General features: G+C 71.5%; 50 protein-coding genes and 4 tRNA genes (1 of these 54 only partly in view). 32 read left to right on the plus strand and 22 right to left on the minus strand.

Annotated elements, in window-relative coordinates:
- The 3 genes from FJ658_RS12180 to FJ658_RS12190 form a co-directional block, all read right to left on the minus strand.
- Nucleotides 1-336: biotin/lipoyl-containing protein (locus tag FJ658_RS12180; protein WP_305004298.1), on the minus strand; the 336-nt coding region annotated here is incomplete at its 3' end.
- Between the two features lie 60 nt (nt 337-396).
- Nucleotides 397-1770: a dihydrolipoyl dehydrogenase gene (gene lpdA / locus FJ658_RS12185; protein ID WP_141145642.1), complete on the minus strand. Its 1374-nt coding sequence runs from the start codon at nt 1768-1770 to the stop codon at nt 397-399.
- 147 nt (nt 1771-1917) lie between these two features.
- Nucleotides 1918-3390, minus strand: coding sequence for a leucyl aminopeptidase (locus FJ658_RS12190; RefSeq protein ID WP_141145643.1), 1473 nt, complete (start codon nt 3388-3390; stop codon nt 1918-1920).
- Between the two features lie 114 nt (nt 3391-3504).
- Between FJ658_RS12190 and FJ658_RS12195 the strand changes: the two genes are divergently transcribed.
- The 5 genes from FJ658_RS12195 to FJ658_RS12215 all read left to right on the plus strand — a co-directional run bounded on the left by FJ658_RS12195 (nt 3505) and on the right by FJ658_RS12215 (nt 9497).
- Complete coding sequence (locus tag FJ658_RS12195; RefSeq protein ID WP_141145644.1) at nt 3505-4416, plus strand: proteasome assembly chaperone family protein; 912 nt, start codon at nt 3505-3507, stop codon at nt 4414-4416.
- 79 nt (nt 4417-4495) lie between these two features.
- The gene (locus FJ658_RS12200; RefSeq protein ID WP_141145645.1) at nt 4496-5812 is read left to right on the plus strand and encodes a nitrate/nitrite transporter; all 1317 of its coding nucleotides are present in this window, start codon (nt 4496-4498) and stop codon (nt 5810-5812) included.
- A 171-nt stretch (nt 5813-5983) separates the two neighbouring features.
- Entirely contained in the window at nt 5984-7345 is a 1362-nt protein-coding gene (locus tag FJ658_RS12205) for an RNA polymerase sigma factor (protein WP_370454795.1), read from the plus strand.
- A gap of 2 nt (nt 7346-7347) precedes the next feature.
- A complete protein-coding gene (locus tag FJ658_RS12210) occupies nt 7348-8718 on the plus strand; it encodes a Mur ligase family protein (RefSeq protein WP_141145647.1) in 1371 nt (456 codons plus the stop codon).
- Nucleotides 8715-9497 carry a type 1 glutamine amidotransferase gene (locus FJ658_RS12215; RefSeq protein ID WP_141145648.1) on the plus strand — a complete coding sequence of 261 codons (783 nt, stop codon included), beginning with the start codon at nt 8715-8717 and terminating at the stop codon, nt 9495-9497. The genes FJ658_RS12210 and FJ658_RS12215 overlap by 4 nt, the downstream gene beginning before the upstream one ends.
- A gap of 9 nt (nt 9498-9506) precedes the next feature.
- On the opposite strand, the gene FJ658_RS12220 is transcribed toward FJ658_RS12215, so the two are convergent.
- The gene (locus FJ658_RS12220) at nt 9507-10508 is read right to left on the minus strand and encodes a sugar-transfer associated ATP-grasp domain-containing protein (protein WP_141145649.1); all 1002 of its coding nucleotides are present in this window, start codon (nt 10506-10508) and stop codon (nt 9507-9509) included.
- Nucleotides 10509-10622: 114 nt separating this feature from the next.
- Nucleotides 10623-10832: a hypothetical protein gene (locus tag FJ658_RS12225; protein ID WP_141145650.1), complete on the minus strand. Its 210-nt coding sequence runs from the start codon at nt 10830-10832 to the stop codon at nt 10623-10625.
- A 269-nt stretch (nt 10833-11101) separates the two neighbouring features.
- On the opposite strand from FJ658_RS12225, the gene FJ658_RS12230 reads away from it, so the two are divergent.
- Both FJ658_RS12230 and FJ658_RS12235 read left to right on the plus strand, forming a co-directional pair.
- Nucleotides 11102-13177, plus strand: coding sequence for a type IIA DNA topoisomerase subunit B (locus tag FJ658_RS12230; protein WP_141145651.1), 2076 nt, complete (start codon nt 11102-11104; stop codon nt 13175-13177).
- 88 nt (nt 13178-13265) lie between these two features.
- Nucleotides 13266-14810 (plus strand): carboxylesterase/lipase family protein, encoded by a 1545-nt coding sequence (locus FJ658_RS12235; RefSeq protein ID WP_141145652.1) that lies wholly within the window; start codon nt 13266-13268, stop codon nt 14808-14810.
- Between the two features lie 87 nt (nt 14811-14897).
- On the opposite strand, the gene FJ658_RS12240 is transcribed toward FJ658_RS12235, so the two are convergent.
- Entirely contained in the window at nt 14898-17369 is a 2472-nt protein-coding gene (locus FJ658_RS12240; RefSeq protein ID WP_141145653.1) for a DNA topoisomerase (ATP-hydrolyzing) subunit A, read from the minus strand.
- 12 nt (nt 17370-17381) lie between these two features.
- Here FJ658_RS12240 and FJ658_RS12245 point away from each other — a divergent pair, with 12 nt between their 5' ends.
- Complete coding sequence (locus FJ658_RS12245) at nt 17382-18500, plus strand: alkaline phosphatase family protein (protein WP_141145654.1); 1119 nt, start codon at nt 17382-17384, stop codon at nt 18498-18500.
- A 42-nt stretch (nt 18501-18542) separates the two neighbouring features.
- On the opposite strand, the gene sepH is transcribed toward FJ658_RS12245, so the two are convergent.
- Nucleotides 18543-19631 (minus strand): septation protein SepH, encoded by a 1089-nt coding sequence (gene sepH / locus FJ658_RS12250; protein ID WP_141145655.1) that lies wholly within the window; start codon nt 19629-19631, stop codon nt 18543-18545.
- A 197-nt stretch (nt 19632-19828) separates the two neighbouring features.
- Between sepH and FJ658_RS12255 the strand changes: the two genes are divergently transcribed.
- The gene (locus FJ658_RS12255) at nt 19829-20122 is read left to right on the plus strand and encodes a DUF4193 domain-containing protein (protein ID WP_141145881.1); all 294 of its coding nucleotides are present in this window, start codon (nt 19829-19831) and stop codon (nt 20120-20122) included.
- Between the two features lie 100 nt (nt 20123-20222).
- On the opposite strand, the gene FJ658_RS12260 is transcribed toward FJ658_RS12255, so the two are convergent.
- Entirely contained in the window at nt 20223-20681 is a 459-nt protein-coding gene (locus FJ658_RS12260) for a DUF3093 domain-containing protein (protein WP_141145656.1), read from the minus strand.
- Between the two features lie 100 nt (nt 20682-20781).
- Here FJ658_RS12260 and dut point away from each other — a divergent pair, with 100 nt between their 5' ends.
- The 6 genes from dut (at nt 20782) to FJ658_RS12290 (ending at nt 29562) form a co-directional block, all read left to right on the plus strand.
- Nucleotides 20782-21297: a dUTP diphosphatase gene (gene dut, locus FJ658_RS12265; RefSeq protein WP_181408441.1), complete on the plus strand. Its 516-nt coding sequence runs from the start codon at nt 20782-20784 to the stop codon at nt 21295-21297.
- On the plus strand, nt 21294-22010 hold the full coding sequence (locus tag FJ658_RS12270) for a DUF3710 domain-containing protein (RefSeq protein WP_141145658.1): 717 nt from the start codon (nt 21294-21296) through the stop codon (nt 22008-22010). Before dut ends, FJ658_RS12270 begins: the two co-directional genes overlap by 4 nt.
- Nucleotides 22007-22798, plus strand: coding sequence for a DUF3159 domain-containing protein (locus tag FJ658_RS12275; RefSeq protein WP_141145659.1), 792 nt, complete (start codon nt 22007-22009; stop codon nt 22796-22798). The genes FJ658_RS12270 and FJ658_RS12275 overlap by 4 nt, the downstream gene beginning before the upstream one ends.
- Nucleotides 22799-22931: 133 nt before the next feature.
- Nucleotides 22932-25790, plus strand: coding sequence for an aconitate hydratase (locus tag FJ658_RS12280; RefSeq protein WP_141145660.1), 2859 nt, complete (start codon nt 22932-22934; stop codon nt 25788-25790).
- Nucleotides 25791-25923: 133 nt separating this feature from the next.
- Nucleotides 25924-27867, plus strand: a complete 1944-nt coding sequence (gene dxs / locus FJ658_RS12285; RefSeq protein ID WP_141145661.1) for a 1-deoxy-D-xylulose-5-phosphate synthase — start codon at nt 25924-25926, stop codon at nt 27865-27867.
- A 189-nt stretch (nt 27868-28056) separates the two neighbouring features.
- Nucleotides 28057-29562, plus strand: coding sequence for a DHA2 family efflux MFS transporter permease subunit (locus FJ658_RS12290; RefSeq protein WP_141145662.1), 1506 nt, complete (start codon nt 28057-28059; stop codon nt 29560-29562).
- A gap of 78 nt (nt 29563-29640) precedes the next feature.
- Here FJ658_RS12290 and FJ658_RS12295 read toward each other — a convergent pair whose 3' ends face one another.
- From FJ658_RS12295 to FJ658_RS12310, 4 genes are all read right to left on the minus strand, one after another.
- Nucleotides 29641-31803 (minus strand): 3-hydroxyacyl-CoA dehydrogenase NAD-binding domain-containing protein, encoded by a 2163-nt coding sequence (locus FJ658_RS12295; protein ID WP_370454796.1) that lies wholly within the window; start codon nt 31801-31803, stop codon nt 29641-29643.
- Entirely contained in the window at nt 31800-32999 is a 1200-nt protein-coding gene (locus tag FJ658_RS12300) for a thiolase family protein (RefSeq protein ID WP_141145663.1), read from the minus strand. The genes FJ658_RS12295 and FJ658_RS12300 overlap by 4 nt, the downstream gene beginning before the upstream one ends.
- 78 nt (nt 33000-33077) lie before the next feature.
- Nucleotides 33078-34313: an HRDC domain-containing protein gene (locus FJ658_RS12305; protein ID WP_141145664.1), complete on the minus strand. Its 1236-nt coding sequence runs from the start codon at nt 34311-34313 to the stop codon at nt 33078-33080.
- On the minus strand, nt 34306-34902 hold the full coding sequence (locus FJ658_RS12310; RefSeq protein ID WP_141145665.1) for a DUF3000 domain-containing protein: 597 nt from the start codon (nt 34900-34902) through the stop codon (nt 34306-34308). The genes FJ658_RS12305 and FJ658_RS12310 overlap by 8 nt, the downstream gene beginning before the upstream one ends.
- A 70-nt stretch (nt 34903-34972) precedes the next feature.
- Between FJ658_RS12310 and FJ658_RS12315 the strand changes: the two genes are divergently transcribed.
- A complete protein-coding gene (locus FJ658_RS12315; protein WP_141145666.1) occupies nt 34973-36178 on the plus strand; it encodes an alpha/beta hydrolase in 1206 nt (401 codons plus the stop codon).
- Here FJ658_RS12315 and FJ658_RS12320 read toward each other — a convergent pair.
- From FJ658_RS12320 to FJ658_RS12330, 3 genes are read right to left on the minus strand one after another with little or no spacing between them, the layout of a single operon-like run.
- Complete coding sequence (locus FJ658_RS12320) at nt 36162-36923, minus strand: dihydrofolate reductase family protein (RefSeq protein ID WP_141145667.1); 762 nt, start codon at nt 36921-36923, stop codon at nt 36162-36164. The two genes, FJ658_RS12315 and FJ658_RS12320, sit on opposite strands and share 17 nt — an antisense overlap.
- Nucleotides 36920-37369, minus strand: a complete 450-nt coding sequence (locus FJ658_RS12325) for a SufE family protein (protein ID WP_141145668.1) — start codon at nt 37367-37369, stop codon at nt 36920-36922. Before FJ658_RS12325 ends, FJ658_RS12320 begins: the two co-directional genes overlap by 4 nt.
- Nucleotides 37370-37381: 12 nt before the next feature.
- Nucleotides 37382-38287, minus strand: coding sequence for a sulfurtransferase (locus FJ658_RS12330; protein WP_141145669.1), 906 nt, complete (start codon nt 38285-38287; stop codon nt 37382-37384).
- Between the two features lie 192 nt (nt 38288-38479).
- Here FJ658_RS12330 and zapE point away from each other — a divergent pair, with 192 nt between their 5' ends.
- Complete coding sequence (zapE, locus tag FJ658_RS12335; RefSeq protein WP_141145883.1) at nt 38480-39451, plus strand: cell division protein ZapE; 972 nt, start codon at nt 38480-38482, stop codon at nt 39449-39451.
- Here zapE and FJ658_RS12340 read toward each other — a convergent pair.
- Nucleotides 39448-40377, minus strand: coding sequence for a M56 family metallopeptidase (locus tag FJ658_RS12340; RefSeq protein ID WP_141145670.1), 930 nt, complete (start codon nt 40375-40377; stop codon nt 39448-39450). The two genes, zapE and FJ658_RS12340, sit on opposite strands and share 4 nt — an antisense overlap.
- An 8-nt stretch (nt 40378-40385) precedes the next feature.
- Entirely contained in the window at nt 40386-40760 is a 375-nt protein-coding gene (locus FJ658_RS12345; protein WP_141145671.1) for a BlaI/MecI/CopY family transcriptional regulator, read from the minus strand.
- Nucleotides 40761-40973: 213 nt separating this feature from the next.
- Between FJ658_RS12345 and FJ658_RS12350 the strand changes: the two genes are divergently transcribed.
- From FJ658_RS12350 to FJ658_RS12370, 5 genes are all read left to right on the plus strand, one after another.
- A complete protein-coding gene (locus tag FJ658_RS12350; protein ID WP_141145672.1) occupies nt 40974-42593 on the plus strand; it encodes a cytochrome ubiquinol oxidase subunit I in 1620 nt (539 codons plus the stop codon).
- A 13-nt stretch (nt 42594-42606) separates the two neighbouring features.
- The gene (cydB, locus tag FJ658_RS12355; protein ID WP_141145673.1) at nt 42607-43635 is read left to right on the plus strand and encodes a cytochrome d ubiquinol oxidase subunit II; all 1029 of its coding nucleotides are present in this window, start codon (nt 42607-42609) and stop codon (nt 43633-43635) included.
- 64 nt (nt 43636-43699) lie between these two features.
- Entirely contained in the window at nt 43700-47224 is a 3525-nt protein-coding gene (cydC, locus tag FJ658_RS12360; protein WP_141145674.1) for a thiol reductant ABC exporter subunit CydC, read from the plus strand.
- A gap of 324 nt (nt 47225-47548) precedes the next feature.
- Nucleotides 47549-48817: an ammonium transporter gene (locus FJ658_RS12365; protein WP_141145675.1), complete on the plus strand. Its 1269-nt coding sequence runs from the start codon at nt 47549-47551 to the stop codon at nt 48815-48817.
- A gap of 198 nt (nt 48818-49015) precedes the next feature.
- Nucleotides 49016-50029, plus strand: a complete 1014-nt coding sequence (locus FJ658_RS12370; protein ID WP_141145676.1) for a hypothetical protein — start codon at nt 49016-49018, stop codon at nt 50027-50029.
- 86 nt (nt 50030-50115) lie between these two features.
- Here the strand turns inward: FJ658_RS12370 and FJ658_RS12375 are convergent.
- Nucleotides 50116-50188: transfer RNA gene (locus tag FJ658_RS12375), tRNA-Val, on the minus strand.
- Between the two features lie 153 nt (nt 50189-50341).
- Between FJ658_RS12375 and FJ658_RS12380 the strand changes: the two genes are divergently transcribed.
- From FJ658_RS12380 to dhaM, 6 genes are all read left to right on the plus strand, one after another.
- Nucleotides 50342-50414, plus strand: a tRNA-Gly gene (locus FJ658_RS12380).
- Between the two features lie 32 nt (nt 50415-50446).
- Nucleotides 50447-50517: transfer RNA gene (locus tag FJ658_RS12385), tRNA-Cys, on the plus strand.
- A 27-nt stretch (nt 50518-50544) separates the two neighbouring features.
- Nucleotides 50545-50616 (plus strand) — tRNA-Val (locus FJ658_RS12390).
- A 149-nt stretch (nt 50617-50765) separates the two neighbouring features.
- A complete protein-coding gene (locus FJ658_RS12395; RefSeq protein ID WP_219995770.1) occupies nt 50766-51434 on the plus strand; it encodes a VOC family protein in 669 nt (222 codons plus the stop codon).
- A 152-nt stretch (nt 51435-51586) separates the two neighbouring features.
- A complete protein-coding gene (gene dhaL, locus FJ658_RS12400; RefSeq protein ID WP_141145678.1) occupies nt 51587-52237 on the plus strand; it encodes a dihydroxyacetone kinase subunit DhaL in 651 nt (216 codons plus the stop codon).
- The gene (gene dhaM / locus FJ658_RS12405; protein WP_141145679.1) at nt 52234-52968 is read left to right on the plus strand and encodes a dihydroxyacetone kinase phosphoryl donor subunit DhaM; all 735 of its coding nucleotides are present in this window, start codon (nt 52234-52236) and stop codon (nt 52966-52968) included. The genes dhaL and dhaM overlap by 4 nt, the downstream gene beginning before the upstream one ends.
- Nucleotides 52969-53063: 95 nt before the next feature.
- Here dhaM and FJ658_RS12410 read toward each other — a convergent pair whose 3' ends face one another.
- From FJ658_RS12410 to FJ658_RS12425, 4 genes are all read right to left on the minus strand, one after another.
- A complete protein-coding gene (locus FJ658_RS12410) occupies nt 53064-53498 on the minus strand; it encodes an iron chaperone (RefSeq protein WP_141145680.1) in 435 nt (144 codons plus the stop codon).
- A gap of 73 nt (nt 53499-53571) precedes the next feature.
- Nucleotides 53572-53889, minus strand: coding sequence for a hypothetical protein (locus FJ658_RS12415; protein ID WP_141145681.1), 318 nt, complete (start codon nt 53887-53889; stop codon nt 53572-53574).
- Between the two features lie 53 nt (nt 53890-53942).
- On the minus strand, nt 53943-54746 hold the full coding sequence (locus FJ658_RS12420; RefSeq protein WP_141145682.1) for an MBL fold metallo-hydrolase: 804 nt from the start codon (nt 54744-54746) through the stop codon (nt 53943-53945).
- Nucleotides 54747-54848: 102 nt separating this feature from the next.
- On the minus strand, nt 54849-55052 hold the full coding sequence (locus FJ658_RS12425) for a hypothetical protein (RefSeq protein WP_141145683.1): 204 nt from the start codon (nt 55050-55052) through the stop codon (nt 54849-54851).
- Between the two features lie 50 nt (nt 55053-55102).
- Here FJ658_RS12425 and FJ658_RS12430 point away from each other — a divergent pair, with 50 nt between their 5' ends.
- The 4 genes from FJ658_RS12430 to FJ658_RS12445 all read left to right on the plus strand — a co-directional run.
- Complete coding sequence (locus FJ658_RS12430; protein WP_141145684.1) at nt 55103-55945, plus strand: hypothetical protein; 843 nt, start codon at nt 55103-55105, stop codon at nt 55943-55945.
- A 173-nt stretch (nt 55946-56118) separates the two neighbouring features.
- Nucleotides 56119-56634 (plus strand): hypothetical protein, encoded by a 516-nt coding sequence (locus tag FJ658_RS12435; protein ID WP_255447706.1) that lies wholly within the window; start codon nt 56119-56121, stop codon nt 56632-56634.
- Nucleotides 56635-56858: 224 nt separating this feature from the next.
- Nucleotides 56859-57038, plus strand: coding sequence for a hypothetical protein (locus FJ658_RS12440; protein ID WP_141145686.1), 180 nt, complete (start codon nt 56859-56861; stop codon nt 57036-57038).
- Between the two features lie 395 nt (nt 57039-57433).
- Nucleotides 57434-57671, plus strand: partial view of an RHS repeat-associated core domain-containing protein gene (locus tag FJ658_RS12445; RefSeq protein ID WP_181408443.1) — the 5' portion only. 2861 nt of this gene lie beyond the right edge of the window; 238 of the gene's 3099 nt are visible here — the first part of the coding sequence; it begins with the start codon at nt 57434-57436; the stop codon falls past the right edge of the window.

A 57671-nucleotide genomic window follows, 5' to 3' on the forward strand; every position in this document is an offset into this window, starting at 1 on the left:
GGCCGGCTGCTCGGCCGGGGCCTCCGCGGCGGGCGCGGGCTGCTCAGCGGGCGCTTCGGCAACGGGCTCCGCGGCCGGAGCCGCGTCGCCGCCACCCGAGCCGTCGCCGATCCGCACCAGCGCGGTGCCGACCTCGACGGTCTCGTCCTCGGCGACGAGGATCTCCTCGATCACGCCGGCGACGGGCGAGGGGATCTCGGTGTCGACCTTGTCGGTCGAGACCTCGAGCAGGGGCTCGTCGACCTCGACGCGGTCACCCACCTGCTTCAGCCACCGGGTCACCGTCCCCTCGGTGACGCTCTCGCCGAGTGCCGGCAGGCTGACGGATTCGCTCATCGGTTGATGCTCCTTAGTGAACGTTCGAGTTCAAGTTTATGTCGGGGTTCCGGCGCCGGGTCACATCGCGTGCAGCGGCTTGCCGGCGATCGCCAGGAACGCCTCGCCGAGCGCCTCGTTCTGCGTCGGGTGCGCGTGGATGAAGGGGGCGACGTCCTCGGGGTACGCCTCCCAGTTCACGGCCAGCTGGGCCTCGCCGATCAGCTCGCCGACGCGGGCGCCGATCATGTGCACGCCGACGACGGGGCCGTCCTTGACGCGCACGACCTTGATCGAGCCGGAGGTCTCGAGGATGTGGCTCTTGCCGTTGCCGGCGAGGTTGTAGTCGTAGCTCTGCACGGCCTCCTCGCCGTACTTCTCGACGGCCTTGGCGGTGCTCAGGCCGATCGAGGCGACCTCGGGGTCGGAGTAGGTGACCTTCGGGATGTCGCTGTCGGAGACGACGATCGGGTTGAGGCCCGCGATCTCCTCGGCCACGAAGATGCCCTGCTGGAAGCCGCGGTGGGCGAGCTGCAGGCCGGGGACGATGTCGCCGACGGCGTAGACGCCGGGGATGTTGGTGCGCAGGCGCTCGTCCGTGAGCACGAAGCCGCGGTCCATGGTGATCCCGACCTCCTCGAAGCCGTTGCCGGCGGTCGCGGGGCCGCGGCCCACGGCGACCAGCAGCAGCTCGGCCTCGACGGTCGTGCCGTCCTCGAGCGTCACGACGACGCCGTTCTCGTGCTGGGTCACGCTCTGGAAGCGGGTGCCGAGCTTGAAGTCGATGCCGCGCTTGCGGAACGCGCGCTCGAACTGCTTGCTGACGCTCTCGTCCTCGTTGGGCACGAGGTGGGGGAGCGCCTCGATGATCGTGACGTCGGCGCCCCAGCTCTTCCAGACGCTCGAGAACTCGACGCCGATGACGCCGCCGCCGAGCACGGCGACCTTCTGCGGCACGAAGTCGAGCTGCAGCGCCTGCTCGGAGGTGATCACGCGGCCGCCGATCTCGAGGCCGGGGAGGCTGCGCGAGTAGGAGCCGGTGGCGAGGATGACGTTCTTGCCGACGATGGTGTCGTCGCCCACCTGCACGGTGGTCGGCGAGGTCAGGTGACCGTGACCCTCGATGGTCGTGATCTTGCGCGCCTTGAGCAGGCCCTGCAGGCCCTTCCACTTCGAGGCGATGATGCCCTCGCGGTACTCCTTGACCGCGGAGATGTCGATGCCCTGGAACTCGGCCTTCACGCCGAACTTCGCCGACTCGCGGGCGTTGTCGGCGATCTCGGCGCTGTGCAGCAGCGCCTTGGTCGGGATGCAGCCGACGTGCAGGCACGTGCCGCCGACCTTGCCCTTCTCGATGAGGGCCACGGACTGGCCCAGCTCGGAAGCGCGCAGAGCCGCGGCGTATCCACCGCTTCCGGCTCCCAGCACGACAAGGTCGAAGTTCTGCTCGGACACTCAGTGTCTCCCTCGTGCGTCGATGTCGGTCGCGCCGATGGGGGTGGTCTCGATGCGCGACCTGCGTCTGCAGGGACTTCCCTGCCGATGCTCAACCCTAGTATGACGAAGCCGAGCGGATGCGGCGCGCGGCCGGGCGCGCCCGCCTCAGCCGGCGAAGCCCTCGGCGAGGCGCACGAGCGTGCGCACGGCGATGCCGGTCGACCCCTTGGTGGTCCAGCCGAAGCCGCGGCCGGTGTGGTTCGCGGCGCCCGCGATGTCGATGTGCGCCCACGGGATCGTGCCCGCGTCGTCGCCCTCCCGGCGACCGATGAAGGTGCGCAGGAAGACCCCGGCGAGCAGCATCCCGCCGGCGGTGTTGCCGGGCCGGGCGTTGGCGATGTCGGCGACGTCGGTCTCGAGCGCGGCCCGCAGCTCGCCCGGCAGCGGCATGCGCCAGAAGGTCTCGCCCGAGGCGGCGCCGGCGGCGAGCACCTGCTCGCCGATCTCGGCGTCGCCCATGACGGGCACGATCCGCTCGCCCATGGCGACCTTCGCGGCACCCGTGAGCGTGGCGATGTCGACGATCGCGTCGGGCTGCTCCTCGCTCGCGGCGACCAGGCCGTCGGCGAGCACGAGGCGCCCCTCGGCATCGGTGTTCAGCACCTCGACGGTCTTGCCGCCGCGGATCGTGAGCACGTCGTTGGGGCGGATGGCGGTGCCCGACGGCAGGTTCTCGGCCAGGCACAGGCGCGTGGTGATGCGCACGAGGAGCCCGAGGCGCGCGGCGGCGATCGTCGCGGCCAGCACCGAGGCAGCCCCCGTCATGTCGTACTTCATGCCGACCATCGAGCCGGCGGGCTTGAGCGAGAGGCCGCCCGAGTCGAACGTGATGCCCTTGCCGACGAGGGCGAGATGGCGGCTTGCGCCCTCGGGGGCGTAGCGCAGCACGACGAGGCGCGGCCCGCGGCTCGAGCCCTGGCCGACGCCGAGGATGCCGCCGTAGCCGCCGTCGGCGAGCGCGGCCTCGTCGAGCACCTCGATCTCGATCGGCAGTCCGGCGACGAGCTCGCGGGCGCGGTCGGCGAAGCTCTCGGGATAGAGGGCGTTCGGCGGCGTCGTGACCAGGTCGCGCACCGTGTGCACGGCCTCGGCCAGGGCGGCCGCGCGCTCGACGGCGTCGTCGGACGCGGCACCGTGCACCGTGATCTGCTGCACGGCGGGACGCGTCGGCGAGGTCTTCTGCGCCGCGAAGACGTAGGCGCCCGTGGCGGCGCCCTCGAGGATCGCCGCGGTCGCCTCGGCCGAGTCGGCGGGCAGCGCGATCGCGATGCTCTCGACGCCGGCCAGTTGACGCGCGGCGGCTCCGGCGGCGTAGCGCAGCGCATCCACGTCATCGCTCGATCCGAGACCGACGAGCGCGAGGCTCGCCGAGAAACCGGTGGGGGCCGGGATGCGCGTCAGCTCGTCCTGGCCGCCGCCCACGCCGATCGCCTCGAGCTCGGCGGTGCCCAGCTCCGTGCCCTCGGGCCACCCGACCGCCACCGGTCCGTCGGCGCCGGCTCGGACGCCGACGACCACCACCTCCGCGGAGCTGTCGACGACGGAATCGGTGCTGACGGACAGGCGGGGGAGGGTCATGCGGCCAGCCTAGCCAGCGCGCGGTGACGCTCTCCGCGTCGTGTTCGCTGTCGGCGTTCGGCCGACGTCGGCGCCGCCCGGCGTCGCCCGGATGCCCGCCCGTAGACTCGGAGGATGCTCGATCCGCGCGACCTCTACGACGTCCGACTCGCCGACGCCGACGTGCCGCGCGGGCTCCCGCTGATCGCCGCGCTGACCGGTTTCGCCGACTCCGGCGGCGCCGTGAGCCAGCTCACCTCCTACTTCCGCGACACGCTCGAGTCGACCGAGGCGGTGGTGTTCGAGAACGACATCCTGCTCGACTACCGCGCCCGTCGACCGGTCGCGCTGTTCGACCAGGACCACATCTCCGAGATCACGCCGGCGACGCTGACGCTGTCGCTCGTCGAGGACGAGCTCGGTCAGCCCTTCCTGCTGCTGAGCGGCTACGAGCCCGACTTCCGATGGGAGTCGTTCATCGCGGCGATCGCGCAGCTCATCGAGCGCTACGGCGTCGCGAGCGCGACCTGGGTGCACGCCATCCCGATGCCCGTGCCGCACACCCGCCCGCTCGGCGTCACCGTGAGCGGCAACCGCGCCGATCTCATCGAGTCGATGTCGGTCTGGCGCCCGCGCACCCAGGTGCCGTCGAACGTGCTGCACGTGCTCGAGCACCACCTGCAGAGCACCGATCTGCCGACGGCGGGCTTCGTGCTGCTGGTGCCGCACTACCTCGCCGACACGGAGTACCCGGCGGCGGCGATCGCGGGCCTGGAGAGCATCAGCGCCGCGACCGGACTCATCTTCCCGACCGACCGCCTGCGCGAGGAGAACCGCGACTTCCTGACCAAGGTCGAGGAGCAGGTCGGCGGCAACGATGAGCTGCAGCAGCTGGTCGCGACGCTCGAGACGCGCCACGACAGCTACATGGAGGACAACCCGCTGCCGTCGCCGCTCGTCGCGGAGGACGGCACGGTGCCGAGCGCCGACTCGATCGCCGCGGAGCTCGAGCGCTTCCTCGCCTCCCGTCGGCCCGACGAGGACTGACAGCCGCCCCGGTCGGCGGGCCGCCTCGCCGCCCGGCCGACGCGCGGATCGGCGTCGCCGGCACCGCTAGCGTCCTGGTGTGAACTCGCTGCGCTCCTGGATCGTGCTCGGGGGAGCGGTTCTCGCCTACCTCGTGTCGGTCACGCAGCGCACCTCCTTCGGCGTCGCGGGCGTGCCGGCGACCGAGCGCTTCGACGTCTCCGCCTCGGCGATCTCGACGGTCGCCGTCGTGCAGGTGGTCGTCTACGCCGCCATGCAGGTGCCGGTCGGCGTGCTCGTCGACCGCATCGGCTCGAAGTCGCTGCTGCTGCTCGGTGCGGCCCTGATGGCCGGCGGAACCCTGCTGCTCGCCTTCTCGACCTCGCTTGGCGCGGCCCTGGTGGCCCGGATGCTGGTGGGCGCCGGCGATGCGGTCACCTTCGTGTCGGTCATCCGGCTCCTCCCGTTCTGGTTCCAGGGCCGGATCGTCTCCCAGCTCTCGCAGTGGATCGGCACGGTCGGCCAGCTCGGTCAGATCCTGTCTGCGCTGCCGTTCGCGCTGCTCCTGCGCGAGGCGGGCTGGACCCCGGCGTTCTCGGTGCTCGCGGGGGTCTCGGTCGCCGCCGGTCTCGTCGTGCTGGTGACGGTGCGCCGCGGCGAGCCGCAGCCGCTGACCGGCCCGATGCCGACGGGTGGGATGGGCGCGCGCCTGCTCGCCTCGCTGCGCCGGCCCGGCACGCAGCTCGGCTTCTGGGTGCACCTCATCGGCGGCACGCCGACGAACGTCATCGCGATCCTCTGGGGCTATCCGATGCTGACCGCCGGTCTCGGCTACGGACCCGGTCCGGCGGCGGCGATCATGTCCCTGCTCGCCGTGGGCGCGCTGATCTGGGGCCCGCTGTTCGGCTTCCTGATCGCGCGCTTCCCGCTGCGGCGCAGCTCGCTCATCCTCGTCGTCGTGACCGGGATCGCGGTCGCGTGGGCCGTGCTGCTGCTCTGGCCCGGCACGCCGCCCCTGCCGGTGGTCGTGCTCTTCTTCCTCGCCGTCTCGGCCGGCGGCCCCGGATCGCTCATCGGCTTCGACGTCGCCCGCAGCTTCAACCCGAGTCACGCCTTCGGCTCGGCCTCGGGCATCGTCAACGTCGGCGGCTTCACGGGCGGCTTCGTCAGCATGCTGCTGGTCGGCGTCACCCTCGACTCGCTGCATGGCGCGGGTGTCACCGCGTCGCTCTACGACTTCGACGGCTTCCGCATCGCGCTGATCGTGCCCGGTGCGATCGTCGCGCTCGGCATCGTCGGGCTGGTGGTCGCTCGCCGGCGCACGCGGGCCCGGATGTACGCGGAATCGGGAATAGAGGTGGCCCCGCTGTGGGTTGCACTGTTCCGACGCTGGCGCGCCGGTCGCACCTCCGGATAGCCGGTTCCAGCACGACGAGCGAGAGAAGTTCGCCGCGGCGTCACGCACGGGCTGACACCTGTGCGATAATCGGTAGCTACAGACCCTGTCGAACCCATCATGCGGCGCTTTCGCGCCGCGGGGCTTGACAAGGGTCTTAGTACTGCCCAGAAAGCCCGGGAAGGGGAGCGCATGGCCACCCGAAGCAAGGCAGCCACCACCGAGAGCAGCACCCAGGAGTCCGTCGAGACGGAGGCCGTCGTCACGTCGGCGGCTGCCGCGGCGAGCACCACCACGGCGGCGCCCAAGAAGACCACGACCGCGAAAAAGGCTGCCGCCACGGCGAAGCCCGCGGCCAAGAAGGCCGCGTCGAAGCCGGCCGCGAAGCGCGGCAGCAAGGCCGCCGACGAGGACGCCGACGACCAGGACGAGAACGAGCCCGGCGACGACGTCGACGAGAGCGCCGACGGCGCCGAGTCGAGCGACTCGGACGACTCCGACGACAGCGACAGCGACGGCGACGAGAAGGGCGACTCCAAGTCGACCTCGATCGACGAGCCGCTGCCGACCGGCGCGCTGCGTCTGTCGATGTCGGACGACGAGGACGAGGTGCCGATCTACTCGGCCGCCATCACCGGCGCCACGGCCGACCCGGTCAAGGACTACCTCAAGCAGATCGGAAAGGTCGCGCTGCTCAACGCGGCCGAAGAGGTCGAGCTGGCGATGCGCATCGAGGCGGGCCTGTTCGCCGAAGAGAAGCTGTCGCACATGGCGCCGGCCGACCACCGCACCCAGCTGGGCCGCGAGCTGACCTGGGTCGCCCGCGACGGCCAGCGCGCGAAGAGCCACCTGCTCGGCGCCAACCTGCGTCTGGTCGTCTCGCTCGCGAAGCGCTACACGGGCCGCGGCATGCAGTTCCTGGACCTGATCCAGGAGGGCAACCTCGGTCTCATCCGCGCGGTCGAGAAGTTCGACTACACCAAGGGCTTCAAGTTCTCGACCTACGCCACCTGGTGGATCCGTCAGGCGATCACCCGCGCCATGGCCGACCAGGCCCGCACCATCCGCATCCCGGTGCACATGGTCGAGGTCATCAACAAGCTGGCCCGCGTGCAGCGCCAGATGCTGCAGGACCTGGGCCGCGAGCCCACGCCCGAGGAGCTGAGCCGCGAGCTCGACATGACCCCCGAGAAGGTCATCGAGGTGCAGAAGTACGGCCGCGAGCCGATCTCGCTGCACACCCCGCTCGGCGAAGACGGCGACAGCGAGTTCGGCGACCTCATCGAGGACACCGAGGCGGTCGTGCCGGCCGACGCGGTGGGCTTCACGATGCTGCAGAAGCAGCTCGAGTCGCTTCTCGACTCGCTCAGCGAGCGCGAGGCGGGCGTGATCCGCATGCGCTTCGGCCTGGGTGACGGGATGCCGAAGACACTCGACCAGATCGGCGACACCTTCGGCGTGACGCGTGAGCGCATCCGTCAGATCGAGTCGAAGACGATGGCCAAGCTGCGCCACCCCTCGCGGTCGCAGTCGCTGCGCGACTACCTGGAGTAGGAGTGGGTCTGCTCGACGTCGTCGCGATCGCCGCCGGGCGCATCACGCGACGCGCCGTGCTGACGCTGCGTCCCGGGGGAGCCACGGCGATCCCGGGCCGCGTCGTCGAGCGCCTCTCGCCGGGCCTGCTGGGCCGCATCCTGTCGCAGCCGCGCCTCGTCGTGGTGAGCGGATCGAGCGGCAAGGGCACCACGACGAAGATGCTCGTCGCGATCCTCGAGGCGCACGGCCTCGACCTGTTCACGAACAAGTACGCGGGCAACATCACCCGCGGCATGCTCTCGGAGCTGCTGCGCGTCGTCGACTGGCGCGGACGCTTCCCGCACGAGTGGGCCGTGATGGAGATGGACGAGGGCTACTCGGCGCTGACGACCGAGAAGGCCCGCGCCGAGGTCACCGTGCTGATCAACGTGATGGTCGACCAGGTGCACCGCTGGGGTCAGCCCGAGCGGGTCGCCGCCTACCTCGAGCGCACCGCGCGTCAGACCACGGGCACGCTCGTGGTGAACCGCGAGGACCCGCAGCTGCGCCGCGTCGTGTCCCGGCTCCCGGAGCGCGGCGCGCAGCTGCGCACCTTCGGTGTGTCCGCCGAGGTGCAGTCGTCGCTGCGCCACGGCCTCGGCTCGGCTCCCGACTTCGCCGAGGGCGAGGCGCGGATGCCCGATCCCGTCGCCGAGTCGGTGGTCGTGGGCTACGGCGGCAGCACCGCCACCGTCGAGCTCAGCTCCGCCGACGGCGCCGGCCCCGCGACCCTCGTGGACGTCGAGCTGCCGAGCCGCGGCATCCACCTCGCCGTCGACTCCGCCGCCGCGCTCGAGGGTGCGCGCGCGATCCTCGGCGATCGCTTCGACCCGCAGGTCGCGGCGGCCGCTCTCGCCGATGCTCCTGTGGTCTTCGGCCGCGGAGAGCGAGCGCGCGTGCGCGGCGAGGTCGCCGAGTTCGTGCTCGCCAAGAGCCCGACCGCCTCGCAGGTGAACGTGGATGCGCTCGAGCCGGGCACCGCGCAGATCGCGGTCGTCATGGGCAAGGACATCCCCGACCCGTCGCTGCTCTGGCTCATCGACTGGACGCCGGTCGGCCGTGCCGCGATCGTCGGCGGGATGCAGGCCTGGGATGCCGCGCTGCGTCTCGGCTACGACGAGGTCGAGATCGACGCGATCGAGGAAGACGTCGAGATCGCGACCGACCGCTTCTTCGCCCTGCCCGCGCCCGCTGCGGGGGGCGGCGTCAAGACCGTGCTCTACTCCGCGGAGGGGATGCGCCGCATGCGCCGCCACCTGGGCCTGTTCGACGCCGACACCGAGACGATCCGCACCGACGCGCCGGCATCGGGTTCGAGCGTCGCCACGACCGAGGACGGAGACGACGCATGAGCGCGACGACCGTGCGGCTCGTGCACGTCTATCCCGAGCACTTCGACATCAACGGCGACAGCGGCAACGCCCTGACGGTGCGCAAGCGCCTCGAGTGGGCCGGCTTCGACGTCGAGCTCATCGAGCCGACGCCGGCCGGCGGCTGGCCGAGCGAGACCCCCGACCTCGTGCTGGTCGGCGGCGGGACGCTCGCCGCGCAGCGCGCCGCGCTCGCGCCCCTGCGCGCCGAGGCCGCCCGCCTGGGCGATTGGATCGCCGCCGGCGTGCCGCTGCTCGCGGTCGCGGGCGGACTCCAGCTGGCGATGAGCCGCATCCGCTTCCCGGGCGACGGCGAGGCCGAGCAGGATGGGATCGGGCTGTTCGCGGGCCTCAGCGAGCCGAGCGCGGAGCACCGCACCGGACCGCTCGTGCTCGACTCGGCCGCGCACGGCCGTCTCTTCGGCTACCTGAACCTCGCCCAGACCGCCGTGCTCGACGCCGGGCAGCAGCCCTTCGCGCGCGTGCTGCACGGCGAGGCGAACGGGGCAGCCACGACGGCCGAGGACGCGGCGGCGGCCTTCGACGGCGCCGTGAACGGCACGGCGATCGGCAGCCACAGCCACGGCCCGCTGCTGCCGCGCAATCCCGGCCTCGCCGACCACCTGATCACGACGGCCCTCGCTCGCCGTGGCATCGAGGGCTACGCACTCGGCGAGAAGCACCTCCGGGTCGACGACTACGCGCGCCGCGCCCGCGAGGCGATCACCGCGCGGCTCAAGCTGGCCGACGCGACCGCCTGAGCCTCCGGCTCAGAAGTGCATGACCTCGCGATAGCGGGGGAGCAGGCCGGTGCGCACGCCCGACAGCGACGGCTTCAGCTGGTAGACGCCCGAGTTCGGGTTGCCCTCGATCAGCATCGGGCGATCCGGGCCGATCGCGACATCCCAGCCGATGTAGGGCATCTCGGGCACCTGCCCGGCCACCTCGTCGAGCAGCGCGAGCGTCTCGGCGTAGAGCGGCACCTGGAAGCCGACGATCGACGTGCCGCTGCGCGGGTGCACGGCGAAGGTGCCGCCGGCGGCGTCGAAGGCCGGATGCTCGGCCACGCCCTGCTCGTTCAGCATCGTGTACATGCCGCCGCCCGAGAAGTTGTCGACGTCGCCGCCGTTGCCCATCTTGAGCACGGCGGCGAGCACCGTCACCTTCCCCTTCTCGGCGAAGGTGATCATGCGCAGCGAGTTGACGCTGGTCGGCTCGAGCGACGCCATGTCGGGGTGCTGGGTGATGAACTCCTCCAGCAGGAACTGACGGCCGGCCAGCAGCGTCTCGCGGAACGCCGCCCAGTCGGAGATCTCGTCGGCCCGGTGCGACTTGATGCCGAGACCCGAGAGGCTGTCGGGCACCTTCGCCATGATGCGGCCGTGCTTCGCGCCGAAGGCCTGCAGCTGCTCGGGCGTCGACTCGCGCACGTCGAGCCAGTCGCGCCCGATGTGCGGCGCGAAGGCGGCGTTGAACTCGACCTTGTCGCGGAAGGTGTGGCGGAACTCCTTCGCGTTGTAGCGCTCGACCAGGTGGTTCGACTTCGGATGCGTCATGTAGGTGCGGCGCTCGGCGCCGGTCAGCAGGTGGAAGTCCCAGTCCGCGTAGTCCTGGAACGCGGTCTCGTAGCGCACCGAGCACCAGAGCATGTCGATGAGGATGCCGAGGCGCGATCGCCCGCTGCCGGCGGCGATGCGGCCGGCGAAGCCGAGCAGGTTCGCGGGGCTGAGTCGACGGGCGCGGTTCAGGAGGTAGCGGAGGCGCAGGAGCACCCGCCGAGCCTATCGGCGCGCATCCACCGAGCCCGTCGCGCCGCGGTACGACGAAGGCGCACCCCGTCGAACGGGATGCGCCTTCGCACGATGCGGCTCAGCCGCGAGGTCTGGTCAGCGGGTCTCCTGCAGACGCGCGCTCTCGTCGTGCCACTCGATGGCCTGGCCGGCGAGCTTCGCCTTGAACTTCGCACCGTGGTGAGCGCAGAAGAGCAGCTCACCCGAGGCGAGGGTCACGCGGATGTAGGCCTGGGCGCCGCACGAGTCGCAGCGGTCGAGGGCGGTGAGAGTGGCGTCGATGGCGCTGTCGGTCAGCTGCGTCATGGGGTGCTCCTTCTCGCTCGGGTCGGTGACCTGGTGGTGCGATGGGTCTATTCGACCACAGGAGTGCTTCGGAACACCGGCGATCCGGGTTCGTTTCGCTCAGGGCGGAGGAAGCGGAGGCAACGCGGGCGCGCATCCGCCTCGGCGCCCGTGCGCCTTCCGCGCGGTGTCCGCCGCCGCGCCTATCCTGGTCTGCGGTTCGCGGCGCATCGTCGTTCCCGAGGTCCCTCGGGCCGGATGCCTCCCCACCCGCGACAGGAAGGATCCGCGTGGCCGACGACTACTCCGCCCGTCATCTCTCGGTTCTCGAGGGGCTCGAGGCGGTGCGCAAGCGCCCCGGCATGTACATCGGCTCGACCGACTCGCGCGGTCTCATGCACTGCCTCTGGGAGATCATCGACAACTCGGTCGACGAGGCGCTCGCGGGTCACGGCAGCGAGATCGACGTGCTGCTGCACGCCGATTCGAGCGTCGAGGTGCGTGACCGCGCCCGCGGCATCCCGGTCGACGTCGAGCCGAAGACGGGGCTGACCGGCGTCGAGGTCGTCTTCACCAAGCTGCACGCCGGAGGCAAGTTCGGCGGCGGCTCCTACGGTGCCTCGGGCGGCCTGCACGGCGTTGGCGCCTCGGTCGTGAACGCGCTCTCGGAGCGCCTCGACGTCGAGGTCGACCGCGGCGGCAAGACCTACGCCATGTCGTTCCGGCACGGCGAGCCGGGCACTTTCGCCGACCAGGGCGAGAAGACCCCGGATGCGCCGTTCACCCCGTTCGTCTCGGGCAGCGAGCTGCGCGTCATCGGCAAGGTCGCCAAGGGCGTCACGGGAACGCGCATCCGGTACTGGGCCGACCGGCAGATCTTCGGCCGCGACGCCGAGTTCCAGCTGCTCGACCTGATCGGCCGCGCGCGGCAGACGGCGTTCCTGGTGCCCGGCCTCGGCATCCAGCTGAGCGACGAGCGCGGTCAGGAGACGGTGCGCGAGCGCTTCCACTTCGAGGGCGGCATCACCGAGTTCGTCGAGTTCCTGGCCCCGGATGCGGCGGTCACCGACGTCTGGCGCATCACCGGAACCGGCGCCTACACCGAGACGGTCCCCGTGCTGCAGGCGAACGGCCACATGGAGCCGACCGAGCTGCAGCGCGAGTGCGAGGTCGAGATCGCCCTGCGCTGGGGCACCGGCTACGAGACGGTGTTCCGCAGCTTCGTCAACATCATCGCGACGCCCAAGGGCGGCTCGCATCAGACCGGCTTCGAGCAAGGGCTCATGAAGTTCTTCCGCGCCGAGACGGAGAAGAACGCCCGCAAGCTCAAGATGGGCTCCGACAAGCTGGAGAAGGACGACATCCTGGCCGGACTGAGCGCCGTGCTGACGGTGCGCCTGCCCGAGCCGCAGTTCGAGGGCCAGACCAAGGAGGTACTCGGCACCCCGGCCGTGCGCGCGATCGTCGCGAACGTCGTGAACAAGGCCCTCGCCGAGCGCTTCGCCTCGACCAAGCGCGACGACAAGACGCAGTCGGCGCAGGTGCTCGAGAAGATCGTCGCCGAGATGAAGAGCCGCATCGCGGCCCGCGCGCACAAGGAGACCCAGCGCCGCAAGAACGCGCTGGAGTCGTCGACGCTGCCGGCGAAGCTCGTCGACTGCCGCTCGAACGACGTCGCCGAGAGCGAGCTGTTCATCGTCGAGGGCGACTCCGCGCTCGGCACGGCGAAGCTCGGGCGCGACAGCGAGTTCCAGGCGCTGCTGCCGATCCGCGGCAAGATCCTGAACACCCAGAAGGCCTCGGTCAGCGACATGCTCTCGAACCTCGAGTGCGCGTCGATCATCCAGGTCGTCGGCGCGGGGTCGGGCCGCAGTTTCGAGCTCGAGCAGGCGCGCTACGGCAAGGTCATCATCATGGCCGATGCCGACGTCGACGGCGCGCACATCCGCACGCTGCTGCTGACGCTGTTCTTCCGGTACATGCGGCCGATGATCGAAGACGGGCGCGTGTTCGCCGCGGTGCCGCCGCTGCACCGCGTGGTCGCGATCAACAACGGCTCGAAGCCGAACGACGTGATCTACACCTACTCCGAGGCGGAGCTGCACTCGGTGCTCGCGGCGCTGAAGAAGTCGGGCCGCCGCTACCAGGAGCCGATCCAGCGCTACAAGGGCCTGGGCGAGATGGATGCGGACCAGCTGGCCGAGACCACGATGAGCCGCTCGCACCGCACCCTGCGCCGCGTGCGGGTGACCGACGCCGAGTCGGCGGCGAACGTCTTCGAGCTGCTGATGGGCAACGACGTCGCCCCGCGCAAGGACTTCATCATCGCCGGGCAGGGCCTCAACCGGGCCCGCATCGACGCCTGATCGCGGCACGCGCGTGAGTCGGCTCGACGGGGCGGCGGCACGGTCGGCGTCCAGCCGGCGTCGACACGACGGGCCTAGCATCCCGAGCATGAGTCGACTCGAGGGCAGCCTGACGGTCACGACGACCGCCGGGGTCGTCGAGGGCGTCGTGCGGCGCGGTCTGCGCATGTGGCGCGGCATCCCCTATGCCGCCGCCCCGGTCGGGTCTCGCCGCCTGCGCGCTCCGCAGCCGCCGGCGCCGTGGACGGGAGTGCGGCCCGCGGTCGACTTCGGCCCGATCGCGCCGCAGGATCCGCACGGCCCGTCGGCGCTTCCGGCGATGCCGATCGGGCACGACGAGGACTGCCTCACGCTCAACGTGATGGCGCCGCGGCCGACGACCGGCAAGCTGCGCCCGGTCATGGTGTTCGTGCACGGCGGCGCCTTCGCGGTGGGCTCGTCGCGCGAGATGCCCGAGCAGGGCGAGGGGCTCGTGCACGACGGAGGGGTCGTCTTCGTCAACCTCAACTACCGACTCGCGGGCCTCGGCTGGCTCGATCTCAGCCGCTACGGCACGGCCGAGCGCCCGATCGACTCGAACCTGGGACTCCGGGATGTCGTCGCCGCGCTGGAGTGGATCCGCGACAACATCGCGGCGTTCGGCGGCGATCCCGACAACGTGACCCTGTTCGGCGAGTCGGCCGGGGCGGGCGTCGTCACGACGCTCATGACGGCGCCCGCCGCGCGCGGGCTGTTCGCCAAGGCGATCGCCGAGAGCTCGCCGGTCGAGGCGGTCTACTCGCGCGAGCTGCAGGCCGAGTGGGCCGCTGACTTCGTGCGCATCCTGCGCGAGGTGATCGAGGAGCGGCATCCGGGCGTCACCGAGGGACGCTCCGAGGTCGAGGTGCTCGACCACGCCGCGACCGCCGCCTGGATCACGGCCTCGCACCGCTTCGCCGCGGGGGCGATCGACCGCACGCCGGGCACGGTCGCGTGGTCGGCCGTGCTCGACGGCGAGTTCCTGCCCGAGCGGCCGACCGCCGCCTTCCTGGCCGGTCGCTCGATGCCGATCCCGCTCATCATCGGCACGAACGATCGCGAGGGCTCGCTGTTCCGGGGGCGGCTCGACATCCTGGCGACGACGCCCGAGCGCATCCGCGCGATCCTCTCGGGCACCGAGGCCTCCGCGGCCGAGGAGCTCACCGGCACGTACCCGGGCCTGCCGCGGCAGCGCGACGCCATGGACCTCGCCGGCGACCACGCCTTCTGGTTCCCCTCGATCGTCGCCGCCTCGGGGCACTCGCGCGTGGCGCCGACCTACATGTACCGCTTCGACCTCGCGCCCCGGCTCGCCCGACTGCTGGGATTGGACGCGACCCACGGCATCGAGCTGTTCGCCGTGTTCGACAAGGCGTCAAGCGTCTTCGGCCGGTTCATGGGCGCGCTGGGCGGCACCCGCGACTTCGAGCGCGCCGGGCGCCGCGTGCGCACGAACTGGCTGCACTTCGCCTATTCGGGCGAGGTGGATGCGGGCTGGCCGCGCTATGACGAGGACGACCGCTTCACGCTGATCATCGACGTCGACGATCGGATCGAGTCCGACCCGCGCGGCGACCGGCGCCGGGCGTGGATGCGGTTCGTGCCGCACGTCTGACGGCACGTCCGAACCGGGCACCCCGCCGCCGAGCCGTCGTGCCGCCGCGGGCCGGCGGCGGGGTCCGCGACCGCGGCGCTGACCGACCTACAGCCCGCGCCCGACCGACCCGATCACGGCATCCAGCGGCGTGCCCGAGGCGTCGCGTCGCGCGCCGGCCTCCGGCAGGGCGCGCTGAGCGCCGTCGGCGCCCACGGCCAGAGCCGGAGCCGGCCCCGCCCAGGCGAGCGCGAGGCCGCTCTCGCCCTTGAGGAAGGTGTGCGCGCGCACGCCGCCGGTCGCGCGGCCCTTGCCCGGGAACTCCGAGAACGCCGACACCTTGGCACGGCCGGGGTCGGTGCCGAGCAGGGTCTCGCTGGCCGCGGACACGGTCACCACGACCGCCGACTCGGGGTCGACCACGCCGAAGAAGATCACGGCGGCGCCCGACGACAGCTTGATGCCCGCCATGCCGCCGGCGGCCGCGCCCTGCGGTCGCACGCTCGCGGCGCCGAAGTGCAGCAGCTGCGCATCCGAGGTCGCGAACACGAGCTCGCGGTCGTCGCCCGCGGGCGCGGCGCCCACGACCGTGTCGGAGCCCTTGAGCGCGACGACCTCGAACTCGGGTCGGTTCGGCCAGGCGTTCGGGATCACGCGCTTCACGACGCCGTCGCGGGTGCCGAGCGCGAGCGGGGTCTCGTCGTCGAGACGCACGATCGCGAGCACCTGCTCCTTCTTGTCGGCGAGGCCGAGGTAGTCGCGCACCTTCGCGCCGGCGGCGAGCTGCACCGAGTTCGGCGGCACGGCCGGCAGGTCGATCGGGGTGAAGCGCACCAGGCGCCCCGTCGACGTGATCGCGCCGAGCTCGCCGCGCGTCGTCGTGCGCACGGTCGACAGGATCGCGTCGTGCCGACTGCGGCGGGCCGGGGGCGTGATCTCGTCGACGCCGTCGGGCAGGTCGATGCGCACCGCGCGGCCCGTCGTCGACAGCGCCACCACGCAGGGCGTGTCGGCGATCTCGAGGCTCGCGGCGGCGGCCGCCTTGCGGGCCCCGGACGTCGCGACCGAGGGGCGCGCATTGGTCAGCAGGGTGCGCCGGGGTGTGCCGAATCGCTCGGCGACCTCGTCGAGCTCCTGCCCGACGAGCGCGCGCAGCTTCACCGGGCTGGCCAGCAGCTCCTCGAGGTCGGCGATCTCGGCCCGCAGCTGATCGCGCTCCTTCTCGAGCTCGATGCGACTGAACTTCGTCAGGCGGCGCAGCTGCAGCTCGAGGATGTAGTCGGCCTGCAGCTGGCTGAGGTCGAACACATCCATCAGGCGGCTGCGCGCCTGCGCCGTGTCGTCGGAGGAGCGGATGACCTGGATGACCTCGTCGATGTCGAGGATCGCGATCAGCAGACCGTCGACGAGGTGCAGGCGCTCCTGCTTGCGCGCGAGGCGGTAGCGGCAGCGTCGGGTGACGACCTCGATGCGGTGGTCGAGGTAGACGCGCAGCAGCTCGCGCAGGCCGAGCGTCTGCGGGGCGCCGCCGACGAGCGCGACATTGTTGATCGAGAAGCCGTCTTCGAGCGGGGTGAGGCGATAGAGCTGCTCGAGCACCGCATCCGGGCTGAAGCCGGTCTTGATGCCGATCACGAGCCGCAGTCCGTGCTTGCGGTCGGTCAGGTCGGTGACGTCGGCGATGCCGTTGATCTTCTTGGCGCCGACGCCGTCCTTGATCTTCTCGATCACGCGCTCGGGGCCGACGAGGTAGGGCAGCTCGGTCACGACCAGGCCGGTGCGGCGCGGCCCGAGCTGCTCGATGCTGACCTTGGCGCGCGTCTTGAAGCTGCCGCGGCCGGTCGCGTAGGCGTCGCGGATGCCGTCGAGGCCGACGATCGTGCCGCCGGTCGGCAGGTCGGGGCCGGGCACGTAGGCCATGAGGTCGTCGAGCGTCGCCTCGGGGTTGTCGAGCAGATGGCGCGCCGCCGCGACGACCTCGATGAGGTTGTGCGGCGCCATGTTCGTCGCCATGCCGACCGCGATGCCGCTCGTGCCGTTGACCAGCAGGTTCGGGTACGCCGCCGGAAGCACCTCGGGCTGCTCGAGCTGGTTGTCGTAGTTCGGCACGAAGTTCACGACGTCCTCGTCGAGACCGTCGATCATCGCCATCGCGGCGGCCTGCAGGCGCGCCTCGGTGTAGCGCGACGCAGCGGGTCCGTCGTCGAGCGAGCCGAAGTTGCCGTGGCCGTCGACGAGGGGCACCCGCATCGCGAAGTCCTGCGAGAGCCGCACGAGCGCGTCGTAGATCGCGGAGTCGCCGTGCGGGTGCAGACGCCCCATGACGTCGCCGACGACACGGGCGCTCTTGACGTGGCCGCGCTCGGGGCGCAGGCCCATCTCGCCCATCTGGAACAGGATGCGGCGCTGCACGGGCTTGAGCCCGTCGCGCGCGTCGGGCAGGGCCCGCGAGTAGATGACGGAGTAGGCGTATTCGAGGAACGAGCCCTGCATCTCGAGCGCGAGGTCGATGTCCTCGATGCGCTCTCCGGGGCCGCTGCTGTCGCCCGTCGTGACGGGGCTCTTCGATGGGGGAGTCATAGGATCGCCTGCATGCTACCGGCGCGTCAGGACACCCGGTTCCGACTTGCCGAGGTGCTGCCGGATTCGCTCGCCACGGTGCTCGGCGAGTCCTCGCAGCTCGGCCTGCCACCCGCTCGGCGCATCGTCGTCGCGCTCGTCGACGGGCTCGGGGCTGCGGCGCTGCGCGAGCGGATCGGCCATGCCCGTCGTCTCGCCTCCGCATTCACGCGCGGCTCGACGATCTCGGTCGGATTCCCCTCGACGACCGCCGCGATGATCACGACCCTGACGACCGGCGCCGACCCGGGCGAGCACGGCCTCGTCGGCTACGCGGCGCTCGATGCCGCGAACGATCGAGTGCTGAACCTGCTGAACGGCTGGGATGCGCAGAGCGATCCGCTGGCCTGGCAGAGCGTGCCGACCGTGTTCGAGCGCGCCGTCGCCGCGGGCATCCCGGCCGTCGTGATCGCCCCGCCGCGCTACCGCGACTCGAGGTTCACGCAGGCCGCGCTGCGCGGCGCCGAGTACCTGCCGGCGGCGACCATCGAGGAACGCGCCGCCCGCGCGGTGGCCGAGCTGCGCCGTCACGAGCGTCTGATCGCCTACCTCTACATCCCCGAGCTCGATGTCGTCGCCCACCGACATGGCGTGGAATCGGGGGAGTGGACCGCGGCGCTCGAGCAGGCGGACGCCGCCCTCGGCGAGCTCGCTCGCGCGCTCGGCCCCGACGACCTGCTGCTGGTCACCGCCGACCATGGCGTGGTCGACATCCCGGCCGAGTCGCACGTCGTGCCCGACGCGGCCCTGTTCGCCGAGGTGCGGCATCTCGCGGGGGAGCCGCGCTGCCTGCAGCTGCATCTCGAGCCCCCGGCCGACGCCGCCGCGACGGCCGCGACCTGGCAGCGCGTGCTCGGCCGCTCGGCCTGGGTCGCGACGCGCGACGAGGCCGTCGCGGGCGGGCTCTTCGGCGAACCCGGCAGAGTGGATGCGCGCATCCTGCCCCGCATCGGCGACGTGCTGGTCGGCGCGCGGGCGCGGGTGGCGTTCTACCGCGACTCGGATTCACCGGCCCGGGGCATGGTCGGACAGCACGGATCGGCCACGCCCGAGGAGATGCTGGTGCCGCTGCTCAGGTTCCGCGGCGCCTAGGGCTCTGCCGCAGCGGAGCCTGCCGCGAAGGTCTCCGCGTCGTCAGTCGTCGTCGGTGCGGGCGCCGAAGACGATCTCGTCCCAGCTCGGCATCGCCGCGCGGCTGCGGCGCGAGGTCGGCCGAGCGGCCGCGGCGGGCGCCGCCGGCTCGGGCGAGCGCTGCACGGCGGGCTCGGTGTGGGCGTCGGCCTGCGCATCCCAGTCGGCGGTCCGGTCGTCGCTGTCGCCGAGGTCGTCGACGTCACCGGTCGTGGCCGCCGACTCCGGCGCGTCGAGGCCGTCGAGCGGCACCTCGACGAGGCGGATGCTCGGGGCCGGGGCCTTCTCGAACGCCAGCTCCGGCTCCAGCTCGAACTCGGGCTCGTCGGCCGGACGCGGCTCGCGCTCACCGCGTCGACGGCGCAGCGCCTCGAGCAGGTCGGCCGTCTGGTTCAGGTCGCCGCGGCCGAATCCGACGCTCTGCACGTTCGGTCCGCCCACACCGGGCTCGACGCGGAAGGCGTTGCTGTCGAAGCGCGGCGACTCGATCGTGTCGTCGCTCGGCACGGCGCGCAGGCGCGGGATCAGCGGGGCCGGCGTCTCGGCCTGCTGCTGCGAGAGCGTGATGGCGTCGGCGTTGAGCGGCGAGAGCGAGCGGCGGCGCGGGTCGAAGCCCCAGCGGGCGTCGTGCTCGACCGTGTTCGCCGTGAACACGACCTTCACGACCCAGCCCTGCTCCGGGTCCTTCCAGCTGGTCCAGCGCTCGTCGACGGCGTCGGCATCCGCCAGGCGGGTGCGGATGACCGAGCCGAAGCTCGGGCGCTCGTCGTCGGAGTCCTGCGGGGTGTGCACGGCGACGCTGAGCGCCGACTCGACGATGTACTCGCGCTCGGCGAGCACCGGACCCTCGTAGCGGCGCACGTCGTCGACGTCGGCGCCCGTGATCGCGGCCACGTCGTCAGCGCTGAGACCGGCGCGGATGTGCGCCTGGATCTCGCGCGGAGCGACCTTGCGGTCCCCGCGGGCGGCCGGGCGCGGGCGGCGCAGGCGCGCCGCGGTGGCGTCGTCGATCGCGACGCGGTACTCGGTTCCCTGGCTGTCGACGACGACCAGTGCTCCGTCCTCGACACCCGAGACCTTCAGCTCCTGCATGACGGCCCTCTCCCGCTCTCGATGGTCGCGACCACAGTGCCACGGAACGGCCCCGGAACCGGGGAATATCGCGGGCGCGCCGCGAGTTCCATCCACGTCCCGAGAGGTGGCCGCGAACCGGTTTGCCAAACCCGGGACGATGATGCAGACTGTCGCCGCCGAGCCGCCGGGCACGGCTGATTCTGGAATGGATGGGAATGGCAACCGACTACGACGCACCGCGGAAGACCGACGACGAGACCGAGTCGATCCAGGCCCTCCAGGAGCGCGTTCCCGACAAGATGTCGGGTGTCGTCGACGTCGAGGACGCCGACAACCCGGGCAGCTTCGAGCTCGCGGGCCAGGACCTGGCCGACGTGGACCTCGATGTCGTCGTGCTCCCGCCGCAGGCCGACGAGTTCACCTGCATGAGCTGCTTCCTGGTGAAGCACCGCTCGCAGCTCGACCACGAGGGCAAGATCGGACCGATCTGCCACGAGTGCGCCGCCTGAGCGCACCCGAAACGAACGACTTCAGCGCCCGCCGCCTTTTGGCTGCGGGCGCTGCGTCGTTCCCGGGGTGATCCGCCGACCCGGGGATGCGGTGGTGCGGTCAGTCCGCCGGCGCGGCCGCGGCGGGCGCGGCCGTCAACGCGGCGACCAGCTCGTCGGGTCGTCGCGTCGACACGAGCCAGTAGGGGGTCGGGTCGGTCTCGTCGACGAGACGCACCTTGACCACGGGCGAGATCCAGCCGCGGATGAGCAGCCAGGCCCGCGCATCCAGCTCGCGACCGCGCTGCAGCGTCGCGTCGGCGCCGCGATGAGCGCTCACCTCGCCGACCACCTCGCGGGGGAGCCGCGCGCGGCCGGCGACGAACTCGGTCTCGGTCACCGTGAGCCGCGGCGTGGTGACCAGCAGGATGACGACCGCCAGGCCGTAGCTGACCACCGCGGCGACGACGCCGGCGACCATGCTGATCGGCAGGAACACGAGCAGGCTCGCGGGGATGAGCAGCGCCGTCGCGACGAACAGCCACGGCGTGGGCGAGAGCCGCTCGCGGTAGATCTCCATGGCGTCCATTCTCGACCACCGCGGCTGGGGGTCCCGACGGCGACGCCGCGCTGTCGGCGCGCGATGCGGTCGCTCGGCGACGCCCGCTAGCCTCGGGGTCGTGAGCGAGCCGTGCGAAGTGCTGATCGTGTCCGAGCAGGTGCCGGAGTACGCGCATCCGGGTGACGCCGGCGCCGACCTGCGCGCGAGCGAGCCCGTGACGCTCGCGCCGGGGGAGCGGCAGACCATCGGCACCGGCGTCGCGATCGCCCTGCCCGACGGCTACGCCGCCTTCGTCGTGCCCCGCAGCGGCCTCGCCGCCAAGCACGGCATCACGATCGTCAACAGCCCGGGCACGGTGGATGCGGGCTATCGCGGCGAGATCCGCGTCACGCTCCTGAACACCGACACCCGGGTGCCGTATTCTGTCGCGGTCGGCGACCGGATCGCCCAGCTGATCGTGATGCCCGTGACCCGCGCGCGCTTCGTGCCCGTGGATCGTCTGCCGGGCAGCGAGCGCGGCGAGGGCGGCTTCGGATCCACCGGCTACGCGGAGCGCGGCACCGTCGGCGCACCGCCCGAGACAGCGGCCGCCTCGCACCCGACCGAGGCCGCCACGACAGGAGATCAGCGATGAGCAAGCGCAGCCGCAAGGCCGCCGACGCCGCCGAGGCGGAGGCGTCGACCGAGATCGAGACCACGGCGGACGAGAGCGCCGAGGCCACGGGCGACGCCGTCGACACGGTCGAGGCCGGCGACGACGCCGCGCCCGTCGACCAGCCGAAGTCGGCCCCCGACGACCGCGACGAGGAGGGTCCGCTCGACGAGAGCGAGCACAACCCGGTGCGTCCCTACGTCGACCTCGGCGGCGTCAAGATCCTGCCGCGTCCCGACCTGGGCCTGCGTCTCGAGGTCGAGGAGGGCAGCCAGCGCGTCGTCGCGGTCGCCCTCGACTACGCCGAGTCGACCCTGCAGGTGCAGCCCTTCGCCGCGCCGCGCTCGAGCGGCCTCTGGCACGAGATCCGCGAGCAGATCGCCGAGCAGCTGCGTCGCCAGGGCGGCGACGTGGAAGAGCGCGACGGCGCCCTCGGCCCCGAGCTCGTGACACGCATCCCGGCCCCGGCCGGCGCCGAGGGCGGCACCCGCGTCGCCCGCTTCATCGGCGTCGACGGACCGCGCTGGTTCCTGCGCGGCGTCATCAGCGGCAAGGGCGCGGTCGACGAGAAGGCCGGCGCGCAGATCGAGGAGCTGTTCCGCAGCATCGTCGTCGTGCGGGGCGGTCAGCCGATGCCGCCGCGCGACCTCATCCCGCTGCACGTGCCCGCCGGCGCCCAGCCCGACGCCGGATGACCGACGCCGAGCGCACGCCCGGCGACCGCGACACCGAGCGCGACGCGGCCGCATCCGAGCCGGCCGCGGCGGAGTCCGCATCCGAGCGGGCCGCGCCGACCTTCCAGGAGGCGATGGCCCAGGCCGCCCGCCGCTCGGGTCTCGGCCACGTCGCGCCGGGGGAGACGCCGACCGCCGGTGCGCTGCTCGCCGCGATGGGCGGCATCCGCGGCCTGATCGAGTCGATCCTGCCGGGCGTCGGGTTCCTCGCGACCTACACGATCACGAACCAGCTGCTGCCGTCGGTCATCGCCCCGGCCGTGCTGGCGGTGCTGCTGATCGTCGCGCGCGCCGTGCAGCGACAGCCGGTCATGACGGCCGTCGCGGGGCTGATCGGCATCGCCGTCTCGGCCGCGCTCGCGCTGTTCACCGGCAACGCGGCGAACAACTTCGTGCCCGGTTTCGTGATCAACGCCGGCACGGCGCTCGTCGTGATCATCTCGATCGTGGCGCGGCGCCCCATCGTCGGCCTCATCGCCGGGCTGCTCGTCGGCAGCTCCGACTGGCACCGCGATCGCGCGAAGCTGCGCGTCGCGATGATCGCGTCGGTGTTCTGGGCCGCGCTCTCCCTGCTGCGTCTCGCAGTGCAGCTGCCCCTGTACCTGGCGGGGGCGACGCAGGCGCTGGCGGCGACCAAGCTGATCATGGGCGTGCCGTTCTACGCCCTCCTGCTCTGGGTCACCTGGCTCATGATGCGAGCCGCGTGGACAGGCCCCGCCGCCGACGAGGACGCCGCTCCGAGCGTGTAAACTATCTCGATGTCGAGATAAATCGACGCGTCCGCCGCAGGCCGTCCGGGGCCTGTGAGGCTTAGGCTTGCCTTGCTGGACGGGGCTGTCCGGGCCCGACCAGGATGGACGCGAGTTCACGGAGGAGACAGCAGTGTCGACGGTCAACAGTTTCGGTTCCAAGAGCACATTGAAGGTCGGAGACACCGAGTACGAGGTCTTCCGCATCGACACCGTCCCGGGTCACGAGAAGCTCCCGTTCAGCCTCAAGGTGCTGCTCGAGAACCTCCTCCGCACCGAGGACGGCGCGAACATCACGAAGGCCCAGATCGAGGCCCTCGGTTCCTGGGATCCGGATGCGGAGCCCGACACCGAGATCCAGTTCACCCCCGCACGCGTGGTGATGCAGGACTTCACCGGCGTGCCCTGCATCGTCGACCTCGCCACCATGCGCGAGGCCGTGACCGCCCTCGGCGGCGACCCCAAGAAGATCAACCCGCTCTCGCCGGCCGAGATGGTCATCGACCACTCCGTCATCGCCGACCTCTTCGGCAGCGAGAACGCCCTCGAGCGCAACGTCGAGATCGAGTACGAGCGCAACGGCGAGCGCTACCAGTTCCTGCGCTGGGGCCAGACGGCCTTCGACGACTTCAAGGTCGTGCCCCCGGGAACCGGCATCGTGCACCAGGTCAACATCGAGCACCTGGCCAAGGTCATCTACGACCGCCAGGTCGGCGGCGTGCTGCGCGCCTACCCCGACACCTGCGTCGGCACCGACTCGCACACCACCATGGTCAACGGCCTCGGCGTGCTCGGCTGGGGCGTCGGCGGCATCGAGGCCGAGGCGGCCATGCTCGGCCAGCCCGTCTCGATGCTCATCCCGCGCGTCGTCGGCTTCAAGCTGACCGGCGAGATCCCCGCCGGCGTCACCGCGACCGACGTCGTCCTCACGATCACCGATATGCTGCGCAAGCACGGCGTGGTCGGCAAGTTCGTCGAGTTCTACGGCGAGGGCGTCGGCTCGGTGCCGCTCGCCAACCGCGCCACGATCGGTAACATGAGCCCCGAGTTCGGCTCGACCGCCGCCATGTTCCCGATTGACGACGTCACGCTCGACTACCTGCGCCTGACCGGCCGCGACGAGCACGCCGTCGCGCTCGTCGAGGCCTACGCCAAGGAGCAGAAGCTCTGGCACGACGCGGCGAACGAGCCCGCCTTCAGCGAGTACCTCGAGCTCGACCTGGCGACCGTCGTGCCGTCGATCGCCGGCCCGAAGCGCCCGCAGGACCGCATCCTGCTGTCGGAGGCGAAGTCGCAGTTCGGCAAGGACATCCTCAACTACGCCGATGCCGCCGACGAGACCGTCGAGGTCGAGGGCACCTTCCCGGCCTCCGACCCCGGCACCGCGCCCGGCGTGGAGCACGAGACCGTCAGCCACGACCACGTGTCCCACCAGCACGAGCACGCCCACGCCGGCCTGCTGGCGAGCGGCGAGCGCCACGCGGCGTCGAAGCCGGTCAAGGTCACGACGCCCGCCGGGCAGGACTACCTGCTCGACAACGGCGCCGTCACCCTGGCGGCGATCACCTCGTGCACCAACACCTCGAACCCGTCGGTCATGATCGCCGCGGGCCTGCTGGCCCGCAAGGCGGTCGAGAAGGGTCTGACCCGCAAGCCCTGGGTCAAGACCACGCTCGGACCCGGCTCGAAGGTCGTCACCGACTACTACGAGAAGTCGGGCCTCGACAAGGACCTCGAGAGCGTCGGCTTCTACACGGTCGGCTACGGCTGCACCATCTGCATCGGCAACTCGGGTCCGCTGATCGAAGAGGTCTCGGCCGCGATCAACGACAACGACCTCGCCGTCACCGCGGTGCTCTCGGGCAACCGCAACTTCGAGGGCCGCATCAGTCCCGACGTGAAGATGAACTACCTCGCGTCGCCGCCGCTCGTCGTCGCCTACGCCCTCGCCGGGTCGATGAACTTCGACTTCGACACCGACTCGCTCGGCAAGGGCAGCGACGGCCAGGACGTCTACCTCAAGGACATCTGGCCCGACACGGCCGAGGTGCAGGAGATCATCGACGCCTCGATCTCGCGCGAGCAGTTCATCAAGCAGTACGCCACCGTCTTCGACGGCGACGAGCGCTGGAAGAACCTGCCCACGCCGAGCGGCCCCGTCTTCGAGTGGGATGCCGACTCGACCTACGTGCGCAAGGCGCCGTACTTCGACGGCATGAGCATGGACCTCACCCCGGTGCAGGACATCCACGGGGCCCGCGTCATGGCGACCCTCGGCGACTCGGTGACGACCGACCACATCAGTCCGGCCGGCAACATCAAGGCCGGCACCCCGGCCGCGCAGTACCTGACCGAGCACGGCGTCGCGCAGAAGGACTTCAACTCCTACGGCTCGCGCCGCGGCAACCACGAGATCATGATCCGCGGCACGTTCGCGAACATCCGTCTCAAGAACCAGCTGGTCAGCGCCGTCAACGACGGCCAGGTCGTCGAGGGCGGATTCACCCGCGACTTCACGAAGCCGGATGCGCCGCAGTCGTACATCTACGACGCCTGCCAGAACTACGCCGAGCAGGGCACCCCGCTCGTCGTCTTCGGCGGCAAGGAGTACGGCTCGGGCTCGTCGCGCGACTGGGCCGCCAAGGGCACCTCGCTGCTCGGCGTCAAGGCCGTCATCACCGAGAGCTTCGAGCGCATCCACCGTTCGAACCTGATCGGCATGGGCGTCGTGCCGCTGCAGTTCCCGCAAGGCGAGAGCTGGGAGTCGCTGGGCCTCGACGGCACCGAGATCGTCTCGATCTCGGGCCTGGAGGAGCTCAACGCGGGCACGACGCCGAAGACCGTGCACGTGACGGCCGCCCCGAGCGAGCACTCGCCCGAGGGCAAGCAGACCGTCGAGTTCGACGCGGTCGTGCGCATCGACACCCCCGGTGAGGCCGACTACTACCGCAACGGCGGCATCCTGCAGTACGTGCTGCGCAGCCTGGTCTGAGCACCGCTCCGAACGGCCCGCCCGGTGGACTCCGGGCGGGCCGTTCGCGTGCCGGGAGGCGCGCCTGCACGTCGCCCGAGTGCCGCGCCCGCCGCGCAGGAGAACGTGACCACACGGGAATAGGGTGAACGCCATGAGCCTGCTCGAGACGATCCACGGTCCGCGCGACCTCGATCGGCTGAGCGCCGCCGAGATGCGGGAGCTGGCGGGGGAGATCCGCCGCTTCCTGGTCGCCGAGGTCGCGAAGACCGGCGGCCACCTCGGACCGAACCTCGGCGTCGTCGAGCTGACCCTCGCCATCCACCGGGTCTTCGACTCGCCGCGCGACGCCGTCATCTTCGACACCGGCCACCAGAGCTACGTGCACAAGCTCGTGACGGGCCGCCAGGACTTCTCGCACCTGCGCGAGCGCGGCGGCCTCGCCGGCTACCCGCAGCGCTCGGAGAGCGAGCACGACATCGTCGAGTCGTCGCACGCCTCGAGCTCGCTGAGCTGGGCCGACGGCATCGCCCGCTCCTTCGCGATGACCGGCCAGGGCGACCGTCACGTCGTCGCCGTGGTGGGCGACGGCGCCCTCACCGGCGGCATGACCTGGGAGGCGCTGAACAACATCAGCGACGACAACAGCCGTCGCCTGGTGATCGTGGTCAACGACAACGGCCGCTCCTACGCGCCGACGATCGGCGGCATGGCGCGCTTCCTCAGTACGGTGCGCACCCGCCCCGCCTACCGTTCGCTCTACCGCTCGAGCCGCGCGTTCTTCGACCGCCTCGGCCCCGCCGGCCGCGCGGTCTACCGCGGCGTGCGCGGCGGCACACACGGCTTCCTCTCGCGGTTCATCAACAACGAGTCACTCTACTCGAACCTCGACATCAAGTACATCGGGCCCGTCAACGGCCACGACCAGCAGGCGATGGAGGAGGCGCTGCGGCAGGCGAAGGAGTACGCGGCGCCCGTGATCGTGCACGCGATCACCGAGAAGGGGCACGGCTTCGAGCCGGCCGTGCACGACCAGGCCGACCAGTTCCACGCCGTCGGGCAGATCGACCCCGAGACGGGGGAGCCGATCGAGGTCGCCTCGAAGCCGTCGTGGACCTCGGTGTTCGCCGACGAGATCGTCGCCCTCGCCGAGCGGAACCCGCGCCTGGTCGGCATCACGGCCGCCATGCTGCGGCCGGTCGGCTTGCACCGCTTCGCGGAGCGGTTCCCCGAGCGCGTCTTCGACGTCGGCATCGCCGAGCAGCACGCCGTGACGAGCGCGGCGGGTCTCGCCTTCGGGGGACTGCACCCGGTCGTGGCGCTCTACGCGACCTTCGTCAACCGCGCCTTCGACCAGTTGCTGATGGACGTCGCGCTGCACAAGGCCGGCGTCACCTTCGTGCTCGACCGCGCCGGCGTGACCGGACCCGACGGCCCGAGCCACCACGGGATGTGGGATCTCGCGATCCTGCAGGCCGTGCCCGGCATCCGCATCGCCGCGCCCCGCGACGCGACCCGCCTGCGCGAGGAGCTCGCCGAGGCCGTCGTGGTCGATGACGCGCCGACCGTCGTGCGCTTCTCGAAGGGCTCGGTCGGCTCCGAGTTCGACGCCGTGCGTCGCACCGACGACGGCGTGGATGTGCTGCGCGAGGCGCCGCACCGCGACGTGCTGATCGTGGCGGTCGGCCCGATGGCGAAGCTCGCCATGACGGTCGCCGAGCGACTGGCGGCCCAGGGGATCGGCGCGACCGTGATCGATCCGCGCTGGGTCGTCCCGGTGCCGCGGAGCGTCATCGAGCTCGCGGCTCAGCACCGCCTCGTCGTGTCGATCGAAGACGGAATCCGCGTCGGCGGGATCGGCACGCGCATCCGCCAGGATCTGCGCGCGGCCGGCGTCGACACGGCGGTCGACGAGCTCGGCCTGCCGGACGAGTTCCTCGATCACGCGAGCCGTGACCAGATCCTCGAGCAGGTCGGGCTTTCGGACCGCGAGATCGCGCGGGGGATCGTCTCGCAGGTGCTCGGGACGCGCCTGCCCGTCGCACGCCCGCTGCCCGATGAGATCGTGCTGCGCGACGACGTGCTGCGCCGCGACTGAGCATCCCGCTGCACCGCCACCTCAGGATGTCGGTGGCCGGCACTACACTATGTGTACAGTGTGAACATCCCGGTCGACGGCGATGCCGGGAATGACGCGGCACCGAGCGCGTTGACCTTCAGAGCACCACCCACCACCTGCGCCACGAGCGCCTGCGCACCGTCCGCGGTGCACCCCCAGGAGACACCCGTGACCGATAACGCCATCCGCAATCCCGAGACCTCGGGTCTCGAGGTGACGGTCGACGACGACGCCCTGCGCCGTCGCAACCGCACCGCGCTCGTGCTGCTGCTCGCCGCCACCTTCACCGTCTTCCTCAACGAGACGACCATGAGCGTCGCGATCCCGACGATCATCGACGACCTGCACATCACCGCCGCCGCCGGCCAGTGGCTGACGACCGCCTTCGCGCTGACCCTCGCCGTCGTCATCCCCGTCACCGGGTGGCTGCTGCAGCGTCTCACCACCCGTCAGGTCTTCATCGCCGCGCTCGTGCTGTTCTCGATCGGCACGCTCATCGCGGCCACCGCGCCCGTGTTCGGCGTGCTCGTGGTCGGCCGCGTCGTGCAGGCCAGCGGCACGGCGCTGATGATGCCGCTCATGATGACGACGATGCTGACCATCGTGCCGATGAGCCAGCGCGGCCGCATCATGGGGCGCGTCTCGATCGTCATGTCGGTCGCGCCGGCCGTCGGTCCGGCGATCTCGGGCGTTCTGCTCGAGGCGTTCCACCACCAGTGGCGCGGCCTGTTCTGGGTCATGCTCCCGATCGCGCTGATCATGCTCGTCATCGGCGTGCTGCGCGTGCCGAACGTGTCGGAGCTCAAGCGCGTGCCGCTCGATGTGCCCTCGGTGATCCTGTCGGCGATCGGATTCGCCGGATTCGTCTACGGGCTGTCAAGCCTGGGCGAGGCCGCGGAGTCGGGCACCATGGTGCCGCCGTGGGTGCCGCTCGCGATCGGCATCGTCTTCCTCGCGCTGTTCGCGCTGCGTCAGGTCCAGCTGCAGCGCCGCGACGCCGCGTTCCTCGACCTGCGCACCTTCGCCTCGCGCCCCTTCACGATCTCGGTGATCATGCTCGCGATCGGCATGATGGCGCTGTTCGGCATGGTGATCCTGCTGCCGATCTACCTGCAGAACGCGCTCGGCCTCGCGACGACCACGATCGGCCTGATCCTGCTGCCGGGGCCGCTGCTCTCCGGCATCTTGGGCCCGCTCGTCGGCCGCCTGTTCGACCGTGTCGGGCCGCTTCCGCTGGTCGTGCCGGGGTCGATCGTGATCAGCGCCTCGTTCTGGCTGTTCGCGTTCGGTCTGGGCGTCGACACGCAGATCTGGGTCATCATCCTGGCGAACGTGCTGCTCGGGCTCGGGCTCGCGTTCCTGTTCACGCCGCTGTTCTCGAGCGGCCTGGGGTCGCTGCCGCCGCACCTGTACTCGCACGGTTCGGCCCTCGTGTCGACGCTGCAGCAGGTCGCCGGGGCCGCCGGAACCGCGATCTTCGTCGCGCTGCTGTCGATCGGCATGGCCGCGGCGGGGGAGACGGATGTCACGGTGGCCTCGCCGTCGCAGATCGTCGCCGGCGTGCACCAGGCGTTCATCGTCGGCGCGTTCATCACGGTCGCGCTGGTCGTCGCGTCGTTCTTCGTGCGCAAGCCCGCCGCGGCGCCCGAGGGCGCGGGATTCGCCGGCCACTGACACGGCTCGAGCCCCTTCGCATGACGAACGCCCGGTCCCCTCGCGGGGCCGGGCGTTCGTCATGTCGCGGAGGTCAGATCAGCTGACCCCGCGGATCACCGGGTGGTGGAAGGTGGCGCCGAAGGCGCGCTCCGAGGCGCCGACCCGGTCGAGATACGGCGTGACGCCGCCCATCTGGAACGGGTAGCCGGCGCCGAGGATCAGGCAGAGGTCGATGTCCTCGGCCGCCGCGACGACGCCCGAGTCGAGCATCCGGTGGATCTCGTCGGCCAGGCCGTCTTCGAAGCGCTGCCGCAGCTGCTCGGCCGTGTAGGGCGTCGCATCCTTCGCCACGTGCTTCTGCACGATCTTGAGCGCGGCCTTGTCGACGCCCTTGACCTTGCCCTTGCTGTCCTTCTCGTAGATGTGCCCGAGCTCGGCGAGCTCGTGCAGCGCATCGCTGTCGAAGAACCGCTCGGGGAACGCCGCGTGGTGCGTGTCGAGCACGTGCGCGCCGACCTTGAGGCCGACGAGCTCGAGCAGCACGAAGGGGTCCATCGGCAGGCCGAAGGGGCGCTGCGCCTCGACGACCGTCTCGAAGGAGGTGCCCTGCTCCACCGCGTGCATCGCCTCGCCGAGCACCTTCGCCAGCACGCGGTTGACCACGAAGCCGGGGGTGTCGGTGGTGATGACCGCGTTCTTGCGCAGCGCCTTGGCGGTCACCATGGCGGTGCTGAGCGCCTCGTCGGTCGTGGCGGGCGCCTTCACGACCTCGATGAGCGGCATGACCGCGACCGGGTTGAAGAAGTGGAAGCCCACGAGTCGCTCGGGGTGCTTCAGCTTCGCGCCGATCTGCTCGACCGAGAGCGAGGAGGTGTTGGTCGCCAGGATCGCGTCGTCGGCGATGAACTGCTCGACCTCGGCGAACACGGCCTGCTTCACGCCGAGCTCCTCGAAGACGGCCTCGATGACCCAGTCGCAGTCGGCGAAGTCGGCCTTGTCGACCGTGCCGGTCACCAGGGCCTTGAGGCGGTTCGCCTCGTCGGCGTCGATGCGTCCCTTGCCGAGCAGCGCGTCGATCTCGGAGTGGATGTACTCCACGCCCTTGTCGACGCGCGCCTGGTCGAGGTCGGTGATGACGACCGGCACCTGCAGGCGGCGCACGAACAGCAGCGCGAACTGCGAGGCCATGAGGCCCGCCCCCAGCACGCCGATCTTGCCGATCCTCTTCGCGATCTTCGGGTCGGGCGCTCCGGCCGGCTTCTTCGCCCGCTTCTGCACGAGGTTGAAGGCGTAGATCGAGGCGCGGAACTGATCGCCCGAGATGAGGTCGGCGAGCGCCTCGTCCTCGGCGGCGAATCCCGTCGCCTTGTCGGTGTTCTTGGCCGCCTTGAGCAGCTCGAGGGCCTTGTAGGGGCTCTTCGGAACGCGGCCGATGCGCGAGGCGAGCGTCTTGTCGGCGATGCCGATCGCGACATCCCACTTCATGGCGCGCTCGAGCTTGCCCGGCGCGTTCTTGCGCTTGACCTCGATGCGGCCGGTGATGACGCCCTCGGCCCAGGTCAGCGACTCCTCGAGGAAGTTCGCGGGCCCGAAGATCGCATCCGCCATGCCGAGGTCGAAGGCCTGCTGGGCCTTCAGCATCCGGTTGTTCTTCAGCGGGTTCGAGATGATCACCTCGAGGGCGTTCTCGATGCCGATCAGGTTGGGCAGCAGCCAGGCGCCGCCCCAGCCGGGGATGATGCCGAGGAAGACCTCGGGCAGCGCGAGCGCCGGCACCGAGGTGTCGATCGTGCGGTAGTCGGAGTTCAGTCCGATCTCCACGCCACCGCCGAGCGCGAGCCCGTTGATGAACGTGAACGAGGGAACGCCGAGCGTCGACAGCTTGCCGAGCGTCAGGTGACCGAGCTGCGCCATGAGCAGGCCGGTCTCGCGGTCGGGGATCTCGCCGACCTTCGAGAGGTCGGCGCCGGCGGCGAGGATGAACGGCTTGCCCGTGACGGCGACACCGTGGATCTCGCCCGCGGCGGCACGCTCACGCAGCGCATCCAGCGTCGTGGCGAGCTCGAGCAGCGTGTTCGGGCCGAGCGTCGACGGGCGGGTGTGGTCGCGGCCGTTGTCGAGCGTCAGCAGGGCGATCACGGTGCCCGAGGGCATCGTGATGTCGCGCACGTGTGAGTGCGTGACGACCTCGTCGGGGTCGAGCGCCGCGAGCTTGTCGAAGCGGCTGAGGTCAGCGGATGCGGTGGTCACGTCGGTCACTTCTTCTTCCCATCGAAGTGCGGGTTCTCCCAGATGACCGAGCCGCCCTGACCGAGGCCGACGCACATCGCGGTCAGGCCGTAGCGCACGTCGGGGCGCTCGGCGAACTGCGCCGCGAGCTGGATCATGAGGCGCACGCCCGAGGAGGCGAGCGGGTGGCCGATCGCGATCGCGCCGCCCCAGGGGTTGACGCGCGCATCCTCGTCGTCGATGCCGAAGTGGTCGAGCAGCGACAGCACCTGCACGCTGAACGCCTCGTTGAGCTCGAACAGGCCGATGTCGTCGATCGTCAGGCCGGCCTTCTTCAGGGCCTTCTCGGTCGACGGGATCGGTCCGATGCCCATGACCTCGGGGGCGACGCCGGCGAAGGCGAAGCTGACCATGCGCATCTTGCTGCTCAGGCCGAGCTCCTTCGCGGCGGCCGAGCTGGCGAGCAGCGACACGGTGGCGCCGTCGGTGAGCGGCGAGGAGTTGCCGGCCGTGACGCGCCCGTGCGGGCGGAACGGCGTCTTGAGGGCGGCGAGGCCCTCCATCGTGGTCTCGGGGCGCATGCCCTCGTCGCGCGTTGCGAGACCCCATCCGCTCTCGCTGCGGATCGCGACCGGCACCAGATCGGGCTGGATCTTGCCGGCCTCGTAGGCGGCGGCGACCTTCTGCTGGCTGCGCATGCCGTAGCGGTCGGCGCGCTCCTTGGTGAGGGCGGGGAAGCGGTCGTGCAGGCGCTCGGCCGTGTTGCCCATGTTGAGGGCGTCGGGGCTCACGAGCTTCTCGGCGAGGAAGCGCGGATTCGGGTCGGCGTCGAAGCCCATCGGGTGCCGGCCCATGTGCTCGACGCCGCCGGCGATGGCGACGTCGTAGGCGCCGAAGGCAATGCCGCCCGCGACGGCGGTGGCGGCGGTCATGGCGCCGGCGCACATGCGGTCGATCGCGTAGCCGGGCACGCTCAGCGGGAGTCCGGCCAGGATCGCGGCCGTGCGACCGAGCGTGAGGCCCTGGTCGCCGGTCTGGGTGGTCGCCGCGATCGCGACGTCATCCACCCGGCCCTTCGGCAGCGAGGGGTTGCGCTCGAGCAGACCGATCATCGCCTTCACGATCAGATCGTCAGCCCGGGTTCCCCAGTACTGTCCTTTTTCTCCTGCGCGTCCGAACGGGGTGCGAACCCCGTCCACGAACACCACGTCAGATCCTGCGGCCACAGTGCCTCTCCTCAGTCGTTCCAGGGACAGCTCAACCCTAGGAACCGAGTCTGAGAGGCCGGAATCCTTTGACGGAGGCTACGAAGCGTCGGCGGAGCCGTCGGCGGCCGACTGTGCGGCCTCCACAAACGCATCGGCGATCACCTGTGCGGTTGCGTCAATCTGCCAGGGCCGCGCACCGAGTTCGGCGAGGGCCGCGCCGATGCTCTCACGGTCGACCTGTGCCGGGGGAGTCCAGGCGACGCGACGCAGCAGCTCGGGGGTGAGCAGGTTCTCGACGGGGATGCTGACGTGCTCCGAGATCGCGGTGATCGCGGCGCGCGCGGTCTTGAGGCGCTTGTCGGCCTCGGGGTCGCGGTCGGACCAGATGCGCGGCGGCGGCGGACCCGCATCGCCGGGCGCGCGCACGGGCGGCGTCTCCTCGGCGGCGAGACCGGCCTCGATCGCGCCGAACCAGCGGTCGAGCTGGCTGCGACTGGCGCGGCCGACGAACTCCTTCATGCCGGCCAGGTCGCGCTTCGTGGGCGGCAGGGCCTTCGCGGCGGCGACGAGCGAGCCGTCGGGCACGAGGCGACCGGGCGCGGTGTCGACCTCCTGGGCGTAGGCGTCGCGTGCCTCCCAGAGCGCCTTCGCGACCGCGAGCGCACGAGGAGAGCGCACGCCGTGGATGCCGGAGAGCCGCCGCCACGGGTCGACGCGCACGGGCGTCTCCTTGGCGAGCGTCGCCTGGAACTCCTGCTCGGCGAACTCCAGCTTGCCGGCCGACTCGAGCAGGTCGTGCACGGCGTCGCGCAGATCGGGCAGCAGCTCGACGTCGAGCGCCGCGTAGACGAGCCAGCTCTGCGGCAGCGGCCGCGTCGACCAGTCGGCGGCCGAGTGCTCCTTCGCGAGATGGATGCCCAGCAGCTGCTCCACGACGGTGCCGAGGCCGACCCGGGGGAGCCCGGCGAGCCGGGCGCCGAGCTCGGTGTCGAAGATGCGCGCGGGGTCGAGTCCGACCTCGCGCAGGCAGGCGAGGTCCTGACTGGCCGCGTGCAGCACCCACTCCTCGTCGGCGATCGCGTCCTGCAGCTCACGGAAGTCGCCGATTGCAGGCGGGTCGAAGAGGTAGACGCCCGCACCCCGGCGGAACACCTGGATCAGATAGGCGCGCTGCGAGTAGCGGAAGCCGGAGGCGCGCTCGGCGTCGATCGCGATCGGGCCGGTGCCCGCGGCGATCTCGGCCACCGCGGCGCGGTAGCCCTCGACGGTGTCGATGACGATCAGCGGCACGTGGTCTTCGGGCTTCGTGCCCGGTGCGGTCGTGTCAGTCACGCGCCGCCCGGGTCGTTCTCAGCATCGTCACACCGTCGAGCGTAGGGGGAAGCCCGGCCAGCATGCACAGCAGCTCGGCCCAGGCCTCGACGTGACTGCCGATGCGGTCGTCGAGCGGCGACCAGGATGCGCGCAGCTCGAGCTCCGCTCCGTCGCCCTGGTCGGCGAGCTCGCCGTAGCCGGTGGAGATGTTCTTGGTCGCGGTGCCCGAGGCCGACGCGTAGGCGGCGCCCCGCGCATCCAGGGCGTCGGTGAGCCACGCCCACGCGACGTCGGCGACGAAGGGGTCGAGCCCGATGTCGGTCTCGAGGGGGGCCTGGGCGTAGCAGATGACGCGGAACGGACCGCCCCAGGCCTCGGGCTCGTCGGGGTCGTGGAGCAGCACGAAGCGGCCGGTGCCGAGCACCGAGTCGATGCCGTGGCTGGTGGGGCGCACGTCGGCCGCGAGCGCGAATCCGCTCGGCGCGAGGCCCTTCGGCGCGGGGATCTCGGTGATCACGACCTCCTCGCGCGGCGCGCCGGCGCGGATCGCGGCCACGGCGGCCTCGAACTCCGCGGAGCTCGCAGACGGCGTCGAGGTGTCGGTCACCCTTGCAGATTAGGGTTCATCCAGCGAGGCGGTGGTATCGGCACGCCGCGCGGGAGTCGTCGGAGGTGGCATGGCATCGGGTCAGCAGCGTCGGGGTTCGAGCGCTCGGCGCGGTCTCGCGATCGGCGGTGCGGTCGCGATCGGCGTCGTCGCCGGGGCGGCGCTGCTCGGCGCCGGAGTCGCGGGCCTCGGCGCGGTCGTCGCCCGCACCGTGATCACGCCGCCGAAGAAGCGCCCCGACGACGTGCGCATCCTCGACGTCGACGAGGACGCGGGCGAGATCACGCTGTCGCGCAACCACGAGACCGAGGTCGACGGGCGCTACGGGATGTGGTTCGCCGGCGACACCGGCTACGTGCGCCTGGGTGACGTGGTCGCCCTCGACGACGACACCGTGACCCGGCGCATCGAGCGCGTCGTGTTCGGCGACCTCGCCTCCGCGTCCGGCGGCCGCTGGAGCGGCTGGTACTACCTGACCCCGCGCGACCTCGGCCACGACTACCGCGACGTGAGCATCGACACCGAGCTCGGGGCGGCGCCGGCCTGGCTGATCCCCGCCGAGGGCGACGCCGAGCGCGACGGACGCTGGGCGGTGCTCGTGCACGGGCGCGCGGTCAAGCGCGCCGAGACCCTGCGCGCGGTCGACACCTTCCACGAGGCCGGCTACACGGTGCTGGCGATCTCGTACCGCAACGACGGCGACGCGCCCGCGAGCCCCGACGGGCGCTACGCGCTCGGCGACCGCGAGTGGGTCGACGTGGATGCGGCGCTCGGCTACGCGGTGGCGAGCGGCGCCCGCGACGTGGTGCTGATGGGCTGGTCGATGGGCGGCGCGACCGTGCTGCAGACGATCACCCGCTCGCCCCGCGCCGACGTCGTCCGCGGCGTCGTGCTCGAGTCGCCGGTCGTCGACTGGACCGACACGATCGACCATCAGGTCGTCACCGTGCGCGGGATGCCCGGGCCGCTCAGCAGGCTGGTGGAGCGCATCCTGGGGGAGAAGCGGGCGACGCCGCTGACGGGCCTCGAGCGCCCGGTCGACCTGGCGCGGCTGAACTTCGTCGACCGCGCGGGCGAGCTGCACCTGCCGATGCTCGTGCTGCACAGCGACGACGACCAGTTCGTGCCGTCGCGCGCCTCGCGCGCGCTGGCCGTGGCCCGGCCCGACATCGTGCGCTACGAGCCCTTCGACACGGCCCAGCACACGCGGCTGTGGAACTACGCGCCCGTGCGCTGGACGACGGCGCTGCGGGAGTTCCTCAGCTCGCTCGCGTGAGCCAGCGCGCGTAGAGCCCGCCGGCCTCGTCGACCAGCAGCCCGCCGAGCAGCAGCTCCTGGGCGGCGGCGCGCTCCGCGCCGAACACCGAGAGCCCGGTGGCGGCGATGCGCGGGCTCGTGCTGAGGCAGATCTCGTCGACCTGCCCGGTCGCGAGCACCTGCCCGGCCAGCGCGGGGCCGCCCTCGCAGACGATCGAGCGAGCGCCGTGCGCGCGCAGCGTCGCGAGCAGGTCGGCGGCGGACGGTCGACCGTCGTCGCCCGGCTCGACCGCCAGGAACTCGACCTCGGCCGCGGTCATGGTCGCGCGGGCGCGCTCCTCGACCGACGCGGGCCCGAGTACGAGCACCGAGGTGCGCGCGTCGCGGTCGGAGCCGACGGCGCCGCCGCCGTTGCCGTCGGCGCGGGGCGGATGCGCGCCCCCGAGCTCGCCCGTCGTCGTCGCGACCGCGAGGTGCGCGCGGCGGGGGAGCAGGTAGCCCTCGGCCCGCAGCGTCTGCGCGCCGATCAGCACAACATCCGCCTGCGAGCGGATGACCCCGAGGATGCGCCGATCGGCCGGGTTGCTCAGCGTGTCGGAGGTGCCGTCGGCGCCGGTCGCCGAGCCGTCGACGCTCGCGATGAGGTTGAGGCGCAGCCAGTCCTGCCGCGGCGGCGCGTAGAGCCCGGCGATGCGCTCCCGCGCATCCGGGGCGTCGTGCGCGAAGCCGTCGCCGACGGCCGGATGCACCGGGCGCAGGATCACGAGGCGAGCGCCTGCCGCACCTGGCGCTTGGCGCGCCCCAGCATGCCGACCATGCCGCGCAGCCGCAGCGGGCTCACCGCATCCGTCAGGCCCAGCTCGAAGGGGAAGTCGTCGGGGATCGCGAGCATCACGTCGACCTCGAGGCCGTCGAGTCCCTGCGCCAGGATCGACGCGAAGCCGCGGGTCGTCGGCGCCTGCTCCGGGGCGGTCGCGTGCAGGTGCACGCGACCCTCGGCATCCACCTCGGTGAAGATGAAGACCGGCGACTGGCACTCCTCGACCCGCTCGAGCAGGTCGGGGTGGTCGGCGTAGCGCTGCGGCAGCGCCGGCAGCTCGCGCGAGAACTCGAGCAGCAGCTGCAGCCGCTCGGGCTGCGTGATCGCCAGGAAGTCCTCGCGGATCTCAGCGAGAACCGGGGGCAGGTCGGGAAGCTCGGGTGCGCTCATCGAGCGCCGACTCTAGCCGACGAGCGCGGGCACGGCCCCGGGCTCGGCGCCGCGCACGATCGGCACGCGCACGAGGCTGCCCCACTCGGTCCACGAGCCGTCGTAGTTGCGCACGCCCTCGAAGCCGAGCAGGTGCGTCAGCACGAACCACGTGTGGCTCGACCGCTCGCCGATGCGGCAGTAGGCGATCACGTCGTCGCCGCTCTGCAGTCCGGCGCCGTCACGGTAGATCGCCTCGAGCTCGGCGAGCGGCTTGAACGTGCCGTCCTCGGCGACCGCCTTGCCCCAGGGCACGTTCTGCGCGCTCGGGATGTGGCCGGCACGCAGGGCGCCCTCCTCGGGGTAGGCGGGGGCGGTGGTGCGCTCGCCCGAGAACTCCTCCGGCGAGCGCACGTCGATCAGCGGGTTGCCGAGGTGGGCGAGCACGTCGTCGCGGAAGGCGCGCACGGTGCTGTCGTCGCGCTCGACCACGGGATAGTCGGTCGCGGTCGGCGTCGCCGGGTCGGTCGTGTACTCGCGGCCCTCGGCTTCCCACTTGGCGCGTCCGCCGTCGAGCAGGCGCACGTCCTCGTGGCCGAAGAGGGTGAACACCCACAGGGCGTAGGCGGCCCACCAGTTGTTCTTGTCGCCGTAGATCACGACCGTGTCGTCGCGCGAGATGCCCTTGGCGCCGAGCAGCTTCGCGAAGCCGGCGCCGTCGACGTAGTCGCGGGTCACCGGGTCGTTGAGCTCGGTGTGCCAGTCGACCTTCACGGCGCCGGGGATGTGGCCGGTCTCGTAGAGCAGCACGTCCTCATCCGACTCGACGACGACGAGCCCCGGCTCGCCGAGGTGGGCGGCCAGCCAGTCGGTGCCGACGAGGCGCTCGGGATGCGCGTAGCCGGCGAATGCGGGGGAGTCGTCGTGGGCGACGGACATGGCGGGGCCTCCTCGGCGTGGTTCTCGGGCCCTGGGTAGACTCGGGCCCGTTCTCGAATCTAGCCAGGCGACTGGCGGCCCGCTGGAGTGCCGTAAGGATTCGCAATCTCGTCGCCCCGCGGGCGTCCGATCCGAGGTGCCCCTGTGAGCGTCGACACGTCCTTCCCGTCACTGCGCGACCGCAGCCCGGAGATGAGCGGGGCCGAGATCGCCCAGTCGCTCGTGCCGCCCCGGCAGTTCGACGGCGCGACGCTCGACAGCTACCGCCCCGACGCCGACTACCCCTCGCAGTCCGAGGCCGTGGAGCGCGTGCGCGCTTTCGTCGACGGCTGGGGCAGCCGCCCGGGCAAGCTGTTCTCCCGGCGCCGCCGCGGAGCCGAGACCCGCCCCGGCATCTACCTCGACGGCGGCTTCGGCGTCGGCAAGACGCACCTGCTGGCGGCGCTGTGGTCGCTGGCCCCAGGCCGCAAGTACTTCGGCACCTTCATCGAGTACACGGCGCTCGTGGGCGCGCTCGGCTACCAGAAGACGATCACGACCCTCAGCGGCGCGAGCCTGATCGCGATCGACGAGTTCGAGCTCGACGACCCGGGCGACACGATGATGATGAGCCGCCTGCTGGGTGAGCTCGCCGCGAGCGGCACCCGCATCGCCGCGACCTCGAACACCCCGCCGAACGCGCTCGGCGAGGGTCGCTTCGCCGCCGCCGACTTCCTGCGCGAGATCAGCGCCCTGGCCGACCGCTTCGAGATCGTGCGCATCGACGGCCTCGACTACCGCCGCCGCGAGGTCGAGGGCAGCGCCGTCGCGCTCGACGACGCGGGCGTGGATGCGGCCCTCCATGCCGTCGAGGGCGAGGTCACCTCCGACGGCTTCGACGAGCTGCTGCACCACCTGGCCGCGATCCACCCCTCGCGCTACGTGAAGATGGTCGACGGCCTGCGCGGCATCGGCATCCGGGGCGTGCGCACCCTGACCGACCAGTCGGATGCGCTGCGCTTCGTCGCCTTCGTCGACCGCCTCTACGACGCGCAGGTGCGCATCTTCTCCACCGGCGTGCCGCTCGATCAGGTGTTCGGCGACGACATGCTCAGCGGCGGGTACCGCAAGAAGTACCTGCGCGCGATCTCGCGCCTCGTGGCCCTGACGTCGGGTCGCGACTAGAGGTCGAGCAGCGCCGGCACGAGCAGCAGCACGGTCGGCACCACGACGAGCGCGGCCGCGACGACGCCGATCAGGATGCGCGGCGCGAGCGGCAGCGGAGCGAGGCCGACCCGACGCACCCGGTCGAGGATCGCCGAGCGGTCCGCATCCCGGGTCTCCATGGGGCCGGTCGTGTCGTGTCCGCCGACGAGCGCGATCGCCCGGGCGAGCGGCTCGGCGCCGACGGCCGCGCGTGCCGTGTCGTCGGCGAGGTACTCGACGAGCGTGGCGACGCTGCTGCGGGCGCGGGATGCGATCGGGAACCACGGCAGCGAGAGCCGCCAGGCGCGGAACGCGGTCGTCATCCACGCATGACGCTGCGCCAGGTGGGCGCGCTCGTGCGCGACCACCGCGCGCAGCTCCTCATCGCCGAGCAGCTCGAGCAGCCCCTGCGACAGCACGGTCATCGGCAGCGCGCCGACGCCCGGCAGGCAGTAGGCCAGGGGAGCGGGATCGTCGAGCAGGCGGGTTCCGGGCCGCTCCGGATCGGGGGCGCTCAGCAGCGCGACCAGGTCACGGTGCCGCCGACGCTCACGCGTGCTCACGACGACCGTGACTGCGAGGTTGAGCACGAGGTGGGCGACCAGCAGCGCGGCGGCGCCGACCGCGAGCGTGGGCCAGACATCGGCCGTGGGCACGGTCTGCTCGGTCGACACGACCTCGAGAAAGCGCGCCGCGGCGTGGATGAGGTCGTCGCCGAAGGGCGCGAGGCCGAAGGTCGCGAGCGAGCCCACCATCGACAGCCCGCCCGAGAGCGCGATCGCCTGCCAGAGCAGCAGCGCCGTGGCGGGCGCGCGACGGGGCCACTCCGCGCGCGCGAGCACGATCGGCACGGGCACGGCGAGCAGCACCGCGAGCGCGGCGAGCAGGGCCGAGGCCAGCAGCACGGGCGGGGTCAGCTCGCGTCGCGCACGCGGCCCAGCAGCAGCTCGCGCAGGGCGTCGGCCTCGGCGGGGCTGACCTGGCCGACGAAGCGCTCGAGCACGGCGACCCGGTCGTCGGCGCCGTCGAGCACGTCGCGCATGAGCTCGGCCGCGTGGTCGGCGCGCGAGGCGACGGCCGTGTAGCGGTGCGGGCGGGTGCTGCGCTCGCGCGTGACGAAACCCTTCTTCTCGAGGCGCGACAGCACGGTCAGCACGGTCGTGGGGGCGAGGCGCTTGCCGCCCGGGTCGGCCGGAAGCAGGTCGACCAGGTCGTAGGCGGTGAGGCCGGTGGGCGTGCTCCAGAGCTGGTCCATGACCGAGCGCTCGAGCTCTCCGAGTGCCGCCATCGTGTCGTGCCTCCATCGTGCGAGGCGCGCGCGATCGGAGCCTCGAAAGGGGTTGGCGCCGCTCGGGCAGCGGGCCGCTGTGGAGACCAGGATAACCGCATCCGTGCAGATTTCTACGCCGAGTAGAAATTCTGGCGCGCGCAGTCCTACACTGACCGCGTCACCACTTCTACGACTCGTAGAAAAACACCTCGAGACCGGGATGGACCGCGCATGGACCCCCTCGATATCGCCCGCTGGCAGTTCGGCATCACGACCGTCTACCACTTCCTCATGGTGCCGCTCACACTGGGTCTCGGCCCGGTCGTCGCGGTGCTGCAGACGCGCTGGGTGCGCACGGGCGACGTGCGCTGGCTACGGCTCACGAAGTTCTGGGGAAAGCTCTACCTGATCAACTTCATCATGGGCGTCGCCACCGGCATCGTGCAGGAGTTCCAGTTCGGCATGGCCTGGAGCGAGTACTCGCGCTTCGTCGGCGACGTCTTCGGCGCCCCGCTCGCGATGGAGGCCCTGCTCGCCTTCTTCTTCGAGTCGACCTTCCTCGGCCTCTGGATCTTCGGCTGGAACCGGCTGCCCAAGCGCATCCACCTGGCGACCCTGTGGATCGCGGTCGCCGGCTCGATCGTCTCGGCCTACTTCATCATCGTCGCGAACTCGTGGATGCAGCATCCCGTCGGCGTCGAGCTGATCGACGGCCGCCCGGTCATGACCGACGTGTGGGCCGTGCTCACCAACAACACCGCCCTGGCGGCCTACAGCCACGCGCTCTGCGGCGCCGCGGGCGTCGCCGGCGGCTTCCTCATCGGCATCGCCTGGTACCACCTGTGGCGCCGGCGGCACGACGGCATCGACACCGTGGATGCGCGGGGCCGCGTCGTGGTCGGCGAGGCCCGCGACGTGCCCGGCCGCGACAAGATCGATCACAAGGTCTGGCTCACCTCGCTGCGCATCGGCGCCGCGGTCGCGATCGTCGGATTCGGCGGCGTCGCGATCACGGGCGACATCCAGGGCAAGCTCATGTTCGAGCAGCAGCCCATGAAGATGGCGGCCGCCGAGGCGGCCTGCGAGAACGGCACGAGCTTCTCGGTGCTGACGATCGGCGATCTCGGTGCCAAGGACTGCGACGAGCTGACCAACCTGATCGAGATCCCGGGCCTGCTGTCGTTCCTCGCCCACGGCGACTTCGACACCCAGATCACGGGCGTCAACTCGCTCATCAGCGAGTACCAGCAGAAGTACGGCACGAACCTGCCCGAGAACGAGATCTACGGCGAGCGCAGCGGCGAGGCGATCGAGTACGTGCCGCTCATGCCCGTGACCTACTGGGGCTTCCGCATCATGATCGGCTTCGGCGGGCTCGCCGCTTTCGCCGCGGTCGTCGCGCTCTGGCTGACGCGCAAGGGGACCGTGCCGGCGTCGAAGTGGATCATGCGGCTGGCCGTGCTCGGCATCCTGGCGCCGTTCGGGGCGAACGCGGCCGGATGGGTGTTCACCGAGATGGGCCGTCAGCCCTTCGTGGTGGCGCCGAACCCCGACGGCGTCGACGGCGTGTTCATGTTCACGGCCGCGGCCGTCTCGCCGGGCGTCTCGGCGGGGGAGCTGCTGTTCTCGGTCATCACCCTGACGACGCTCTACGCCGTGCTGCTCGTGGTCGAGGTGTCGATCCTCGTGCGCTTCGTGCGCGCCGGTGTGCCGGCGGCGATGCCCGAGCTGGTGCACGCGGAGGGCGACCACGGCGACCACGACGATCCCGACGACCCGGACGACCCCGACCGGCCGGCCGGCTCGGGCCGCCCCGCGAAGGACGACGGCGTGCTGTCGTTCGCCTACTGAGAGGAGCGCGATCATGGATGCCCTTCCCACCCTCTGGTTCGTCGTCATCGCCGTGCTCTGGACCGGCTACCTGCTGCTCGAGGGCTTCGACCTCGGCGTCGGCATGCACATGCTCGTCAGCGCGCGCGGCGACCGCGAGCGCCGCCTCATGCTCAACACGATCGGCCCGGTCTGGGACGGCAACGAGGTCTGGCTGCTGACGGCCGGCGGCGCCACCTTCGCGGCGTTCCCGATGTGGTACGCCTCGCTGTTCTCAGGCCTCTACATCCCGCTGGTGATCGTGCTCGTGGCCCTGATCTTCCGCGCGGTCGCGATCGAGTACCGCGGCAAGCACCACTCGCTGCGCTGGGGGCGGGCCTGGGATGTCGCGCTCGGCCTGGGCTCGTTCGTCGCCGCCTTCGGGGTCGGCGCGCTGCTCGCCATCACGACGACCGGCCTGCCGATCGACGCGAACGGCGACCGCGTCGGCGGACCCTTCGCCTGGTTCAGCTGGCAGGCCGTCGTCGGCGGACTCGCCGTCGTCGGGTTCTGCCTCGTGCACGCCGCGGCGTTCCTGGGGCTCAAGACCGAGGGCGAGGTGTCGACCCGCATGCGGCGGTTCTTCCGCCGCGCCGCGATCCCGGCGCTCCTGCCGATCGGCGTGTGGGTGCTCGTCGTGCAGCTCGCCGACGGCACGGCCGTCAGCTGGTCGCTCGTCGTGCTCGCCGCCGCCGGCGCCGCCTTCGGCGTCGTCGCATCGCGACGGGGGAGAGACGGCCTCGGCTTCCTGGGCATGGCGATCTTCCTGGTCGCCGGGGTCGCCTCGATCTTCAGCGCCGTCTACCCCGTCGTGCTGCCGTCGAGCCTCGACCCGGCCTCCTCGCTCACGATCGAGAACGCGGCCAGCGGCGGCTACACGCTCGGCGTCATGACGACGGTCGCCGCGATCGGCGTGCCGCTCGTGCTCGTCTACCAGGGCTGGACCTACTGGGTGTTCCGCCGGCGCCTCTCGGTGCACCACATCCCCGACGCGCGTCCGATCGTCGCAGCCGTGCGCCGCTGACGGCCTCCGCCGAGACCACCCGCTGACGACATACGCCGACGCCGACCGCCGAGCAGGAAGACCGATGACCGACGACACCGCCGCCGCCCCGCGCGGACCGGGGCGCGACCCGGCCCTGCAGCGCGAGCTCCTGCTGCGCGACCGGCCGCGCCTCGTCGCGCTCGCGCTGCTGACACTGCTGCGCGCGGCGGGTCTGCTGCTCGTGGCCGAGGGGCTCGCGCGCGGCATCACCGGCGCGATCGCCGGCCGCCTCGACCTGGATGCGCCGCTCGCGCTGCTCGCCGGCGGACTCGTCGCCCGTCTCGTCGCCGAGTGGGCGACGCGCGTCGTGGCCACGCGCACCGGTGTCGCGATCAAGGCCGAGCTGCGCGGGGGACTGCTCGGCGCTCTGCTGCGGCCCGGGGTCGACACGCCCCGGGTCGCCCTCCTCGCCGGCCGGCGGCTCGACGAGCTCGACCGCTACTTCCTCGACGTCGTGCCGGCGACGCTCGGCGTCGCGATCGTGCCGGCCGCCGTGCTGCTGCGGGTGCTCGGCGCCGACTGGCTGAGCACGCTCATCCTGGTGCTGACGCTGCCGCTCGTGCCGGTGTTCCTGATCCTGGTCGGCCTGCACACGCGCGACGAGGTCGGTCGCGCCGCGTCGGCGCTCGACCGGCTGGCCGCGCACCTGGTCGAGCTGGCGCGCGGCCTGCCGGTGATCGTCGGGCTGGGGCGCCTCGACGAGCAGCGCGCCGCCCTCGCCGCGATCGGCGACCAGCACCGCCGCTCGACCGTGCGCACGCTGCGCACGGCGTTCCTGTCGGCGCTCGTGCTCGAGCTGATCGCGACCATCTCGGTCGCGGTCGTCGCCGTCGTGATCGGCATCCGCCTCATCCACGGATCGCTGCCGCTGGAGACCGGGCTTCTCGTGCTCGTGCTGGCGCCGGAGTGCTTCGCGCCGTTCCGGGTGCTCGGCGCCGCGTTCCACGCGGCCGAAGACGGGCTGGATGCGGTGCGCCGCGCCCGGGCCCTGATCGCCGGGTCCGCGGCGAGCGCCGGCGCGCACGTCACGCGGACCGCCCCGGATGCGCGCGCGGACGCCGAGGGAGCGGGCTCGGTCATCCGGCTGGACGGCGTCGTCGTGCGCTACCCCGACCGGGTCGAGCCGGCTCTGCGCGTGGACGCCCACCACGCCGGCTCGGGACTGATCGCCGTGACCGCGCCGAGCGGCGGGGGCAAGTCGACGCTGCTCGCCCTGCTCGCCGACCGGCTCGCCCCGGAGACCGACGTCGACGGCGCTCTGGTCGTGCCGGCGCGGGCCGCGGTCGCCGCGCAGCACCCGCGCACGACCGAGGGCAGCGTGCGCGACGAGCTGCTGCTCTGGGCCGACGGCGGCGAGGCGGCGACCGAGAGGATGGCATCGCGCCTGGGTCTGGACGAGCTGCTCGACCGCGATCCAGCGACGCTGAGCCCGGGCGAGCTGCGGCGCCTTGCCGTCGGACGCGCCGCGCTGCGTCTCGACGCGCACGGTGGCATCGGCCTGCTCGACGAGCCGACCTCGCAGCTCGACCCGGAGCGCGCCGACGCGGTGCGTGCCCTCCTCGTCAAGCTGGCGTGGCGGCATCCGGTCGTCGTCGCAACCCACGACGCCGCGCTCGTCGCGATCGCGGACGCCCACTGGGCGCTGGGCGCCGGGCACGTCGCCGGCTCGGTGCGCGACGCCGACAGCCATGTCCACGCCCATCGCCTCGATGCACGGAGTCGAGACACCGTCGCCGCGCCGCTCGACGGGTCAACGGCGACTCGCGCCGTCGACCCGAGCGCGCGCCGCGACGGCGATGGCGCTTGCCCTGGCGGGGCCCGACGCGAGTCGACGCGCCTCCGCCTCGGCCCCGCGCTCCGCCTCCTCGCCCCGGAGCTGCCCCGCCTCGCCGCGGCCGCCGTGCTCGGCGCCGCGGCCACGGCCTCCGCCGCCGCCCTGACCGGGGTCTCGGGCTGGCTGATCGTGCGCGCGGGCGAGCACGTCGCGATCATGTACCTGCTCGTCGCGATCGTCGGCGTGCGCTTCTTCGGCATCGCCCGCGCCGTGCTGCGTTATCTCGACCGCCTGCTCGCTCACGACGCCGCCCTGCGCGGCGCCCAGCGGCTGCGCACCCGCCTCTGGTCGTCGCTCGCCGCGCTCGGACCCGGCTACCGGCGCGCGACCCGACCCGGCGAGACCCTCGACGTGCTGGTCGGCGTCGCCGACACGGTGCGCGATCTCGTGCCGCGGGTCGTGACGCCCGTGCTCGGGGCGGCCCTCGCGCTGGCGGCCTGGGTCACGGCGAGCGCGATCATGCTGCCGGCGACGCTGCCGGTCACGCTCGTCGCGGCGCTCGCGGTGCTGATCGTCGCTCCCGGGGTGACGCTGCTCGTCGATCACGCGGCGACGCGCCGCGCCGAGGGGGAGCGTTCGCTGCTGCTGCGGCGGGCCGCGACCGTCGGCGCCGCAGCCGACGAGCTCGTGCCCTCGGGCCTCGCCGAGAGCGCCCGCCGCGCCCTGCAGAGCTCGGCCGCGCGTCTGGCGCACGCTGAGCAGCGGGCGACGATCGCCGCGGGGTCCGGGTCGGCGGTCGTGCTCGCCGCGCTCGGCGCGGCGACGCTGGTGCTGCTCGACCTCGCCGCCCACGGCGTCGCCGACGGCGCGATCGACGGTCCCTTCGTCGCCGTGCTCGTGCTGCTGCCGCTCGCCCTGGCCGAGTCGGGCGAGGCGGCGGTGGATGCGGCGCGGCGCGCTCCGGCGCTCGGCGACGCCGTCCGGCGCATCCTCGGGGTGATCGCGACCGCGAGCGGCGGCAGCGATGCGGTCCGGCACACGGCTCCCGACGCCGACCGCACTGATCACTCCGGTGCCGCATCCGCCGTCGACGCGCTGGAGCTCGACCATGTGACCCTCCGCTGGCCCGGCGGCGCGCCGGTGATCGAGCACCTCGACGCCGTCGTCACCCGCGAGCAGTGGCTCGTGGTCGACGGGCCGTCGGGATCGGGCAAGTCGACGCTGCTCAGCGCGATCCTCGGCCAGCTCGTCCCCGCGCGCGGGCAGGTGCGACTCCCCGCCGGTGCGGGCTCGTCCGCGGCGCTCGCGCCCCGCGGCAGGGATTCCGGGGCCAGGGCCGACGCCGACGCCCCGCGCGTCGCCTGGGCGCCCCAGGAGGCCCACGTCTTCGACGCGAGCCTGCGCGCCAACCTGCGCCTCGGCCGTCCCGCCGCCGACGCCCCCGACGACGCCGAGCTGCTCGACGCGCTCGCCCGGGTCGGCCTCGCCGAGCTCGCGCGGGAACGCGACGGACTCGACACGCCGATCGGCGCCGGGGGAGCGGCGCTCTCCGGCGGCGAGCGCCAGCGACTCGCCGCCGCCCGGGCGCTGCTCAGCCGCGCCGAGGTGGTGCTGATCGACGAGCCGACGGCGCACCTCGACCAGGCGACCGGCGACGCGCTGCTCCGCGAGCTGCGCTCGGCCCTGGACGGCCGCATCGTCGTGCTCGTCTCGCACGACCCCGCCGCGGCCGAGCCGGGCGACCTGCGCCTGCGGCTGGGCGCGGGGGTCGCGCATCCACTGCTCGTGCTCTGAGCACCCTCGTGCTCTGAGCACCCTCGTGCTCTGAGCACCGGAGGCGCCGCTCGCGCCGACCGCGCGTCGCGCATCCACGGCCCGAGCGCCGGATCGCGTTCGCACTCTGCGCGACTGCGCAGGCGACGGGCAGAGCTCCCGAAGCGCCTCGAAACACGATGTTTACCGACGGCGCTCCGCCGTAACAGCCGCGAAACATCACGACAGCCCCGGCGAAACCTCAGCTGGTCAGACTGACCGGCGTACCCGAGGCCCGACCGCTCTCTCCTCCGAGCGCGAAGACCGGCTCACGGTGCGTTCCTTGCGAAGTGAGAGAGGTAAGAGATGGATCAAGGCAACACCGCCTTCGTGCTCATCTGCGCAGCGCTCGTGCTGCTGATGACGCCGGGCCTGGCCTTCTTCTACGGCGGACTCGTCAAGGCGAAGAGCGTCATCAGCATGATGATGATGAGCTTCGGCGCGATCGGTCTCGTCGGTGTCCTGTGGGTCGTCTACGGCTACGCGATCGCGTTCAGCAACGACGTCGGAATCGACGGCGTGTTCGGACTCGACCCGGCCGCGCTGCTGCTGCAGAACCAGGTGGAGACGCCCGACGGCGCCGCCTTCCCGCCGATCGCCTTCGTCTCCTTCCAGGCGACCTTCGCGATCATCACCGTCGCCCTCATCTCAGGTGCGATCGCCGACCGCGCCAAGTTCGGCGCGTGGATGATCTTCGCCGCGATCTGGGTCACCATCGTCTACTTCCCCGTCGCGAACTGGGTCTTCAACTTCACCCTCGGTGACGACGGCTCGGTCGTGAACGGCGGCTGGATCGTCTACGGCCTCAGCCAGACCGGTCTCGGCGTCGGCGTGATCGACTTCGCCGGTGGAACCGCCGTGCACATCAACGCCGGTGCGGCCGCGCTCGCCCTGGCCCTGGTGCTCGGCAAGCGCGTCGGCTTCACCAAGGGCGCCTACGCCCCGCACAACCCGCCCTTCGTGCTCCTCGGCGCGGGCCTGCTCTGGTTCGGCTGGTTCGGCTTCAACGCCGGCTCCGAGGTCGCCGCCGACGGCGTCGCCGCGGTCGCGTTCCTCAACACGATCGTCGCCCCGGCCGCCGCGCTGCTGGCGTGGATCCTGGTGGAGAAGATCAAGGACGGCAAGTCGACCTCGGTGGGCGCCGCATCCGGTGCCGTCGCGGGTCTCGTCGCGATCACCCCGGCCTGTGCCGCGCTGACCCCGGGCTGGGCCATCGTGCTCGGCATCGTCGCCGGCGCCGTCTGCGCCCTGGCGATCGACCTCAAGTTCAAGCTCGGCTTCGACGACTCGCTCGACGTGGTCGGCGTGCACCTGGTCGGCGGTTTCATCGGAACCCTCTACCTGGGCTTCTTCGCCAACGGCACCGGCCTCGTCTACAGCGGCACGTTCAACCAGCTGGCCGTGCAGGCGATCAGCGCCTTCGCGGTGGCGATCTACAGCTTCGTGCTGGCCTTCGTCATCGGCTTCGTGATCGAGAAGACCATCGGCTTCCGCATCAAGAACGAAGACGAGGTCGCGGGCATCGACCAGGCGGTCCACGGCGAAGAGGGCTACGTCCTCACGCCGGAGCGCTGAGCCTCAGCACTCCCTGCACCGGGGTGCCGTCTCTTCGGAGGCGGCACCCCGTCGTCGTTCCCGGGCAGGGCCGTGGATGCGCGGCTCCCGCGACGACAAGAGCGCCGCGCATCGGCGCGAGAGGTCGTCGTCGTCGTCGCGTGGCGACCGGGAGGCGCGCATCCACGCCCCTAGGGTCATGAGCAGGAGGTCGCGGCAATGGTCTGGACGCTGCCGGCCGCGATCCTCGCTGCCGCCCTGCTCGCGCTGAGCGCCGTGCTGCTGGTGCGCGCCTCGGTGCGGGTGCCGTGGTGGCTGCCGCTCGGCGCGGGTGCCGCGGCCGTGCTGTGCTCGGCCGCTCTCGCGGCGCTGCTGGGCGGACCGCCGCCCGTCTTCGCGGCGACCGTCGCGACCGCCGCCGCGCCGGTCTCCGTGCCCCTGGCGGCCGCGCTGAGTCGCGGCCGACGGCGAGACGCGCGACCGCTCATCGCGGTCGCCGTCTGGGCCGTCGTGCTCGTGCCCGCCGCCCTCGTGGTGCCCGGACGGGTGGCCGCGACCTGCCCGCCGACGGCCTGCGTCGTCGAGGACTTCGGGGGAGCGCTCGCCTTCGTGATCGCGACCGGCGGATTCCTGCTCGTGCCCTCGATCGCGACGATCGGCCGCAACCGTCTGCGCAGCGGCAGCGGCTCGCGCGCCGTCGATCTGGTCGCCGGCCTCGCGATCGTGCCGCTGTTCGCGGTCTGGCTGGCGGCCGCCGAGGGCGACGTCGACGACTACACCGTGCCGCTGCTCATCACGGCGCTGCTGGCACCCGCGCTGGGCGCGCTCGGCTGGCTGATCGTCGATCGCATCCGCGGAGTCGACGCGACGGCGGGCCGGGCGCTGCGACTGGGCGTCGTGGCCGGCATCGCCGTCGTGCTCCCCGGCGCCGCCGCGATGACGCCGCCGTACCTCATCGGCCTCGGCCTGCTCGGCGGCGTCGTCGGCGCCCTGGCGCACGACGCCAAGGCGATCGTGTCGTCGCCCGAGGGTCTGCGCGCCGCCGTGGCCGCGCTCACGATCGGAGCCGTCGGGATGCTCGCCCCCGGCATCCTCGGAACCTCCATCGGCTTCGTGTTCGCGGCCCGCACCGACGTCACGGGCATGCAGCTCGTCGCGACGCTCGCGGTGGCGGTTCTCGCGGTCACCGTGTCGATCCCGGTCGCGGTCGTCGGGCGTCGCGGTTCCCGCTGAGTCGGCGCATTCCGCAGCGTCGTCGCATTCCGTTGGGGGCATGAGAAGAGCCCCGGCTGGAATCTCTTCCATCCGGGGCTCGTACGTGGGCGATACCAGACTCGAACTGATGACCTCTTCCGTGTGAAGGAAGCGCGCTACCAACTGCGCCAATCGCCCGCGTGGGCAATTCTGCCACACCTCGCGCGAGGTTCGAACCACCCCGTGAACGGCACGCGACGAGAGCGCGACACGCGCATGTCGCTCGGTTTGGACACGGGTCGCGGATCGGGTACAGTCATTCTCGGCCCAAGGGGAAACCGGCGGGCCGATGCGGATGTGGCGCAGTTGGTAGCGCACAACCTTGCCAAGGTTGGGGTCGCGAGTTCGAGTCTCGTCATCCGCTCGAGTGAAGGCTCAAGGTCCTCCGGGCCATACGGTGGCGTGGCCGAGAGGCGAGGCACCGGCCTGCAAAGCCGTTTACACGGGTTCGAATCCCGTCGCCACCTCACTCATAACTGAATACGCCTGTACAGGCGCGATTGGCGCAGCGGTAGCGCGCTTCCCTGACACGGAAGAGGTCACTGGTTCGATCCCAGTATCGCGCACCGTCTTCATCACGAAGATCTCGAAGCCCCGGTTCGCCGGGGCTTCTCGCATGTCCGGGCCTTGTCCGGAGCATCCCGCCTCTCGCGGTCGACGCCGCCGCCTGCCACTCTTCTCTCGACAGATGATCCGTGCGAGAGCGGGGGAGCGCATGTCCGACGGCGGCGCCGTGAAGATCACGAACAAGCAGTTCCACGAGAACGAGGGCGTCGCCGACTGGCGCGTGCTGTTCTGGGGCGCGCACGTCTTCTACCGCACGAGCGGATTCGCCGAGGGCGCCCGTCTCGTGGTCGCGATCGCCGAGGCCGCGGCCGAGCTCGGTCACGAACCCGACGTCGACATCCGGCCCGAGGGTGTGACGGTGCGCAGCCGCACGCTGCCCGACGGCGAGCTCAGCACGGCGGATGTCGCGCTGGCGCAGCGGGTCTCCGCCGCCGCGCACGAGCTCGGTCTCGAGCCCGACCCGACCGCCCTGACCGTCGTCGGAATCGCCGTCGCCGAGGACGACCACGTCGACACGCGCCCGTTCTGGCGGGCTGCGCTCGGCTACGTCGATCTGGGGGAGGAGGACGCGGTCGACCCGCTGCGGCGCAACCCGCACACCTGGTTCCACAAGCTACGCCCGTCGAAGCCGGGGCGCGGGCGCACGCACATCGACGTGTCGGTTCCCGCCGATCAGGTCGAGGCGCGTGTGGCCGCATGCGTCGCCGCGGGCGGCCGCATCGTCAACGACCACGTCGCTCCGAACTCGTACACGATCGCCTCGCCCGACAATCACGGCATCGACATCGCCGGCTGGGCCGACCACTACGAGAACTGAGACGTCGCCCGAGCGCCGGGCGACTACATCCGCACGGATGCGCGACATCCGGCGACCGCATCCGCACATCCGTGCACGCCCTCGGCGCGACCAGCCCCGCGCACTACGCTGAACCCGTCCGGCGGCGCCGCCGGACGGAAGGGTGATGACCGATGGCACTGGGCAGGGATTTCGTCGCGGACTGGATCGCGCGCAGCGCGCAGGCGATCTCCGAGCACCGCAGCGAGCTGATCACGCTCGACCGCGAGATCGGCGACGGCGACCACGGCGAGAACATGGATCGCGGCTTTACGGCGGTCGCGGTGAAGTCGGGCGACCTGCCCGCCGATGCGACACCTGCCGACGTGCTGAAGGTCGTCGCCACGACGCTCATCTCGACGGTGGGCGGGGCCTCGGGCCCGCTGTACGGCACCGCGTTCCTCAAGGGATCGGGCGCCGTCGTCGGCGCCTCCGAGCTCGACGGCGCCGCGATCGTCGCCTTCCTCACGGCCGCGCGCGACGGCATCGTGCTGCGCGGCAAGGCCGAGGTCGGCGACAAGACCATGATCGACGCCTGGACTCCGGCCGTGGATGCAGCTGCGGCCGCGCAGCAGGCCGGGAAGAGCGAGGCCGAGATCCTCGCCGCGGCGGCCGACGCCGCGCAGGCCGGCGCCGAGTCCACCGACCCGCTCGTCGCGCGCAAGGGCCGCGCGAGCTACCTCGGCGAGCGGGCGATCGGGCACCGCGACCCGGGCTCGGTGTCGACCACGCTCATCCTGCGCGCGGCGGCGGAAGCCGCGGCCGACGCGGCGGCCTCCGCGTGAGCGTCGGCATCGTCGTCGTCTCGCACAGCGCGAAGATCGCCGAGGGCGTCGTCGAGCTGGCCGGCCAGATGGCCGACGGCGTGGCGATCGTCGCCGCCGGCGGCACCGACGAGGGCGGGATCGGCACGAGCTTCGACAAGGTCGGCACGGCGATCGGCGAGGCGGACTCGGGGGAGGGGGTCGTCATCCTGTGCGACCTCGGCTCGGCCATCATGACCGCCGAGACGGCGCTCGACTTCCTCGACGACGCCGACCGCGCGCGGGTCGTCATCGCGGATGCGCCGATCGTCGAGGGCGCCGTGGCGGCGGCCGTCGCCGCGCGCACCGGCGGCGATCGCGACGCCGTCCTCGCGGCGGCGCAGACCGCCGGGGGAGGCTCCGCCGAGGCCGCGGACCTGGCCGGAGTCCAGGCGGACGCGGCCACGGCATCTACCTCGTCCTCGTCGGATGACGGAGCCGCAGTGGGGGGAGCTGGCCGCCGGGTGCGTCACGCAACCCTCGTCAACGGCAGCGGCCTGCACGCGCGCCCCGCCGCCGAGTTCGTCAAGGCCGCCAGCGGCTTCGACGCCGCCATCACGGTCGACGGGGTCGACGCGAAGAGCCTGCTGCGCATCATGGCGCTGGGCCGCGGCCAGGGCAGTGAGCTCGAGCTGACGGCCGAGGGTCCGGATGCGGCAGCGGCTCTGGATGCGCTGGTCGCGCTCGTCGACTCGGGCTTCGGCGAGGACTGAGCGCACGTCGAACGCCAGGGCGCCGCGACTACACGGTCGAGCGGGACTGAGCGGCCGAACTCGGCGGGGTCGACAGGTTCGACAGATTCGACAGGTCAGCCGGCCGCGCGCCGCACCAGCTCGGTGATGCGCTTCCTCTCGGCCGCGCCGATCTTCAGGATCGCGAAGTGCGTCGGCCACAGATCGCCGTCGTCGAGCGCCGCGGGAGCCTCGAACCCGAGGGTGCCGTAGCGGGTATCCCACTTCGATGCCGGCTGGAAGAAGCAGACGATCTTGCCGTCGGCGTTCGCGTAGGCGGGCATCCCGTAGTAGGTCTTCGGGTCCAGACCCGGCGCGGTCGAGGTCACGATGTCGTGGATCGTCTGCGCGATCGCCTTGTCGGCATCGGGGAGTGCCGCGATCACGTCCTCGCAGGCCTTCAGCAGGTCGGCCTTCTTGCTCGAGGCCTTCAGCTCGCGCGCCCGCTGCTTCATCGCGGCCTTCTCCTCGGCGCTGAATCCTTCGGAGGCGGACTTCTTCGTCGTCGTCATGCGACGATCATGCCCCGGATGCGGGGGAGCGGCTTCTCGGATCCTGCTCGATGCGCGATCCCGGACAGCGTCGTCAGAACTCGGGATGGCGCCGCCGGTGCACCCAGTCGACCAGCGCGGCCGCCCCGAGCAGGATCGCGTTCCAGGCGATCGCGAGCACGATCGCGAGCACCGGCATCAGCAGCACGCCGTACTGGGCGTCGCTGAACAGCCAGCCGAGCGCGACGCCGGTCAGCAGCATCGTTCCGACGCCGCCGAGGCAGCGCAGCACGACGACGGCGCGGGCCGTCGGACGCTCGCGCGCGCGGCCGAGCGCCCAGCGGATGATGAGCACGCCCGCGAAGATGAGGATCGCCGGCACGACGAACAGCACGACGACCCCGAACCTCATCCCGTCAGGGTCTCACGCCCCGGCGCGATCGGCTTCGGCGCGCGCGGACTCTCTCAGTCGCGCCCGGCGAACGCGGCCGCCTGGCCACGGTGCACGTCGCGCATCCAGTCGTGGATCGCGTGAGGACCGAGGCGCGGGTCGTCGGGCTCGCGTCCGTCGCGCACCGCCTCGACGTAGGCGCGGTCGAGGGCGATGCGGTCGGCCATCTCGGCGCCTCGGGCGATCGAGCCGTGACCAGGCACGAGGACGTCGACCTGGGTGAGCGCGCCCTCGATCAGGTCGAGCGCGGCGAGGTAGTCGCTGAGCGGATGCGCGGCCGCCCGATCGAGGAACGGGACCAGTCCGTCAGAGAGCATGTCGCCGACGACCAGCACCCGCGCGTGCTCGATCAGCAGCGCCGTGTGGCCGGGTGCGTGCGCGCGGTGCTCGAGCAGGCGGATGTCGGGGCCGGCCCAGGGGAGTCGCGTCGTGCCCTCCGGCAGCGCCGTCAGCTCTCCCAGCAGCTCCATCGGGATGTCGTCGGCGTGCTCCGGCGGCAGCCCCTCGGCGATCTGCTCGCGCCAGTCGTCCTGCTGCAGCAGCTCGTCGAGAGCCCGCACGGTGGCGGACGTGCCGAGTCGCGGGGGCGCGCCCAGATCGGGATGCCAGAGCACGTGATCCCAGTGGAAGTGCGTAGAGAACCCGACGGCGACCTCGGTGCCGAGCCCGCGGATGTCGTCGGCGAGTGAGCGGAGCTCAGCTCGCGTGATGCCCGGGTCGATGAGCAGCACGCCGTCGTCGCCGCGCACGACGATCGTCTGGGTCTGGATGAACTCGCTCTCGCGCACGAGCACGGCGTCGGCGAGGGGTGTCAGCACGATCGACCTCCGGAGATCAGGGGAGCACAGCTCGAGAGCAGGAGACGGCCCCCGGCGGGGCCATCGTCGTCTTTATCTGACAAAATCACCACTATCGGCGATTTATCCGACGGTCCGATCGTGGTCGGCATTGCGGTCGGACGGGTCAGCGATCGAGCGCTCGCTCTTGATGCTGGCGTCGAACTCCTCTGCCTTTTCTCGCGCGGCTGCCTCGGTAGGAAACGGCCCGTTCTCGGGTGGGATTCTCGGCGACGGGTGGTCGAAGTACCAGCCGTCCGCCTGCTGCTGCACAGTGATGCTCGACACGCGCCTGAATCTACAGGCGCCGCCGCGAGCATCGCTCATACGCTTCGGCCATGACGATTCTGCTCGCCACCGCGGAGCCCGCTGATCCTGTGGCGATACTGCAGGGCTGGGTCGGCCTCGCGATCGGATTCCTGACCTTGCTCGCCGCGGCCGCGGCCGCTGTCTTCGCTGCCCGTGCAGCGTCAGCGTCGCCAAAGCAGGCGGATGCAGCAGCCCGACAGGTCGCGCACGCTCAGATTGCGACTCGGATCGCTCGCGAGCAGGCCGCCGTGGCCTCCGAACTCGCGGAGCGTCAGGCCGAGCAACTAGCGCGGGGTCAGAGGGAGTCTGCCGAGTTGCGCTTCGACTCCCGGATGCCCGCGATCATGGCTCGCGCGGTCGGGATCGAAGTGACGCGCTCACCGTCTGGCAGCGACGTCGGATTCCGGGTCGATCGGGAAGAGCTAGTCGATGACGAATATCTGATCGCGCGAACAGAGATTATCATGTCGTTGCACAACGTTTCGGACTTCGCCGCGCGCGTTGATTTCACTGACCTCGATCGCGGTCACGTCGGCGCCGACCACAACGACAACACGTACTTCATCGCGCCGCACGCAGACGTATCCGTCACATGGACGCGCGCGTTCTCGTTGGAGGAGATGCGCAGCGAGGAGCGATGGAACGAATCCCTCTTTGGGTCCTGCCGACTTGCATTCCGCGTCGCAGACCTCGGCATCAACGTCACCGACGAGTACCGCCTCAACCTCAACACAGACATTCTCGTTCGGGACGGGCGCCGGCTTTCCGTACTTCCGCAGCCTCCCACCGACTGGATCGAATCAGTGGCCGTTCCCGTGGGCCCGCGCCGCTACGACCGCCTCGATCTTGCGGTGCCACGGGACGCCGAGTAGCTCTGTCGCAGCGGCGAACCGCGAAGACTTCCGACGAATCCGCGTCGTCTGTAGATCCGACGCCGATTCAGGCGTGCTCGGATCGATAGCGTTGCCGGGTGGTTCCAGCTACACATCGTGCCTTCGTGGACGAGTCGTCGACGTTGCGCGCACCCGCGCAGCAGGAGTACCTCGTGGCCGCCGCGATCCTCGCGGCCGGCCGTTGCGACGAGGTCCGCGAAGCGCTGCGGCCGCTGCTGCTGCCGGGCCAGATCAAGGTGCACTGGCGTGACGAGAGGGACCGCCGGCGGTTCGCACTCGTCGACGCGATCCGTGAGCTCGAGCCGGTGAACGTTGTGATCGCGCACCGCAGCGCGCCGAGTCGCAAGACCGAGCGGTTTCGTCGGAAGTGCCTCGAGCAGGTCTACATCGAGCTCAGCGCGATGGACACGTTCGACATCACCCTCGAGAGCCGGGGCGCGTCTCAGGATTCGCAGGACCGCGCGCATATCGTGGCGTTGCAGGGGCAGTCGATGGATGCGCGGATGCGCATCGCGCACCAGCGCGGCGGCGACGAGCCGCTGCTATGGATCCCCGACATCGTGCTCGGCGCCGTCAACAGCGCCCACGACGGCGACCGTCGGTACCTCGACGCGATCGCCGGCACCGTGATGATCCACCGCACCACCGAGGGCTTGCCGGGCCTGTAGAAAAGCGAAGGGCCCGAGATCCAGTCGTCCGGCTGGGGTTCTCAGGCCTTCTTCCCGATCCGTCGTAACGGGGGGTGTGCCAGTTAGTTTACCCAATGGGACGTCACTAGGCCAGGGTGCCCCGCACCAGAAGCTCGCTCGCCGAAATCCACACCGACCGGCCCCTGGGACTGTCGCTCGATGTGGGGCATGCGCTCGGAGAACCGCTCACTTACGGTCGAAAGATGGACTCGGACCAGCTCGGCCAGCTCGTCGCCGACAGCATGCTGCACGGCCTCCTGGTCGGCGCCGGCGCCATGCTGCACGCGGCGTTCGTCACATCGCCCGTGGGATGGATCGTGCTCGGCATCCTGCTCTTGATCGCTCTCATCCCCGCTGGCAAGCGCCGCCGGCGATACCGCTGACGCCCAGGCCTCGAGGGGGCAGTGCAAGGTTGACGAGGGGATTGGGGTCACGGGTAGTGAAACGCTGTCTGTCATAACGTCAACTGTGCGCAGCTCGGTATCGATGCGGCTGCTCGATCGGCCCATGAGATTAGCCGGTCGACGGGTGTTGATCAATAGGTGATTTTTGGTTGCTTTCGGGTGTAGCGTCCGGTCTACTCCATCCCGCGCCCTTCGGGTGGCGTGTCTGCTCCAGGTGTTCTCGCTCTCTGTCGTGTTGTGCCTAGTGGATTGGCGTGTCGATGTTGACTACCCGCGCTCGTGTTGTGTCGGTGGTGACGACGGCTGCTTTGGCGGCGGGTCTGGCGGTGGTCGCGGCGTCGCCGGCGTATGCGGTGTTGCCGACCGCTCCGACGGTGACCGGGGTCACGGGGGCACGCCCGGGGGCGACGCAGTTGCCGTTCCCGATCTCGGATCAGGTGAGCGCGCGGGTGGATGTCGCGACGGGGAACCTGCTGGTGTCGACGTCGTCGCTGTCGCTGGTCGGGGTGAACGGACCGGTGAAGGTCGGTCAGTCGTATAACTCGCTGGGTACGAGTGTCGGGTCGACGTCGGTGGTCGCGGCGAACAAGTGGACGGTCGGCGTCGATGGTG

It is taken from the genome of Schumannella sp. 10F1B-5-1 (assembly GCF_006517535.1).
Lineage (GTDB): Bacteria > Actinomycetota > Actinomycetes > Actinomycetales > Microbacteriaceae > Schumannella.

Coding starts and splice junctions, on each gene's coding strand:
- FJ658_RS12190 (WP_141145643.1), bottom strand. CDS start 3,390: ATGACCCTCCCCCGCCTGTCCGTCAGCACCGATTCCGTCGTCGACAGC.
- FJ658_RS12195 (WP_141145644.1), top strand. CDS start 3,505: ATGCTCGATCCGCGCGACCTCTACGACGTCCGACTCGCCGACGCCGAC.
- FJ658_RS12365 (WP_141145675.1), top strand. CDS start 47,549: ATGGATCAAGGCAACACCGCCTTCGTGCTCATCTGCGCAGCGCTCGTG.
- dhaL (WP_141145678.1), top strand. CDS start 51,587: ATGGCACTGGGCAGGGATTTCGTCGCGGACTGGATCGCGCGCAGCGCG.
- dxs (WP_141145661.1), top strand. CDS start 25,924: ATGAGCCTGCTCGAGACGATCCACGGTCCGCGCGACCTCGATCGGCTG.
- FJ658_RS12275 (WP_141145659.1), top strand. CDS start 22,007: ATGACCGACGCCGAGCGCACGCCCGGCGACCGCGACACCGAGCGCGAC.
- FJ658_RS12215 (WP_141145648.1), top strand. CDS start 8,715: ATGAGCGCGACGACCGTGCGGCTCGTGCACGTCTATCCCGAGCACTTC.
- FJ658_RS12225 (WP_141145650.1), bottom strand. CDS start 10,832: ATGACGCAGCTGACCGACAGCGCCATCGACGCCACTCTCACCGCCCTC.
- FJ658_RS12255 (WP_141145881.1), top strand. CDS start 19,829: ATGGCAACCGACTACGACGCACCGCGGAAGACCGACGACGAGACCGAG.
- FJ658_RS12270 (WP_141145658.1), top strand. CDS start 21,294: ATGAGCAAGCGCAGCCGCAAGGCCGCCGACGCCGCCGAGGCGGAGGCG.
- FJ658_RS12205 (WP_370454795.1), top strand. CDS start 5,984: ATGGCCACCCGAAGCAAGGCAGCCACCACCGAGAGCAGCACCCAGGAG.
- FJ658_RS12260 (WP_141145656.1), bottom strand. CDS start 20,681: ATGGAGATCTACCGCGAGCGGCTCTCGCCCACGCCGTGGCTGTTCGTC.
- FJ658_RS12235 (WP_141145652.1), top strand. CDS start 13,266: ATGAGTCGACTCGAGGGCAGCCTGACGGTCACGACGACCGCCGGGGTC.
- FJ658_RS12330 (WP_141145669.1), bottom strand. CDS start 38,287: ATGTCCGTCGCCCACGACGACTCCCCCGCATTCGCCGGCTACGCGCAT.
- sepH (WP_141145655.1), bottom strand. CDS start 19,631: ATGCAGGAGCTGAAGGTCTCGGGTGTCGAGGACGGAGCACTGGTCGTC.
- cydC (WP_141145674.1), top strand. CDS start 43,700: ATGACCGACGACACCGCCGCCGCCCCGCGCGGACCGGGGCGCGACCCG.
- FJ658_RS12345 (WP_141145671.1), bottom strand. CDS start 40,760: ATGGCGGCACTCGGAGAGCTCGAGCGCTCGGTCATGGACCAGCTCTGG.
- FJ658_RS12240 (WP_141145653.1), bottom strand. CDS start 17,369: ATGACTCCCCCATCGAAGAGCCCCGTCACGACGGGCGACAGCAGCGGC.
- FJ658_RS12410 (WP_141145680.1), bottom strand. CDS start 53,498: ATGACGACGACGAAGAAGTCCGCCTCCGAAGGATTCAGCGCCGAGGAG.
- FJ658_RS12395 (WP_219995770.1), top strand. CDS start 50,766: ATGTCCGACGGCGGCGCCGTGAAGATCACGAACAAGCAGTTCCACGAG.
- FJ658_RS12430 (WP_141145684.1), top strand. CDS start 55,103: ATGACGATTCTGCTCGCCACCGCGGAGCCCGCTGATCCTGTGGCGATA.
- FJ658_RS12350 (WP_141145672.1), top strand. CDS start 40,974: ATGGACCCCCTCGATATCGCCCGCTGGCAGTTCGGCATCACGACCGTC.
- zapE (WP_141145883.1), top strand. CDS start 38,480: ATGAGCGGGGCCGAGATCGCCCAGTCGCTCGTGCCGCCCCGGCAGTTC.
- FJ658_RS12245 (WP_141145654.1), top strand. CDS start 17,382: ATGCTACCGGCGCGTCAGGACACCCGGTTCCGACTTGCCGAGGTGCTG.
- FJ658_RS12315 (WP_141145666.1), top strand. CDS start 34,973: ATGGCATCGGGTCAGCAGCGTCGGGGTTCGAGCGCTCGGCGCGGTCTC.
- FJ658_RS12415 (WP_141145681.1), bottom strand. CDS start 53,889: ATGAGGTTCGGGGTCGTCGTGCTGTTCGTCGTGCCGGCGATCCTCATC.
- cydB (WP_141145673.1), top strand. CDS start 42,607: ATGGATGCCCTTCCCACCCTCTGGTTCGTCGTCATCGCCGTGCTCTGG.
- FJ658_RS12325 (WP_141145668.1), bottom strand. CDS start 37,369: ATGAGCGCACCCGAGCTTCCCGACCTGCCCCCGGTTCTCGCTGAGATC.
- FJ658_RS12440 (WP_141145686.1), top strand. CDS start 56,859: ATGGACTCGGACCAGCTCGGCCAGCTCGTCGCCGACAGCATGCTGCAC.
- FJ658_RS12370 (WP_141145676.1), top strand. CDS start 49,016: ATGGTCTGGACGCTGCCGGCCGCGATCCTCGCTGCCGCCCTGCTCGCG.